The sequence below is a fragment of the Stenotrophomonas koreensis genome (assembly GCF_001431525.1).
GTDB classification, from domain to species: Bacteria; Pseudomonadota; Gammaproteobacteria; order Xanthomonadales; family Xanthomonadaceae; genus Stenotrophomonas; species Stenotrophomonas koreensis.
Genome location: NZ_LDJH01000027.1, coordinates 1 through 55728, shown reverse-complemented (window position 1 = coordinate 55728; position 55728 = coordinate 1). Strand labels below are relative to the sequence as shown.

The following is a 55728-nucleotide window of genomic DNA, read 5'->3' as shown; positions in this document are numbered from 1 at the left end:
CTGGCGGTGCTGGAGCCGTTGCAGGCACGGGTGGCCGGGGATGTCGCCCTGCGCAATGCCCTGGCCGCGCAGTACGACGCGATGGGGCAATGGGCGCGCGCGGCGCAGGTGATGGCGCTGGGGGAGCAGTCGGTCCAGAGCTGGGGCCTGCGTGCGGCGTTGCTGGTACGCCAGCAGGATCTGCCGGGCCTGGAGGCGCTGTATGAAAGCCTGGTTGCCGAGGCTGGTTCACAGCCGGATGCGGCCCAGCGCCTGCTGCTGGGCAAGATCGCCCAGTACCTGTTGCGGCCGGAGCAGGCCCTGGCCTGGTACCGGGCGGTGGCCAATGGTCCCGAGCGCGGCGAGGCACAGTTGCGCGCCATCGGCGTGCTGCACCATATGGGGCGCTCGCAGCAGGCCCTGCAGGCCGCGCGCGCGCTGCAGGACGATGTGCTGATGGACCGGGAAATCCGCCGTGATGCCTACCTGGCCGAAGCCGAGCTGCATGGCCTGCTGCGTGATCCGCGCAATCAGCTGCAGGCACTGACCCGCGCCCTGGCGGCCTTTCCCGGCGAGGCGGCGCTGCTGTATGCGCGCGGCCTGTACTGGGAGCAGCAGGACGATGTGGTACGTGCCGAAGCCGACCTGCAGGCGCTGCTGGTGCAGGAGCCGGAAAGTGCCGCCGCGCTCAATGCGCTGGGCTACATCCTGGCCGACCGCACCACCCGCTATGGCGAAGCCCTGTCGCTGATCGACCGGGCGCGGGTTGCCGAGCCGGACAATGCGGCCATCATCGACAGCTATGGCTGGGTACTGTATCGCCTGGGTCGTCATCAACAGGCGCTGGAACAGCTGCAGCGGGCCTGGTCATTGCAGCGCGATGCCGAGATCGGCGCGCACCTGGCCGAAGTCCTGCTGGCGCTGGGTGAGCGGCAGCAGGCGCAAATCATCTACCGCCAGGCAGTGGCGCTGGATCCGGACAGCCGTGCGGTTCAGCAGTTGCGTGACAGGCTGGAGCCATGAAAAAACGCCTGTTGATCAGTCTCTCTGTGCTGGCCCTCAGTGGCTGCAGCAGCCTGCCGCACGTGTCGGCGCCCCCGCCGGTGGCCGTGCCCGATGCGCAGGCCCTGCAGGCAGAGCGGGCCCGCGTGCGCCAGGTGCTGGCGCAGCTGGAGTGGGGTTTTTCCGGTCGCGTGGCGGTGAGCAATGGCCGCGATGGCGGCAGCGGTCGCCTGGACTGGGCGCAGGCCGGCAACGGCTTTTCTGCCCGGCTCAGTGCGCCGGTGACCCGCCAGGGTTGGGAGTTGTCGATGGATTTTGCCAGCGGCCAGGCCCGTCTGGAGGGGCTGCAGGGCGGCACGCGCCAGGGCAGCGATGCGCGCGCGCTGGTCCAGCAGTCCACCGGCTGGGACCTGCCCATCGCCAGCCTGGGCGACTGGGTGCGCGGGGTGCTCGCCAGCGATGCCTCGGCGCTGCAGCGCGATGGCGCCGGACGCCCGTTGCAGGCGCGGCAGGATGACTGGGAGGTGCATTTCAGCCAGTGGTATGACGCCGAGGGTACGCGCCCGGCGTTGCCACGGCGGATCGATGCGGTCAATGGACAGGCGCGGGTGCGCCTGCTGGTCGACCAGTGGACGGGTTGGGAACCATGATGGATGCAAGTGAGGCTGGCGCTTGGTCGTGGTGGCCGGCACCGGCGAAGTTGAACCTGTTTTTGCACATCACCGGGCGTCGTGCCGATGGCTATCACCTGCTGCAGACGGTATTCCGCCTGCTCGACTGGGGCGATCGCATCGGTCTGCGCACGCGCAGTGACGGGCAGATCCTGCGCATCGGCGATTCGGTGGCCGGGGTTGCCCCTGAACAGGACCTGGCGGTGCGTGCGGCCCGGGTCCTGCAGCAGGCTACCGACTGTGGCCAGGGCGCGGAAATCCGTGTCGACAAGCAGGTGCCGGCTGGCGGCGGTTTCGGGGGCGGCTCTTCGGATGCGGCCACCGTGCTGGTGGTGCTCAACCGCCTGTGGAAGACCGGGTTGTCGGTGGATGCATTGGCTGAACTGGGGCTGGCACTGGGTGCCGATGTGCCGGTGTTCGTGCGCGGGCACAATGCCTGGGCCGAGGGCGTCGGTGAGCGGCTGACCCCCATCACCCTGCCGCCGGCGTGGTATCTGCTGGTTGATCCCGGGGTGCACGTGCCGACAGCCGCGCTCTTCCGGTCCGAAAGATTGACGCGTGATACCCCTGCGGTGATAATAGGCGACTTCGCTTCCGGGGCTCTGACCGGCAACGCGTTCGAGCCTGTGCTGCGTGCACTGGAGCCTGCTGTAGAGGCGGCGTTCCAGCTCCTGGCACAGGTCGGTACGCCACGCCTTACCGGATCGGGGAGCGGCTGCTTTGTTGAATACCCCACGCGCGACGCTGCACAGCAGGCGCTGGAGTCTTTGCCAAAGATGCTGCAAGCGCGGGTGGTGGCGGGTGTTGACCGTTCGCCATTGCTCGATGCGCTGGACGCGATGGACGTTTGATGTAGGGATGTCGCCAAGAGGCCCAAGGCACCAGGTTTTGATCCTGGCATTCGTAGGTTCGAATCCTACCATCCCTGCCATTTGACGCCGGTAACGTCCGGGACGGGCCGCACCGGTGCCGCTGTAGTGCCGCATCGATACCGTATTCCTCCGCGCAGAGCTCCCCCATGCAAGACTCCCCCAATCTGCTGGTCTTCTCCGGCAACGCCAACAAGCGTCTGGCCCACGACATCTGCAAGGAACTGGGCATCCGCCCGGGCAAGATGCTGGTGTCGCACTTCTCCGATGGTGAAGTACAGGTCGAGATCCAGGAAAACGTCCGCAAGCAGGACGTGTTCGTCGTACAGCCGACCTGTGCGCCCAGCGCCGAGAACCTGATGGAGCTGCTGGTGATCATCGACGCGCTCAAGCGCGCCAGTGCCAGCAGCGTCACCGCCGTGGTGCCGTACTTCGGCTATGCCCGCCAGGACCGCCGCATGCGTTCCTCGCGCGTGCCGATCACCGCCAAGGTAGCGGCCAAGATGTTCTCGGCCGTGCATACCGACCAGATCCTGACCGTGGACCTGCATGCGGATCAGATCCAGGGCTTCTTCGACATGCCGGTGGACAATGTCTACGCCTCGCCGCTGCTGCTGGCCGATATCTGGCGCGCCTATGGCACCCAGAACCTGATCGTGGTCAGCCCGGACGTGGGTGGCGTTGTGCGTGCGCGTGCGGTGGCCAAGCGGCTGGACGATGCCGAACTGGCGATCATCGACAAGCGCCGTCCGCGCGCCAACGTTGCCACCGTGATGAACATCATCGGTGACGTGGAAGGCAAGAACTGCGTGATGGTCGATGACATCGTCGACACCGCCGGCACCCTGTGTGCGGCCGCTGCTGCCCTGAAGGCGCGCGGTGCACTGAAGGTGGCTGCCTACTGCACCCATGCCGTGCTCTCCGGCCCGGCAGTGGACAACCTGAACAACTCCCAGCTCGATGAGCTGGTGGTAACCGATACGATCCCGCTGTCTGACGTGGCACGCCTGTGCCCGAAGATCCGCCAGATCTCGGTGGCCGAAATGCTGGCCGAAACGATGCGTCGCATCGCCTTCGGCGAGTCGGTCAGCTCGATGTACGTCGACTGACCTCCCGGCGCCGACCTCCTGTCGGCGCTTTCCTGGCTCTTCTGGTCGCGGAAGAGTCATTCACGCCCTGCCGCGAGGCAGTGCAACCAATGAGAAATGCAAACATGGCAAACGAAATCAAGGTTTCCCTGCGCGAAGTGCAAGGTCAGGGTGCGAGCCGCCGCCTGCGTCGCGCCGGTTCGGTCCCGGGCATCGTCTATGGCGGTGGCCGTGAGCCGGCAATGGTCCAGTTCAACCACAACGAAATCTGGCTGGCCCAGCACAACGAGTGGTTCTACTCCTCGATCATCACCCTGAACCTGGATGGCACCACCCAGCAGGTGCTGCTGCGTGACCTGCAGCGTCACCCGTTCAAGCAGCAGATCCTGCACCTGGACTTCCAGCGCGTGAACGCCAACGAAGTGCTGGTCGCTTCGGTGCCGCTGACCTTCATCAATGAAGAGATCTCGCCGGCCGGCAAGTCCGCCGACGTGACCGTCTCGCACGAGCTGAAGGACGTCACCATCGCCTGCCTGCCGGGCAACCTGCCGCAGTCCATCGAAGTGGACCTGTCCGAGCTGAAGGCCGGTGACATGGTCTACCTGTCGGACCTGAAGCTGCCGGAAGGCGTGGAAATCCCGGCCCTGAAGCTGGGCGCCGACCACAACACCGCTGTGGTCACCGCCAAGTAATCCTGGCTGTGTGTACAGGGCCCGCCACTGGCGGGCCCTGTCATGAAGGAGTCGCAGAGCGGACATGAGTGGTCTGAAACTGATCGTCGGCCTGGGCAACCCCGGTGCCGAACATGCCCGAACCCGGCACAACGCCGGGTTTCATTTCGTTGAAGCCCTGGCAGAAAAGGCCGGTGCACGCTGGAGCGTGGACGCCAAGCTGTTCGGGCAGACCTGCAAGGTGGATATCGCCGGGCAAGCGGTCTGGTTGCTCAAGCCGGCCACCTTCATGAACCTGTCTGGCAAGTCGGTGATTGCTGCCCAGCAGTTCTGGAAAATTGCGCCCGAGCAGACCTTGGTGGCGCATGACGAGCTGGATCTGGCTGCTGGTGTTGCCCGCTTGAAGTTTGACGGCGGCCATGGCGGCCAGAACGGCCTGCGCGACATCATCCGCCTGCTCGGACATGGCCGGTTCCACCGTCTGCGCGTCGGCATTGGCCATCCCGGCAGCAAGGAGCGGGTGGTTGGCTGGGTGCTCTCGCGCCCGGGCAGTGATGAGCAGATCCTGCAGGATCGGGCCATCGATGCCGCCATCGATGTACTGCCGCTGGCGGTGGCAGGTGATTTCAACGAGGCGATGAAGCGCCTTCATACCACCAAAACGTGATTGGGCAGTGCCGGCTTGCGAGCCGATAGCGCCCAGTCTCGAAACTATTGCGGAGCAATCTCATGGGTATCAAATGCGGCATCGTCGGCCTGCCCAACGTCGGCAAGTCGACCCTGTTCAACGCCCTGACCAAGGCCGGCATCGCCGCGGCCAACTTCCCGTTCTGCACCATCGAGCCGAACACCGGCATCGTGCCGGTGCCGGACCCGCGCCTGGATGCACTGGCGGCCATCGTCAAGCCCGAGCGCGTGATCCCGACCACGATGGAGTTCGTGGACATCGCTGGCCTGGTGGCCGGCGCCTCCAAGGGTGAGGGCCTGGGCAACAAGTTCCTGGCCCACATCCGCGAGACCGACGCCATCGCCCACGTGGTGCGCTGCTTCGAAGATGGCAACGTGATCCACGTGGCCAACAAGGTCGATCCGATCGCCGACATCGACACCATCGACACCGAGCTGGCGCTGGCTGACCTGGAATCAGTGCTCAAGGCGCTGGACCGTGCCACCCGCGCAGCCAAGGCCAATGACAAGGAAGCGCTGGCCCGCAAGCCGGTGCTGGAAAAGCTGGTGGCCGTGCTCGACCAGGGCCGTTCGGCCCGCTCGGCCGGGCTGGATGCCGAGGAAAAGGCCCTGGTCCGTGACATGTTCCTGATCACCCTCAAGCCGCTGATGTACATCGCCAACGTGGCCGAGGACGGGTTCGAGAACAACCCGCATCTGGACGCGGTGCGTGCGCGTGCGCAGGAAGAGGGTGCCGAAGTGGTGCCGGTGTGCGCTGCCATCGAGGAAGAGCTGTCCCAGCTGGAGGACGCCGACCGCGACGAGTTCCTCAAGGACCTGGGGCTGGACGAGCCGGGCCTGAACCGCGTCATCCGCGCCGGTTACAAGCTGCTCGGCCTGCAGACCTACTTCACCGCCGGGGTGAAGGAAGTGCGCGCCTGGCAGCTGCGTGCCGGTTCCACCGCGCCGCAGGCTGCCGGCGTCATCCATACCGATTTCGAACGTGGTTTCATCCGCGCCGAAACCATTGGCTATGACGACTTCATCAACCTCAAGGGCGAGGCCGGTGCCAAGGAAGCCGGGCGCCTGCGCCTGGAGGGCAAGGACTACATCGTCAAGGAAGGCGACGTGCTGCATTTCCGCTTCAACGTCTGATTGATGCGACCGGTTTGAAGAACCCGCCGCAAGGCGGGTTTTTTGTGCGCGGTGTTTGCTGCGATGGCTGCGCAGGGGGTAAACAAGAACGCCCCGCAATGCGGGGCGTTCCCATGCAGGCTCAAGCCGCGTCTTACAGTGCGGCCCCGCCCAGCTTCCAGGTGACCTGCAGGTAGTAGCTGCGGCCTACCGAACTGAACCAGGAGGTGTCGTAGTACGGGTAGTTGGCCCAGGTGGCGTCCTTGGGCGGCATCTTGTTGAACAGGTTGTTCACCGACAGGGCCACGCGCAGATGGCTGTTGATGTCATAGCGCGCACTGGCGTTGAAGCGCCAGGTCGAGTCGGTCCAGGCATCGTTGTCATAGTTGGCCACCCGGCCCAGGTAGTTGCCGAACAGGCTGGCACCGAAGGCGTCCTTGTCCCAGCTCAGGCCCAGGTTGCCCTTGTTGCTGGGCAGGGTGGTGGCACTGAAGCTGACATCGAGCATGTCCTCATAGGCATCGCCCGGATACAGCTGACGCTCGTGCTGGCGCGCCCAGGTGTAGCTGCCGTTGAGGTGGAAGTTGCCGGCCGTGGCGGTGCTGAAACGGTAGCTGGCGCTGACGTCCAGGCCCGAGGTTTCTTCGTTTGCGATGTTGATCGGGGCGAACAGCACGCTGGTGATTTCGCCATCGGCATCGCGGATCACCCGGGCCAGCGCATCCACACAGGTCGGCGAGGTGATGTCCACGCTGGCGCCGTCATCGGTCACGCCCAGGCGGCAGTCCGCTTCGGTGCTGCGCAGCAGCTCACGATCCTGCACCTGGACCTGGTTGCTGATCTTGATGCGGTAGTAGTCCACGCTCAGGTCCAGCCCGGCCAGCGGGGAGAACACGAAACCGGCCGAGAACGACTTGCTGGTTTCCACGTCCAGGTTCTGGTTGCCGGAATAGACGTCAAAGGTGCTGACGTCCCAGCTGCCGTCGTCATAGCACTCACCATCGCTGAAGCCGGGCTCGTCGCTGCGGCAGGCGTAGTAGTCGGTGGCGTAGCGGGTGCGGTAGTAGTCCTCGCCGGCAAACAGGTAGTGCATGTCCGGGGCACGGAAGCCGGTGCCGTAGGAGCTGCGCACCAGCAGGCTGTCCAGAGGACGCCATTCCAGGCCCAGACTGTAGGTGAACTTGCCCGGGTCCTGGTCGCCGTAGCTGTAGCGGTCATAGCGGCCGGCCACGCTGGCCTGGAGGGAATCCAGCAGCGGCAGGCGCAGCTCGCCGGCGGCACTCCAGCGGTCACGCTCGCCAGAGCCATCGCCGTAGCGCGGGCCGTAGTAGGCGTCTTCGGTCAGGGCCAGCGGGTCCGGGTTGATCGCATAGGACTGTTGGCCGTATTCCACGGTGCCGGCAAAGCCGACATCACCGGCCGGCAGGGTGAACAGGGCGCTGTTGCTGAAGGTGAGGTTGAGGTTGTCGTTGTCGGCCTTCGGCTTGAAGGTGGACATCACCCCGAATGTGGCGAAATCGGCCGGCGATACCGGCGAGAACAGTTTTGCCGGGTCGGGGTTGTAGATTGCATAGCCCGAGGAGGTGTAACCGAGCAGCGGGCCGAGGAAGTATTCATTGGCAGCAGCAGCGCGGATGCGCGGCATGTCCACATCGGCCTTGTACTGGGAATGGTTGTAGGCGGCCTCCCAGTCCCAGTTCTCGCCCAGGCGGCCCTGCAGGCCGGTGGTGATGGAGAAGGTCTTCTGGGTGGTGGTGTTCATGCGGTTTTCCAGCCCGCCCACTTCTTCCGGGCTGAACTGGCGTGACCAGATTTCGCGGTTGTCGGTGGCCTGGTTGTAGAACACCTTGGCGCTGTTGTTGTTGCGCGAAGCCGGGTCATGGAATTCCCAGCCCATGTGGTCGCTGGCCACGTCATTGCCGTTGGTGCCGGTGAGCAGCTTGACCTTCTGGTGGCCCAGCTGGAGGTCGGCAAACCAGGCCAGGTCCTCGTTGAAGCGGTACTCAAACGCGCCGTAGGCGGTGGCGCCACGGCGCTCGTTCTCGATGGTGCGGTAGGCAATGGCGCGTTCGCTGCCGCACAGCGGCTCTCCATAGCGGTCTTCGGTCAGGACGGTGGTGCCGCCGTTGAGCCCGGCCATGGCCGAACAGTCGCCACTGGGGGCGACGTTGGTGTCGTCCTCCCAGTTCAGGCGCTGGGCGACCAGACGTGGCAGTCGGCGGCGCGCGGTTGGCGCATCGGCGGTGGAGTCCTGCACATCGCGCTCGTAGCCCCACAGCGGACTCTTGTCCTGCAGCTCGACGCCGACGATGCCGCTGAAGTTGTCCTTTTCAAAGCCGCCGGTCAGGGTCAGGCGATGCGAGTCGCCGCCACCCTCATGGGTATCGCCGTAGCGGTAGTCCACGGTCAGGCCGTCAGTGGATTTTTTCAGGATGAAGTTGATCACGCCGGCCATGGCGTCCGAGCCGTACACGGCCGAAGCACTGCCGGTGAGCACCTCGATGCGCTCGATCATCCCCAGCGGGATGTTGCCGATGTCGGTGAAGTTGCTGCGGCCGTTCAGTGGCAGCGGGAAATCGGCGATACGGCGGCCGTTGATCAGCACCAGGGTGTGGTTGGGGCCGAGGCCGCGCAGGTCCACGGCCTGGGCACCGGGGGTGGACTGGGCACCGGTGGTGTTCTGCTGGCCCTGCACGCTGCCGCTGTTCTGGCTCAGCGAGCGCAGCACATCAGGCACCGAGACCAGGCCGGCGGAGGCGATCTGCTCGGCGGTGATGACGGTGACCGGTGCCGGGCCTTCCACCTGGGCGCGGGCAATCCGCGAGCCGGTGACCTGCACGGTATCCAGCTGTTGCGGCGCGCTGGGCGATGACTGCGCCACTGCCGGCGCGGCAAGCGCCAGTAGCGCCAGTTGGATGGAACCGACCATGACATGTCTACGCATGAAAACTGACTCCTGGGCGCTACGGTTTGATGAAACTTCAGGTTTGGTTCGTGACACGATTCATGTGTCAGACAGGTGTATTCTGCGCCTAAATGTGATCCATTGGCTATTTCGATAAGTCTTATCGAATCAGTCGCTTACATCTGCAAGGGTGGTGTCGTGGGGCGGCGCAAAGCATTTTTTCTGGTGGGATTGCTGGTTGCGCTGGCGGCATGTGGCAAGCCCGGGCCGGCACCGGTGGTGCATCGACAGCCGCTGCTGCGGGTGGAGCCGCTGCCGGTGGTGATGCAGCTGCCCGGCGTGCAGCAGTTTGCCATTGGCGACTGGCGACGTGACGGCGTTGCCGCCCCCAGTCCGGGCACGCTGCTGATGGGTGGCGGGCAGGAGGTTCCCTCGGCGATGCGCTGGTTTGCCGAGCGCGCCGGCGGCGGCCGGCTGCTGATCCTGCGCGCCTCCGGCGGCAGCGACATGCAGGAGTATTTCTACGAGGAAATTGGCGGTGTCAGCGCAGCACGCACCCTGGTTTTCACTGCCCGCAGCGCCGCCTTTGACCCCGAGGTGGCTGCCCTGATTGATCGCGCCGATGCGGTTTTCATTGCCGGCGGGGATCAGGCCCGTTACATCCGCTTCTGGAAAGACACCCCGGTGCAGCAGCTGTTGACCGCACACGTGCAGTCCGGCAAGCCGATCGGTGGTACCAGTGCGGGATTGGCGATTCTTGGTGGCTGGGCCTACGGTGCACTGGATGATGGCAGCATCGACAGCCTGTCGGCGCTGGCGGATCCGCTCGGCCAGGCCGTCACCCTGGAACAGGACTTTCTGCAGGTGCCCTGGTTGCGGGATGTGTTGACCGACACCCACTTCGGCCAGCGCGACCGCCAGGGCCGTTTGCTGGCCTTCGTCAACAAGGCGCGCAACCTGTCCGGCCAGCCCGTGGTTGGGCTGGGGGTGGATGAGGACGCGGCACTGGCCCTGGAGGCCGATGGTCGTGCCCGCCTGCATCGGCTCGATCCTGCCCATGTGGCCTGGTTGATTGCACCACAGTTGCCGGCCGAACAGCTGCAGCCCGGCCAGCACCTGCGCCAGGGCGAGGTTGCCGTCATCGGCATCAACGGTGAAAGTGAGCTGGACCTGGGCACCCTGGACGTGCACGCGCCAGCATTTCTGTACCGTGCACGTACTGACCAGGGGCAGTGGCAGCTGGATCGGTTGCAGTAATGACTCCGGCCGTGGTTGTGTGCGGCAATGGCATCTTCAATGAGGAAGTGTGATGCGTTCTTTGCTATGTGCAGGTGTGTTGTGTGCCAGTGCGCTGTTGACGGCAACGGCGATGGCGGCCGAGCCGTTGTTGTTGATCCATGGTGGGGCAGGGGTGGCGCCGGGTGATCTGGATGCGGCGGGCGAGGCGCGTGCACGTGCGGCCTTGCAGCGTGCCCTGCTGGCCGGTCATGCCCAGTTGTTGGCCGGCAAGTCTGCCGTGGATGCGGTGACGGCAGCGGTGACCGTGCTGGAGGATGACCCCAGTTTCAACGCCGGCCGCGGCGCGGTTTTCACCCATGACGGGCGCAATGAGCTGGATGCCTCGATCATGGATGGCCGCAGTGGCCAGGCCGGTGCGGTTGCCGGTCTACAGACGGTGAAAAACCCGATCACCCTGGCCCGTGCGGTGATGGAGAAGTCGCCGCACGTGATGATGGTGGGTCAGGGCGCGGAGGCGTTTGCCGCCGAGCAGGGGATCGAGCAGGTGGATCCGGCATGGTTCCGCACCGAGCATCGATGGCAGCAATTGCAGCGCGCGCTTGCCGAAGAGGCACAGCAACAGGCGCATGCAGATCTGGAAACGGCGAGGTACTTCGGCACCGTCGGCGCGGTGGCACGAGACCGCCAGGGCAGCCTGGCGGCGGCAACTTCCACCGGTGGCATGACCAACAAGCGCTATGGCCGGGTCGGTGACAGTCCGATCATCGGTGCCGGTACCTGGGCTGACGGACGCTGTGCCATTTCCGGTACCGGTTGGGGCGAGTTCTATATCCGTACCGTGGCCGCGCACAGCATCTGTGCACGGATGACCTACCTGGGAGAAAGCCCTGCACAGGCCGGCCAGGCAGTCATCAATGACCAGATCCCTGCACTGGGTGGCGATGGTGGTGCCATCATCCTGTCCGCCGATGGTGCCGCGGCCGCGCCGTTCAATACGCCAGGGATGTACCGTGGTTGGATCGGTGCCGACGGCGTGCCGCATGTGGCGGTCTTTGCCGGTGAGCAACTGCCGTTGCCGGGGCAGTGAGGGTCATTCAACTGCCTTGTCAAAAAAGTTGTGCAAATGTGAATTTTTTTGTTGACAAGGCACTTTGAACCTCACAAAATAGCGGCTCACCCACCCCGGACTGGATTGGCCTTCAGTCATTGATAGCGGGGTCGGCGACGGAGGGATACCCAAGCGGCCAACGGGGGCAGACTGTAAATCTGCTGTCTTACGACTTCGGTGGTTCGAATCCACCTCCCTCCACCATATTCCATTATGGCGGCACCCCCGAGGCGGGAGTAGTTCAATGGTAGAACCTCAGCCTTCCAAGCTGATGGTGCGGGTTCGATTCCCGTCTCCCGCTCCATTGAATTGTATGCCATAATAAAGAAATCGCTCACGTAGCTCAGTCGGTAGAGCACTTCCTTGGTAAGGAAGAGGTCGAAGGTTCGATTCCTTTCGTGAGCACCATCTACGTACCAGTCCCTTTTTTGATTCGAGATTAAGAGCCATGGCCAAGGGTAAGTTCGAACGTACCAAGCCGCACGTCAATGTCGGCACCATCGGTCACGTTGACCACGGTAAGACCACGCTGACTGCTGCGCTGACCAAGATCGGCGCCGAGCGCTTTGGTGGCGAATTCCACGCCTACGACGCGATCGACAAGGCTCCGGAAGAAAAGGCCCGTGGCATCACGATCTCGACCTCGCACGTCGAATACGAATCGGAAACCCGCCACTACGCCCACGTTGACTGCCCGGGTCACGCCGACTACGTCAAGAACATGATCACCGGTGCCGCCCAGATGGACGGCGCGATCCTGGTCTGCTCGGCTGCTGACGGCCCGATGCCGCAGACCCGCGAGCACATCCTGCTGTCGCGCCAGGTCGGCGTGCCGTACATCGTCGTGTTCCTGAACAAGGCCGACATGGTGGACGATGCCGAGCTGCTGGAACTGGTCGAGATGGAAGTGCGCGAGCTGCTGTCCAAGTACGACTTCCCGGGCGACGACACCCCGATCATCGCTGGCTCGGCCCGTGCCGCGCTGGAAGGTGACCAGTCGGAAATCGGCGTGCCGTCGATCCTGAAGCTGGTCGATGCGCTGGATACCTGGATCCCGACCCCGGAGCGCGACGTTGACAAGGCATTCCTGATGCCGGTCGAAGACGTGTTCTCGATCTCGGGCCGCGGCACCGTGGTGACCGGTCGTATCGAGCGCGGCGTGATCAAGGTTGGTGAAGAAATCGAGATCGTCGGTATCCGTCCGACCGTCAAGACCACCGTCACCGGCGTGGAAATGTTCCGCAAGCTGCTGGACCAGGGTCAGGCAGGCGACAATGCCGGTCTGCTGCTGCGCGGCACCAAGCGTGACGACGTCGAGCGTGGCCAGGTTCTGGCCAAGCCGGGTTCGATCAAGCCGCACACCCAGTTCGAAGCCGAAGTCTATGTCCTGTCCAAGGACGAAGGCGGCCGTCACACCCCGTTCTTCAAGGGCTACCGTCCGCAGTTCTACTTCCGTACCACCGACATCACCGGCGCCATCGAGCTGCCGGAAGGTGTTGAAATGGTGATGCCGGGCGACAATATCAAGATGTCCGTCACCCTGATCAACCCGGTGGCAATGGACGAAGGCCTGCGCTTTGCAATCCGTGAAGGTGGCCGCACCGTCGGCGCCGGCGTGGTTGCCAAGATCAACGCCTGAGTAATATCTGCTTCGGGGTGGCGGTTTGCGCCGCCATCCCGTGGCAAGCAAAGGAAGTGGTACGAAAGTATTCATTTCCAGCGGTGTCCCGCTGACATGCGGGTGTTGTAAATGCATCAAGCGCATACGCCAGTAGCTCAATTGGCAGAGCAGCGGTCTCCAAAACCGCAGGTTGGGGGTTCGAGTCCCTCCTGGCGTGCCACTTGCGACTCACAGCCGGTGGCTATATCGCCACTATCAAAACCAAGAGTCGGATGAACAGCAAGATCGAGCATAACAACGCTGCCACTGGTGGCGATATCGTTAAGTACGCAGCGGCCGGTCTTTTGCTGGTCGCAGGCCTGTTTTTCTGGTTCTGGTTTTCCGCTCCTGAGCGTGCCGCTCAGCTGGGCGCCTGGGCCTCCCAGATCCGCGGTCTGGCTGTCATCCTTGGCCTGGTCGCCGGCGGCGCGGTTTTCATGTTGACCGCTCTGGGCCGTTCGGCCCGCGAATTTCTTTCCGAATCCCGTTTTGAGCTGCGCAAGGTCGTTTGGCCGACGCGTCAGGAGGCGATCCGCATGACCTGGGTTGTGGTCATCGTGGTCATCATCCTGAGTCTGCTGCTGGGCGGGTTCGATTACATCATCCAGAAACTCACCCAGTGGATCCTGGGGCGTTGAGGAAAATACAATGAAGCGTTGGTACGTCGTTCACGCCTACTCGGGTTTTGAAAAGTCTGTCGCCCAGGCGTTGCGTGACCGCATTGCGCGTGCGGAGATGGAAGAGCGCTTTGGTGACGTGCTGGTTCCCACCGAAGAAGTGGTGGAAATGCGCGCCGGACAGAAGCGCCGTTCCGAGCGGAAGTTTTTCCCGGGTTACGTGCTGGTCCAGATCGAGACCCATGAAGAGGCTGGCATTCCGCGCATCGACAACGAAAGCTGGCACCTGGTCAAGGAAACACCGCGGGTAATGGGCTTCATTGGTGGCACTGCCGACCGTCCGTTGCCGATCCGTGACGAAGAGGCGGCAACCATCCTGGATCGTGTCCAGGAAGGTGTCGAGAAGCCGCGTCCGAAGGTGTTGTTCGAGCCGGGTCAGATGGTCCGCGTCATTGATGGTCCGTTCAACGACTTCAATGGTGTTGTCGAAGAGGTCAATTACGAGAAGAGCCGTGTCCGCGTGGCAGTCCTGATCTTCGGTCGTTCGACCCCGGTAGAGCTGGAGTTTGGTCAGGTCGAAAAGCAATCCTGAGCGCTTATTGAAGCGCGGTTGCAAGTTGGCTTGAAAAAGTTGTTATACTTGGCGGCTTACCCCATTCGGGGTGCTTGCCAAGCCTGGAGGCCGCCGCGAGGTGGCCTTCTTGTATGGTGAGACGCGATGCCGGGACGCGCGTGATTCCCGGCCCGATGGGGAGCCTGTTCGTCAAGGCGTCAGCACCCGGAGAATAATCATGGCTAAGAAAGTAATTGGCTACATCAAGCTGCAGGTGAAGGCCGGCCAGGCCAACCCGTCGCCGCCGGTTGGTCCGGCGCTGGGTCAGCGTGGTCTGAACATCATGGAGTTCTGCAAGGCGTTCAACGCAGCGACCTCCAAGCTGGAGCCGGGTCTGCCGACCCCGGTGATCATCACCGCGTACTCCGACCGTACCTTCACCTTCATCACCAAGAGCACCCCGGCCACCGTGCTGCTCAAGAAGGCTGCTGGTGTCTCGTCCGGCTCGAAGAAGCCGAACACCGACAAGGTCGGCACCGTCACCCGCGCCCAGCTGGAAGACATCGCCAAGGCCAAGGGAGCGGACCTGACTGCCGCTGACCTGGACGCCGCTGTGCGTACGATCGCGGGCTCGGCCCGTTCCATGGGCCTGAAGGTGGAGGGTTAATCACATGGCACAGACCAAGCGTGAGAAGGCCATCAAGGCCGCTATCGTTCCGGGCAAGGCTTATGGCTTTGACGAGGCGATCGAAATCCTGAAGAACACCGCCCGTGCCAAGTTCGTCGAGTCCATCGACGTGGCCGTGCGTCTGGGCGTTGACGCCCGTAAGTCTGACCAGCAGGTTCGCGGTTCCACCGTGCTGCCGGCCGGTACCGGCAAGACCGTGCGCGTTGCCGTGTTCGCACCGGCCGGTGCCAAGGCTGACGAAGCCCTGGCTGCTGGCGCCGATGCCGTTGGCATGGAAGACCTGGCCGAGAAGATGCAGGCCGGCGATCTGAACTACGACGTGGTCATTGCCACCCCGGACGCGATGCGCGTTGTCGGTAAGCTGGGCACCGTGCTGGGCCCGCGTGGCCTGATGCCGAACCCGAAGGTCGGCACCGTTTCGCCGAATCCGGCCGAAGCAGTGAAGAATGCCAAGGGTGGCCAGGTGCGTTACCGCACCGACAAGGCCGGCATCATCCACACCACCATCGGCAAGATCGACTTCACTGGTGAAGACCTGAAGTCGAACCTGACCGCACTGCTGCTGGATCTGATCAAGGCCAAGCCGGCGACTTCCAAGGGTACCTACCTGCAGAAGGTGTCGGTCAGCTCGACCATGGGTGGCGGCATCACCGTCGACCAGTCGTCGCTGAACCTGAAGTAATTGTTTGATGGTCGGGTCTGCGTCCTGCGCAGTCCCGGTCCCTTTTGAAGGCAACCGGCTGATCCATACGTGGGGATGCAGGTAGCCGTCAAAGACCGCAGGCGCGGTGCCGGTTCGCCCGGCATGGCTTAATCGATCCTCGATCAACCTGCGTAGATGGTGTCGCCCTTCTGGAGTTTTCTGGTTCAAGCAGGTCTGGGTTTCCCGGGTCGGCACCACTCCAGGTCTGGAACGACCACCAACGGAGCATCGTTTCGATGTTCCCGGTATTCAAGGATGAATGCTGTCTAGGACCGCACACGGCAGGAGCCGTAAGCGGAGTTCACTAGGAGGAGTGCAATGGCTCTCAATCTGTCCCAGAAGCAAGAAGTAGTCGCCGAGCTGGCAGACGTCGCCGCCAAGGCCCACTCCTTGATCGCAGCCGAATACGCTGGCACCACGGTCGCCCAAATGACCGCGATGCGCAAGCAGGCTCGTGAAACCGGCGTTTTCTTGAAGGTTGTCAAGAACACCCTGGCTTCGCGTGCCGTTGAAGGCACCGATTTCGCATGCGCCAAGGACCAGCTGGTTGGTCCGCTGCTGTATGCGTTCTCGCTCGAGGAGCCCGGCGCTGCCGGTCGCCTGATCAAGGATGCCGCCAAGGGCAATGACAAGCTGAAGGCGAAAGTCGTGGCAATCGGCGGGGAACTGTTCCCGGCTGGCCACGTTGACGTGCTGGCATCGCTGCCGACCCGTGATCAGGCCCTGGCCATGCTGGCCCGCGTCCTGACCGAGCCGGTCACCATGTTCGCGCGCGCCGTCAAGGCTGTCGGTGAAAAGCAGGAAGGCGGTGCAGCTGCAGAAGCTGCCGAGCCGGCTGCTGAAACCGCCTAAGTTCGACGTCTCCGTGGTTCCTTGCGGAACCCCAATCCAGAATATTTTCAAAAGGTAATCAAAATGTCCCTTACCAATGATCAGATCGTCGACGCAATCGCCGAAAAGTCCCTGATGGAAGTGATGGAGCTGGTCAAGGCCATCGAAGAGAAGTTCGGCGTTTCCGCCGCTGCTCCGGTTGCCGTTGCCGCTGCCGGCCCGGCCGCTGCTGTTGAAGAGCAGACCGAGTTCACCGTCACCCTGAAGTCGGCTGGCGAGAAGAAGGTCGAAGTCATCAAGGCTGTCCGCGCCATCACCGGCCTGGGCCTGAAGGAAGCCAAGGACCTGGCCGAAGCCGGCGGCGTCCTGAAGGAAGCTGCGTCCAAGGACGAAGCCGAGAAGATGAAGAAGGACCTGGAAGCTGCTGGCGCGACTGTCGAAGTCAAGTAAGCACTCCATTGCGTCGCCATTGCATTTGCGGCGATGCAGCCAAGGCTGGGGGCTTTTGCCCCCGGCCTTTGGTCGTTTCAAGCGGTGGTTCGCTGCCGTAGCGTAAAAAAGCCCAACGTGGGCTGCAGTCCTGAACCTGATGATCGGCCGCCGCAGGCGCCGGGCAGGGCAGTGAGGCAGTCGAGTTGGCAGTTGGAAGCAGCGGGAGAAGGCGTGCTGGTGCCGGCAATACCAGTGGTTTCCAACTGACAATTTTCAAGTTCCCTGACGAGCCGTGGACGCACGCCTCGCACACCCAAGGTGAGACCCAATGACGTCATATTCGTTCACCGAAAAAAAGCGCATCCGCAAGGATTTCGGCAAGCAGCGCTCGATCCTGGAGGTGCCGTTCCTGCTCGCCATCCAGGTCGATTCCTACCGTGAGTTCCTGCAGGAAGACCTGGAGCCGGCCAAGCGCCGTGACATCGGTCTGCATGCAGCACTGAAGTCGGTATTCCCGATTTCCAGCTACAGCGGCAATGCCGCCCTGGAATATGTCGGCTACAAGCTCGGCGATCCGGTGTTTGACGAGCGCGAGTGCCGCCAGCGTGGCATGAGCTACGGTGCGCCGCTGCGCGTGACCGTGCGCCTGGTCATCTATGACAAGGAGTCCTCGACCAAGGCGATCAAGTACGTCAAGGAACAGGAAGTCTATCTGGGCGAAATCCCGCTGATGACCGAGAACGGTACGTTCATCGTCAACGGCACCGAGCGCGTGATCGTGTCCCAGCTGCACCGTTCGCCCGGTGTGTTCTTCGACCACGACCGTGGCAAGACCCACAGCTCGGGCAAGCTGCTGTACAGCGCCCGTATCATTCCTTACCGCGGCTCCTGGCTGGATTTCGAATTCGACCCGAAGGATGCGCTGTACACCCGTATCGACCGTCGCCGCAAGCTGCCGGTGTCGGTGCTGCTGCGTGGCCTGGGCTACTCCAACGAGGAGATGCTGGCCGAGTTCTTCGACATCAACACCTTCCACATCGACCCGAGCGAGGGCGTGCAGCTGGAGCTGGTGCCGGAGCGTCTGCGTGGCGAAACCCTGAACTTCGACCTGGCCGATGGCGACAAGGTCATTGTCGAGGCCGGCAAGCGCATCACCGCCCGTCATATCCGCCAGCTGGAGCAGTCGGGCATTGCTGCCCTGGCCGTGCCGGACGAGTACCTGGTCGGGCGCATCCTGGCCCATGACGTGATCGACGCCAACACCGGCGAGCTGCTGGCCCAGGCCAACGACGAGATCACCGACGACCAGCTGCAGGCCTTCCGCAAGGCCGGCGTGGATTCGGTCGGCACCCTGTGGGTGAACGATCTGGACCGCGGCCCGTACCTGTCCAACACCCTGCGCATCGACAACACCAAGACCCAGCTCGAGGCCCTGGTGGAAATCTACCGCATGATGCGTCCGGGCGAGCCGCCGACCAAGGATGCCGCGCAGAACCTGTTCCACAACCTGTTCTTCACCTTCGAGCGCTACGACCTGTCCACGGTCGGCCGCATGAAGTTCAACCGCCGTGTCGGCCGCAAGGAAGTCACCGGCGAAGCCGTGCTGTACGACAAGAAGTACTTTGCCGAGCGCAATGACGAGGAGTCCAAGCGTCTGGTCGCCACCCATGGCGAGAGCTCGGACATCCTGGACGTGATCAAGGTCCTGACCGAGATCCGCAACGGCCGTGGCGTGGTCGATGACATCGACCACCTGGGCAACCGTCGCGTGCGTTCGGTTGGCGAAATGGCCGAGAACGTGTTCCGCGTCGGCCTGGTCCGCGTCGAGCGTGCGGTCAAGGAGCGGCTGTCGATGGCCGAATCCGAAGGCCTGACCCCGCAGGAACTGATCAACGCCAAGCCGGTGGCCGCCGCGATCAAGGAGTTCTTCGGCTCCTCGCAGCTGTCCCAGTTCATGGACCAGAACAACCCGCTGTCGGAAGTGACCCACAAGCGTCGCGTCTCGGCCCTGGGCCCGGGCGGCCTGACCCGTGAGCGCGCCGGCTTCGAAGTGCGCGACGTGCACCCGACCCATTACGGCCGTGTCTGCACCATCGAAACCCCGGAAGGTCCGAACATCGGCCTGATCAACTCGCTGGCCGTGTTCGCCCGCACCAACCAGTACGGTTTCCTCGAGACCCCGTACCGGAAGGTCGTGGACGGCAAGGTGAGCGACGACGTCGAATACCTGTCGGCGATCGAGGAAAACGAATACGTCATCGCCCAGGCCAATGCACTGCTGGACAACAACAGCATGCTGACCGAGACCTTCGTGCCGTGCCGTTACCAGGGCGAATCGCTGCTCAAGCCGCCGCATGAAGTGCACTTCATGGACGTCTCGCCGATGCAGACCGTGTCGGTCGCTGCGGCGCTGGTGCCGTTCCTGGAGCACGATGACGCCAACCGCGCCCTGATGGGCGCCAACATGCAGCGTCAGGCCGTGCCGACCCTGCGTGCGCAGAAGCCGCTGGTCGGTACCGGTATCGAACGCGCCGTGGCACGTGACTCCGGTGTGACCGTCAATGCCCGTCGCGGTGGTGTGGTCGAGCAGATCGATGCTGCACGCGTCGTGGTCAAGGTCAACGAGAACGAGATCGTCGGTGACACCGATGCCGGCGTGGATATCTACCCGCTGATCAAGTACACCCGTTCCAACCAGAACACCTGCATCAACCAGCGTCCGCTGGTGAACGTCGGTGACGTGATCGCCCGTGGCGACGTGCTGGCTGACGGCCCGTCCACCGACATCGGCGAGCTGGCCCTTGGCCAGAACATGCTGATCGCGTTCATGCCGTGGAACGGCTACAACTTCGAAGACTCCATCCTGCTGTCCGAGCGCGTGGTGGAAGAGGATCGTTACACCACGATCCACATCGAAGAGCTGACCTGCGTTGCGCGTGACACCAAGCTGGGGCCGGAAGAGATCTCGGCCGACATCCCGAACGTGTCCGAGCAGGCGCTCAACCGCCTGGACGAGTCCGGCGTGGTCTACATCGGTGCCGAAGTGCGTGCCGGCGACATCATGGTCGGCAAGGTCACCCCGAAGGGCGAAAGCCAGCTGACCCCGGAAGAGAAGCTGCTGCGCGCGATCTTCGGCGAGAAGGCTTCGGACGTGAAGGACAGCTCGCTGCGCGTGCCGCCGGGCATGGACGGCACCGTCATCGACGTGCAGGTCTTCACCCGCGACGGTATCGAGAAGGACAAGCGCGCCCGTCAGATCGAAGAATCTGAAATCAAGCGCGTCAAGAAGGACTTCGACGACCAGTTCCGCATCCTGGAAGGCGCCATCTACGCCCGCCTGCGTGGCGTGATCGTTGGCCGCGTTGCCAACGGCGGCCCGGGCCTGAAGAAGGGCGACACCATCACCGACGCCTACCTGGACGGCCTGAAGAAGTCCGACTGGTTCATGCTGCGGATGAAGGACGACGATGCCGCCGAGGCGATCGAGCGCGCCCAGATGCAGATCCAGATGCACGAGAAGGAATTCGAAGCCCGCTTTGCGGACAAGCGTTCCAAGATCACCCAGGGCGACGATCTGGCCCCGGGCGTGCTGAAGATGGTCAAGGTGTTCCTGGCCGTGAAGCGTCGCATCCAGCCGGGTGACAAGATGGCCGGCCGCCACGGCAACAAGGGTGTGGTCTCCAATGTGGTGCCGGTGGAAGACATGCCGTACATGGCTGACGGCCGTACCGTGGACATCTGCTTGAACCCGCTGGGCGTGCCGTCGCGCATGAACATCGGCCAGATCCTGGAAGTGCATCTGGGCTGGGCCGCCAAGGGCCTGGGCAAGCGCATCCAGAAGATGCTCGACGAAAAGCGCGCCGTGCTCGAGCTGCGTGAGTTCCTGAACAAGGTCTACAACCACGATGCGGCCAACGCCGGCAACCGCGTTGACCTGGACCAGTTCTCCGACGAGGAGCTGCTGAACCTGGCCCGCAACCTGACCGACGGCGTGCCGATGGCCACCCCGGTGTTCGATGGTGCCTACGAGGACGAAATCCGGCAGATGCTGGAGCTGGCCTACCCGGATGAGGATCCGGAAACCGGTCTGCTCGGTTTCAACGCCACCAAGACCCAGATGCAGCTGTACGACGGCCGCACCGGTGAGGCGTTCGACCGCAAGACCACCGTTGGCTACATGCACTACCTGAAGCTGCACCACCTGGTCGACGACAAGATGCACGCCCGTTCGACCGGCCCGTACTCGCTGGTGACCCAGCAGCCGCTGGGTGGCAAGGCGCAGTTCGGTGGCCAGCGCTTCGGTGAAATGGAAGTCTGGGCGCTGGAAGCCTACGGCGCGGCCTATACCCTGCAGGAAATGCTGACGGTGAAGTCCGACGACGTGCAGGGCCGCAACCAGATGTACAAGAACATCGTTGACGGTGAACACGAGATGGTTGCCGGCATGCCGGAATCCTTCAACGTGCTGGTCAAGGAAATCCGCTCGCTGGGCATCAACATCGAGCTGGAAGAGCACTGAGCAGGTACGCGCGGGGAGTAATCCTCCCCGCGCTGCCCAAGTGATCCCGAACGCCTCATCGATACGAATTCCTCCTTTCGGAGAAAACCAATGAAAGACCTGCTCAACCTCTTCAACCAGCAGCGCCAGACGCTGGATTTTGACGCGATCAAGATCGGCCTGGCCTCGCCGGAACTGATCCGCTCGTGGTCGTACGGCGAAGTGAAGAAGCCGGAAACCATCAACTACCGCACCTTCAAGCCGGAGCGTGACGGCCTGTTCTGTGCCGCCATCTTCGGCCCGGTCAAGGACTACGAGTGCCTGTGCGGCAAGTACAAGCGCATGAAGCACCGCGGTGTGGTCTGCGAAAAGTGCGGCACCGAAGTGACCCTGGCCAAGGTGCGCCGCGAGCGCATGGGCCATATCGACCTGGCTTCGCCGGTGGCGCACATCTGGTTCCTGAAGTCGCTGCCGAGCCGCATCGGCCTGATGCTGGACATGACCCTGCGCGACATCGAGCGCGTGCTGTACTTCGAGGCCTACGTGGTCACCGAGCCGGGCCTGACCACGCTGGAGCGTCGTCAGCTGCTCAACGAAGAGCAGTACATGCAGGCCCGCCAGGAGCACGGCGACGACTTCGATGCCGCGATGGGCGCCGAGGCCGTGTTCGACCTGCTGCGCACCATCGACCTGCAGTCGGAAATGGTCCGCCTGAAGGAAGAAATTGCTTCCACCGGTTCGGAAACCAAGCTCAAGCGTCTGACCAAGCGCATCAAGCTGGTCGAAGCCTTCCTGGAGTCGGGCAACCGTCCGGAGTGGATGGTGATGACCGTGCTGCCGGTGCTGCCGCCGGACCTGCGTCCGCTGGTGCCGCTGGACGGTGGCCGCTTTGCGACCTCCGACCTGAACGACCTGTACCGCCGCGTCATCAACCGCAACAACCGCCTGCGCCGCCTGCTCGAGCTCAATGCGCCGGACATCATCGTGCGCAACGAAAAGCGCATGCTGCAGGAATCGGTTGACGCGCTGCTGGACAACGGCCGTCGCGGCCGCGCCATCACCGGCACCAACAAGCGCCCGCTGAAGTCGCTGGCCGACATGATCAAGGGCAAGCAGGGTCGTTTCCGTCAGAACCTGCTGGGCAAGCGCGTGGACTACTCGGGTCGCTCGGTGATCACCGTCGGTCCGTACCTGCGCCTGCACCAGTGCGGCCTGCCGAAGAAGATGGCGCTGGAGCTGTTCAAGCCGTTCGTGTTCGCCAAGCTGCAGCGTCGTGGCCTGGCCACAACCATCAAGGCGGCCAAGAAGCTGGTCGAGCGCGAAGAAGGCGAAGTCTGGGACATCCTGGAAGAAGTCATCCGCGAGCATCCGGTGCTGCTGAACCGTGCGCCGACCCTGCACCGTCTGGGCATCCAGGCGTTCGAGCCGCTGTTGATCGAAGGCAAGGCCATCCAGCTGCACCCGCTGGTGTGTACCGCCTTCAACGCCGACTTCGACGGTGACCAGATGGCCGTGCACGTGCCGCTTTCGCTGGAAGCCCAGCTGGAAGCGCGTGCGCTGATGATGTCCACCAACAACATCCTGTCGCCGGCCAACGGCGAGCCGATCATCGTGCCGTCGCAGGACGTGGTGTTGGGCCTGTACTACCTCAGTCGTGCCCTGATCAACAAGAAGGGCGAGGGCATGGTGTTTGCCAACACCAACGAAGTGAAGCGCGCCTACGACAACCGCGTGGTCGAGCTGCACGCCAAGGTCAAGGTGCGCATCACCGAAACCGTGCGTGACGAGGACGGCAACAAGGTCAAGCAGAGCTCGATCGTGGACACCACCGTCGGCCGTGCGCTGCTGAGCGAAATCATGCCCGAAGGCCTGCCTTTCGAGCTGTGCAACACCGAGATGAGCAAGAAGAACATCTCGCGCCTGATCAACCAGTCCTACCGTCGTCTGGGCTTGAAGGACACCGTGGTGTTCGCCGACAAGCTGATGTACACCGGCTACGCCTACGCCACCCGCGCCGGTGTGTCGATCGGTATCGACGACATGCTGATCCCGGACGAGAAGAAGGGCATCCTGGGCGAAGCCGAGCAGGAAGTGGTCGAGATCCAGGAGCAGTACCAGTCCGGTCTGGTCACCGCCGGTGAGCGCTACAACAAGGTGGTCGACATCTGGTCGCGCACCAACGAGCGCATTGCCAAGGCGATGATGGAAACCATCGGTACCGAAAAGGTGGTCGATGCGGACGGCAAGATCGTCGACCAGAAGTCGATGAACTCGCTGTACATCATGGCCGACTCCGGTGCCCGTGGTAGCCAGGCGCAGATCCGCCAGCTGGCCGGCATGCGTGGCCTGATGGCCCGTCCGGACGGCTCGATCATCGAAACCCCGATCAAGGCCAACTTCCGCGAAGGCCTGAACGTGCAGGAGTACTTCAACTCCACCCACGGTGCCCGCAAGGGTCTGGCCGATACCGCGCTGAAGACCGCCAACTCCGGTTACCTGACCCGTCGTCTGGTCGACGTGGCCCAGGACGTGGTGATCACCGAGGTCGACTGCGGCACCCTGGAAGGCCTGACCATGACCCCGATCGTGGAAGGCGGCGATGTGGTGGAGCCGTTGAAGGACCGCGTGCTGGGTCGCGTCGTGGCCGAGGACGTGTTCCTGCCGGGCAACGACGAAGATCCGATCGTGACCCGCAATACCCTGCTCGACGAAGCCTGGGTGCAGACCCTGGAAGATGCCGGCGTGCAGACCATCAAGGTCCGTTCGACCATCACCTGTGAGTCGGCTTTCGGCGTGTGCTCGCACTGCTATGGCCGCGATCTGGCCCGTGGCCACATCGTCAACATCGGTGAAGCGGTCGGCGTCATCGCTGCCCAGTCCATCGGTGAGCCGGGTACCCAGCTGACGATGCGTACCTTCCACATCGGTGGTGCCGCTTCGCGTGCCGCTGCGGTGGACAACATCACCATCAAGACCACCGGTTCGGTCAAGTTCAACAACCTCAAGTCGGTTGAACATGCCAACGGCTCGCTGGTGGCGGTCTCGCGTTCGGGCGAAATCTCCGTGCTTGATCCGCACGGCCGTGAGCGCGAGCGCTACAAGCTGCCCTACGGTGCCACCATCCATGCCAAGGACGGTGCCGAGGTCAAGGCTGGCCAGACCGTGGTCAACTGGGATCCGCACAACCACCCGATCGTGTCCGAAGTGGCCGGTTTCGTCCGCTTCATCGACTTCATCGACGGCATCACCGTCATTGAAAAGACCGACGAACTGACCGGCCTGGCGTCGCGCGAGATCACCGATCCCAAGCGTCGTGGTTCGCAGGGCAAGGATCTGCGTCCGCTGGTGCGCATCGTCGATGCCAAGGGCAATGACCTGAGCATCCCGGGCACCGACATGCCGGCCCAGTACCTGCTGCCGCCGCGTTCGATCGTCAACCTGCAGGACGGTGCTCCGGTGGGCGTGGGCGACGTGGTTGCCAAGATCCCGCAGGAAGCCTCCAAGACCCGCGACATCACCGGTGGTCTGCCGCGTGTGGCCGACCTGTTCGAAGCCCGTCGTCCGAAGGACCCGGCCATCCTGGCCGAGCGTTCGGGTGTGGTCAGCTTCGGCAAGGACACCAAGGGCAAGCAGCGCCTGATCATCAAGGATGCTGACGGTGGCGAGCACGAAGAGCTGATTCCGAAGTACCGCCAGGTCATCGTGTTCGAAGGCGAGCACGTGGGCCGCGGTGAAACCATCGTCGATGGCGAGCCGAGCCCGCAGGACATCCTGCGCCTGAAGGGTGTGGAAGAACTGGCCCGTTACCTGGTCAAGGAAATCCAGGACGTTTACCGTCTGCAGGGCGTGAAGATCAACGACAAGCACATTGAAGTGATCTCGCGCCAGATGCTGCGCAAGGTGGAAATCACCGATGCCGGCGGCAGCAACTTCCTGGTGGGCGAGCAGGCCGAGCGTCAGCGCGTGGTCGAAGCCAATGCCAAGCTGGCTGCCCGTGGCGAGCTGCCGGTGCAGTTCGACCCGGTGCTGCTGGGCATCACCAAGGCCTCGCTGGCGACCGAGTCGTTCATCTCGGCGGCATCCTTCCAGGAAACCACCCGCGTGTTGACCGAGGCTGCCGTGCGTGGCACCAGCGATACGCTGCGCGGCCTGAAGGAAAACGTCATCGTCGGCCGCCTGATTCCGGCCGGTACCGGCTTGGCCTATCACAGCGCCCGCCGCCGCAATGCCGGTGGCCTGACCGATTCGGAAATGCAGACGCTTTCCGGCGTTCAGCCGGCAGCCGAAGAAGTGACTGCCACGGCAGTGGCTGCAGACGCCGATGTCGGGCAGGTGCAGGGTAGCGAAGAGTAAGCCGGTCCGGCCCTTCGGGGCCGGCCGATGACAACAGCAGCCGGCACGCCCAGGTGTGCCGGCTGCCGGTCGCGGAGGAGGAGGGGGTGCACGGCAGTGTCAGTTGACGCGGCTTTGCCTTCCTCGGTACAATCTCCGGTCTCGGTGGGTCAAAAAATCGACCTGCCTTCTATTATTAACGCATAGGCCCCCAGGGCCTCAATCAGAAGAAACCACTGATGGCGACGATCAACCAGCTGGTCCGCAAGCCGCGGCAGGCGACCACTTACAAGAGTGCCTCCCCGGCACTGGACAATTGCCCGCAGCGCCGTGGCGTTTGCACGCGCGTTTACACCACCACCCCGAAGAAGCCGAACTCGGCTCTCCGCAAGGTTGCCAAGGTTCGCCTGACCAACCAGGAAGAGGTCATCAGCTACATCGGTGGTGAAGGCCATAATCTGCAGGAGCACTCCGTGGTCCTGATCCGCGGTGGTCGAGTGAAGGATCTGCCGGGTGTGCGTTACCACACCGTCCGCGGTTCGCTCGATGCCGCCGGCGTCGCCAAGCGTCGCCAGGCTCGCTCCAAGTACGGCGCCAAGCGTCCGAAGGCCTAAGGAATAGATCATGTCCCGTAAAGGTAATACCCCGCAGCGTTCCGTCCTGCCGGATCCGAAGCACGGAAGCGAAACCATCGCCCGTTTCATCAACATGGTCATGCTGAGCGGCAAGAAGTCGGTCGCCGAGAAGATCGTGTACGGCGCCATGGACGTCATCGGCGAAAAGAACCCGAACTCCATCGAGCTGGTGCAGAAGGCTCTGGACAACGTGGCTCCGAACGTCGAAGTCAAGTCCCGTCGCGTCGGCGGTGCCACCTACCAGGTGCCGGTCGAAGTCCGTTCCTCGCGCAAGATGGCACTTGCCATGCGCTGGCTGATCGACTCCGCGCGCAAGCGTGGCGAGACCACCATGCCGAAGAAGCTGGCTGCCGAGCTGCTGGACGCTTCTGAAAACCGTGGCGGCGCGATCAAGAAGCGCGAAGAAACGCACCGCATGGCGGAAGCGAACAAGGCCTTCGCACACTACCGCTGGTAATTGCTGCGGCCCCGATTTGCCGGGGCCGTTACCCCTGTTTTGGGGTGCCAGTGGAAGGCGCGCAATTCGCGCCAGTTAATCCGAAGGCCGCCGCAAGGCGGCGTTCGGCCATCCGAATTCTTGCAAATCTGAGAGGCTCCCGTGGCCCGCACCACTCCTATCGAGCGTTACCGCAACTTCGGCATCATGGCCCACATTGATGCCGGCAAGACCACCACGTCCGAGCGCATCCTGTTCTACACCGGCAAGAGCCACAAGCTGGGTGAAACGCATGATGGCTCGGCCACCATGGACTGGATGGAGCAGGAGCAGGAGCGTGGCATCACGATCCAGTCCGCTGCCACCACCGCGTTCTGGAAGGGTATGGACAAGTCCATGCCGGAGCACCGTTTCAACATCATCGACACCCCCGGGCACGTTGACTTCACCATCGAAGTGGAACGCTCGCTGCGCGTGCTCGACGGTGCCGTGTTTGTGCTGTGTGCCGTCGGTGGCGTGCAGCCGCAGTCGGAAACCGTGTGGCGCCAGGCCAACAAATACCATGTGCCGCGCATCGCCTTCGTCAACAAGATGGACCGTACCGGTGCCAACTTCCTGAAGGTGCGTGACCAGCTGAAGGCCAAGCTGGGTGCCGTGCCGGTGCCGATGCAGCTGCCGATCGGTGCCGAGGAAGGCTTCAAGGGTGTGGTCGACCTGCTGAAGATGAAGGCCATTGAGTGGGACGAAGCTACCCAGGGCATGACCTTCAAGTACGTCGACATGCCGGCCGACATGGTCGCTGCGGCTGAAGAAGCCCGCACCTTCATGATCGAGACCGCTGCCGAAGCGTCCGAAGAGCTGATGGAAAAGTACCTGGGCGGCGAAGAGCTGGCCGAGGGCGAAATCATCAATGCTCTGCGTACCCGTACCCTGGCTACCGAAATCGTGCCGATGTACTGCGGTTCGGCGTTCAAGAACAAGGGTGTGCAGGCCATGCTCGACGGCGTGGTCCAGCTGCTGCCGTCGCCGGTCGACGTGCCGGACGTGAAGGGTACCGAGGTCGACAATGACAGCGTCGAACTGACCCGCAAGTCCGACGACAAGGCCCCCTTCTCGGCGCTGGCGTTCAAGATCATCACCGACCCGTTCGTTGGTTCGCTGACCTTCTTCCGCGTCTACTCGGGCGTGCTCAATGCCGGTGACCAGGTGCTGAACTCGGTCAAGGGCAAGAAGGAGCGCATTGGCCGCGTGCTGCAGATGCACTCCAACAACCGCGAAGAAATCAAGGAAGTGCTGGCGGGCGACATCGCTGCGGCGGTGGGCCTGAAGGACACCACCACTGGCGACACCCTGTGCGCCGTGGATGCCCCGATCGTGCTGGAGCGCATGGTGTTCCCGGAGCCGGTGATCTCGATGGCAGTCGAGCCGAAGACCAAGTCCGACCAGGAAAAGATGGGTCTGGCACTGGGTCGTCTGGCCCAGGAAGATCCCTCGTTCCGCGTCAAGACCGACGAAGAGTCCGGCCAGACCATCATCTCGGGCATGGGTGAGCTGCACCTGGACATCATCGTCGACCGCCTGAAGCGCGAGTTCAACGTCGAGGCCAACGTCGGCAAGCCGCAGGTGGCTTACCGCGAAACCATCCAGGCCGCTGACGTCAAGTCTGACTACAAGCACGCCAAGCAGTCCGGTGGTAAGGGCCAGTACGGTCACGTCGTGATCGAGCTGTCGCCGATCACCGCTGAAGACCGTGCCGATCCGAAGATCGCCCCGCTGATCAAGGATGACTTCCTGTTCATCAACGACATCACCGGTGGTGTGATTCCGAAGGAATTCATTCCGTCGGTTGAAAAGGGCCTGCGTGAAACCATCGTGTCCGGCCCGTTGGCTGGCTTCCCGGTGGTCGATGTCAAGGTCAAGCTGGTGTTCGGTTCCTACCACGACGTCGACTCCTCGGAAATGGCGTTCAAGCTGGCCTCCTCGATGGCCTTCAAGCAGGGCTTTGCCAAGGCCAAGCCGGTTCTGCTGGAGCCGATCATGAAGGTCGAAATCGTCACTCCGGAGGACTACCAGGGTGACGTGATGGGCGACGTCAGCCGTCGTCGCGGCGTTCTGCAGGGTTCGGGCACCACCGGTGACGGTTCGGCCAGCATCATCAATGCGATGATCCCGCTGGGCGAAATGTTCGGTTACGCTACCGCACTGCGTTCGCAGACCCAGGGTCGCGCAACGTTCACCATGGAATTCGACCACTACGAGCCGGCGCCGAACAACATCGCCGACACCGTGATCAAGAAGGGCTGAGCTTCGGCTCAGCTCCACCATCCTTCGTTTTTTCATTGAATCATTAAAGGTATACAAACATGGCCAAGGGCAAGTTTGAACGCACCAAGCCGCACGTGAACGTCGGCACCATCGGTCACGTCGATCACGGCAAGACCACCCTGACTGCTGCGCTGACCAAGATCGGCGCCGAGCGCTTCGGCGGCGAATTCCACGCCTACGACGCGATCGACAAGGCTCCGGAAGAAAAGGCTCGTGGCATCACGATCTCGACCTCGCACGTCGAATACGAATCGGAAACCCGCCACTACGCTCACGTTGACTGCCCGGGTCACGCCGACTACGTCAAGAACATGATCACCGGTGCCGCCCAGATGGACGGCGCGATCCTGGTCTGCTCGGCTGCTGACGGCCCGATGCCGCAGACCCGCGAGCACATCCTGCTGTCGCGCCAGGTTGGCGTGCCGTACATCGTCGTGTTCCTGAACAAGGCCGACATGGTGGACGATGCAGAGCTGCTGGAACTGGTCGAGATGGAAGTGCGCGAGCTGCTGTCCAAGTACGACTTCCCGGGCGACGACACCCCGATCATCGCTGGCTCGGCCCGTGCCGCGCTGGAAGGTGACCAGTCGGAAATCGGCGTGCCGTCGATCCTGAAGCTGGTCGATGCGCTGGATACCTGGATCCCGACCCCGGAGCGCGACGTTGACAAGGCATTCCTGATGCCGGTCGAAGACGTGTTCTCGATCTCGGGCCGCGGCACCGTGGTGACCGGCCGTATCGAGCGCGGCGTGATCAAGGTCGGTGAAGAAATCGAGATCGTCGGCATCCGTCCGACCGTCAAGACCACCGTCACCGGCGTGGAAATGTTCCGCAAGCTGCTGGACCAGGGTCAGGCAGGCGACAACGCCGGTCTGCTGCTGCGCGGCACCAAGCGTGACGACGTCGAGCGTGGCCAGGTCCTGGCCAAGCCGGGTTCGATCAAGCCGCACACCCAGTTCGAAGCCGAAGTCTATGTCCTGTCCAAGGACGAAGGCGGCCGTCACACCCCGTTCTTCAAGGGCTACCGTCCGCAGTTCTACTTCCGTACCACCGACATCACCGGCGCCATCGAGCTGCCGGAAGGCGTTGAAATGGTGATGCCGGGCGACAACATCAAGATGTCCGTCACCCTGATCAACCCGGTGGCAATGGACGAAGGCCTGCGCTTTGCAATCCGTGAAGGTGGCCGCACCGTCGGCGCCGGCGTGGTTGCCAAGATCAACGCCTGATTCTGTAGTAAAATGCGCACCCCGCTGTTCCCTGGGTAGGGCAGTGGGGCGCCAATAACGGGAAAAGAGGAACAGGAAGTTCCTCGTGTTCCCCAGACATGGATAGTCGGTCGTTCATCGGGGGTCAACAGTTCACTGTTGACCTCCTTTGTGCACGTCCGATATACTCTCGCGTCTGGGCAGGCCAGTAGTCTTGGTCTGCCTTGGTTTTTTGAGGTCAATGGAGTGGCCTTGTCGCCGTGCCGGAGTGCGCGGCGTCTTTGTTAGATGGACTAATCGTGGGGCAGGGCAACCCAGAGGCCTTGTCTGTCGCTCTTTATATTCAAGGAACCCGTCATGGCGGACCAAAAGATCCGAATTCGGCTGAAGGCGTTCGATCATCGTTTGATCGACCGTTCGGCCAGCGAGATCGTTGAGACGGCTAAGCGAACCGGCGCCCAAGTGCGTGGCCCGATTCCGTTGCCGACCAAGATCGAGCGTTACACCATCCTCGTCTCCCCGCACGTCGACAAGGACGCGCGTGACCAGTACGAGACCCGCACGCACAAGCGCGTGCTCGATATCGTCGATCCGAACGACAAGACCGTAGACGCGCTGATGAAGCTCGAGCTGGCGGCTGGCGTCGACGTGCAGATCAAGCTGGCTTGAGGACTACGACGATGACGAAGAAGTATTCGTTGGGCTTCGTGGGCCGCAAGGCTGGCATGAGCCGTGTTTTCACCGATGACGGTCGCTCCATCCCGGTGACCCTGATCGAAGCAACCCCCAACCGCATCGCGCAGATCAAGACCGTTGAAACCGACGGCTACTCTGCTGTGCAGGTGACCGTGGGCGCCCGTCGCGCTGCCCTGGTCAACAAGCCGGAAGCCGGCCACTTCGCCAAGGCGAAGGTGGAAGCTGGTCGCGGTCTGTGGGAATTCCGCGTTGATGACGCCAAGCTGGGCGAGTTCGCCATCGGCGGCGAAATCAAGGCAGACATCTTCGAAGTTGGCCAGAAGGTCGACGTCCAGGGTGTCACCAAGGGTAAGGGCTTCCAGGGCACGATCAAGCGCCACAACTTCACCATGGGCGACGCTACCCACGGTAACTCGCTGTCGCACCGTTCGCCGGGTTCGCTCGGTCAGCGTCAGACCCCGGGTCGTGTGTTCCCGGGCAAGAAGATGTCCGGCCACATGGGTGATGTGCAGCAGAGCACCCAGAACCTGGAAGTGGTCAAGGTCGATGTCGAGCGCGGTCTGATCGCCGTGCGCGGTGCCGTCCCGGGCGCAGCTGGTGGCGATGTGATCGTCCGTCCGGCGAGCAAGGCATAAGGAGAGATGACGATGGAACTCGTTATCACGGGTAGCAACAACAAGGTCTCGGTCTCCGAAGCCGTGTTCGGCCGCGAATTCAATGGCGATCTGGTTCACCAGGTCGTGGTTGCCTATCGCAATGCCGCTCGCGCTGGTACCAAGGCACAGAAGACCCGCTCGGAAGTGGCCGGCACCACCAAGAAGTCGAAGAAGCAGAAGGGCGGTGGCGCACGCCACGGCGCTCTGACCGCTCCGATCTTCGTTGGCGGTGGCGTGACCTTCGCGGCCAAGCCGCGTTCGTTCGAGCAGAAGGTCAACCGCAAGCAGTACCGTGCAGCCGTCTGCGCGATCCTGTCCGAGCTGAACCGTCAGGGCCGCATCACCGTCGTCGAATCCTTCGACGTCGACGCTGCCAAGACCAAGGTTCTGGCTGACAAGCTGGCTGGCCTGAACGCCGGCAAGCGTCCGCTGATCGTGACCGAGGATGCGTCCGAAGCCCTGTACCTGTCCGCCCGCAATCTGCCGTACGTGCAGGTCCGCGACGTCCAGGGTCTGGATCCGGTTGCCCTGGTCGGTGCCGATACGGTGATCATCACCGCTGAGGCCATCAAGATGGTCGAGGAGTGGCTGGCATGAGCAGCAACGAAAAAATCTTCAGCGTGCTGCGCGCTCCGCGGATCTCGGAAAAGACCGCGCGCCTGCAGGAACTCTCCAATCAGTACGTCTTCGAAGTCTCGACCGAAGCCACCAAGGCTGACGTCAAGGCTGCAATCGAAAAGCTGTTCGACGTCAAGGTCGAGGCTGTCAACGTGGTCAACGTGAAGGGCAAGAGCAAGAACTTCCGTAACCGCGCGGGCCGTCGTGGCGATTGGCGCAAGGCGTATGTTCGCCTGGCCGATGGCCAGTCGATCGATGTAACGGCCAAGGCCTGAGGTACATCCGATGCCATTGATGAAATTCAAGCCCACCTCCCCCGGCCGCCGTTCGGCCGTGCGCGTGGTAACGCCAGACCTGCACAAGGGCGCTCCGTACGCTCCGTTGCTGGAAAAGCAGAGCAAGTCCGGTGGTCGTAACCACCACGGCCGTACCACCACCCGTCATATCGGTGGTGGCCACAAGCAGCACTACCGCCTGATCGACTTCAAGCGCAACAAGGAAGGTATTCCGGCTCGCGTGGAACGTATCGAATACGATCCGAACCGCACTGCCCATATCGCCCTGCTGTGCTATGTCGACGGTGAGCGCCGCTACATCATCGCCCCGAAGGGCCTGAAGGCTGGTGACCAGGTCATTGCCGGTGCCAACGCACCGATCAAGACCGGCAACACCCTGCCGCTGCGCAACATCCCGGTTGGTAGCACCATCCACGCCATCGAGCTGAAGCCCGGCAAGGGCGCCCAGATTGCTCGCGCCGCTGGCGCTGGCGTCCAGCTGGTTGCACGTGAAGGCGTCTACGCCACCCTGCGTCTGCGCTCCGGCGAAATGCGCAAGGTGTCGGTCGAGTGCCGTGCCACCATCGGTGAAGTCGGTAACGACGAGCACAACCTGGAGAAGCTCGGCAAGGCCGGTGCTGCTCGCTGGCGTGGTGTTCGCCCGACCGTTCGCGGTGCAGCCATGAACCCGGTGGATCACCCGCACGGTGGTGGTGAGGCGAAGGCCGGCCAGGGTAATCCGCATCCGGTCACCCCGTGGGGTGTCCCGACCAAGGGTTACAAGACGCGCCATAACAAGCGCACTCAGCAGTTCATCGTCCGCGATCGTAGGGGCTAATCGACCATGGCACGTTCACTCAAGAAGGGCCCGTTCGTCGATCACCACCTCATCAAGAAGGTGGAGGCCGCTGCGGGTAGCAAGAAGCCGATCAAGACCTGGTCGCGCCGTTCGATGATCCTGCCGGAAATGGTAGGCGTCACCATCGCCGTGCATAACGGCAAGAACCACGTTCCGGTGCTCGTCAACGAGAACATGGTTGGCCACAAGCTCGGCGAATTTGCCATCACCCGGACCTTCAAGGGTCACGGTGGTGACAAGAAGTCGAAGTAAGGAGAGATGACTATGGAAGCGAAAGCAATCCTGCGCACCGCGCGCATCTCCCCGCAGAAGGCACGTCTGGTCGCTGACCAGGTGCGCGGCCTGCCGGCCGAGCGCGCTGTCAACCTGCTGAAGTTCTCGGACAAGAAGGCTGCCCACCTGATCAAGAAGGTGGTGGAGTCGGCAATTGCCAATGCCGAGAACAATCAGGGCGCCGATATCGACGCGCTGAAGGTCCAGACCATCATGGTTGATGAAGGTCCGACCCTGAAGCGTTTCATGGCCCGCGCCAAGGGCCGCGGCACGCGCATTCTCAAGCGCACCAGCCACATCACTGTGGTCGTGGGCGAGGGTAAATAACGATGGGTCATAAAGTTCATCCGATTGGTATCCGCCTGGGCATTTCCAAGGACTGGAATTCCAAGTGGTACGCCAACAAGGCCGATTTCGCCAGCTACCTGGCTGCCGACCTGAAGGTCCGCGACATGCTTCGCAAGAAGCTTGCTGCCGCAGGTATCTCCAAGATCCTGATCGAGCGTCCGGCCAAGACCGCCCGCGTCACCATTCACACCGCCCGTCCGGGCGTGGTGATCGGCAAGCGTGGCGAGGACATCGAGAAGCTGCGTAAGGAAGTCAGCGACATGATGGGCGTCCCGGCGCACATCAACGTGACCGAAGTGCGCAAGCCGGAGTTGGATGCACAGCTGGTTGCCGAGTCGATCGCGCAGCAGCTGGAGCGTCGCATCATGTTCCGTCGCGCCATGAAGCGCGCTGTCGGCAACGCGATGCGCCTGGGTGCCCTGGGCATCAAGGTCAACGTCGGTGGCCGTCTGAATGGTGCCGAGATTGCCCGTTCGGAGTGGTACCGCGAAGGTCGTGTGCCGCTGCACACCCTGCGTGCCGACATCGACTATGGCTTCGCTGAAGCCTCGACGACCTACGGCATCATCGGTATCAAGGTCTGGATCTACAAGGGCGAAGTCTTTGATTTCTCCCAGGTTGGCCAGGAAAAGCAGGACGACAGCCCGCGTGGCGACCGCGGTGATCGCGGCGACCGCAGCGATCGTCCGTCGCGCCCGGCTCGTGAAGCGAGGTAACGACAATGTTGCAACCCAAGCGAACCAAATACCGCAAGGTACACAAGGGCCGCAATGACGGCCTGAGCTGGAGCGGCAATGCTGTCAGCTTTGGCGAATACGGCCTGAAGGCAACTGCTCACGGCCAGCTGACCGCGCGTCAGATTGAAGCGGCCCGCCGCTCGATCAGCCGCTACGTCAAGCGCGGCGGCAAGATGTGGATCCGCGTGTTCCCGGACAAGCCGATCACCAAGAAGCCGATCGAAGTCCGCATGGGCTCCGGTAAGGGTAGTGTGGAGTACTGGGTCGCTCAGATCCAGCCCGGCCGCATGATCTATGAAGTTGAGGGCGTGACTGAGGAAGTGGCTCGCGAGGCATTCCGCCTGGCCGCTGCCAAGCTCTCGGTTACCACCACATTCGTGACCCGGACGGTGCGCTGATGGACATCAAACAACTCCGCGAGAAGTCGGCTGACGACCTCAAGACCCACCTGATTGACCTGCGTAAGGAGCAGTTTGCACTGCGCATGCAGCAGGTCACCGGTCAGCTGCCGAAGACCCACGAAACCCGCCGGGTGCGCCGCGAGATTGCTCGCGTCAAAACCCTGCTCGGCAGCACCAAGTAAGGATCGCCGCGATGAGCGAAATCGAAAACAAGACGCTGCGCACGGTCGAAGGCCGTGTCGTCAGCAACAAGATGGACAAGACGGTCACCGTGTTGGTGGAGCGCCAGGTCAAGCACCCGTTGTACGGCAAGTACATCAAGCGCTCGACCAAGCTGCACGCTCACGATGCCGACAACGCCTGCAATGAAGGCGATGTCGTGCTGCTGACCGAGATTGCTCCGATGTCCAAGACCAAGAACTGGCGCGTGGTGGAAGTCATCACCCGTGCGGCTGAATAAGGAGGCCTGACTCATGATCCAGATGCAGAGCTACCTCGACGCCGCCGACAACTCCGGTGCCAAGGAACTGATGTGCATCAAGGTGCTGGGCGGCTCGAAGCGCCGTTACGCCGGCATCGGTGACATCATCAAGGTCACCGTCAAGGATGCAATCCCGCGCGGTAAGGTCAAGAAGGGCGAAGTGTATGACGCCGTCGTGGTGCGTACCCGCAAGGGTGTGCGTCGCGCCGACGGCTCGCTGATCCGCTTCGACGGCAATGCCGCGGTCCTGCTCAACAACAAGCAAGAGCCGATCGGCACCCGCATCTTCGGGCCGGTGACCCGTGAACTTCGTTCCGAGAAGTTCATGAAGATCGTCTCGCTCGCTCCCGAAGTTCTGTGAGCGCTAGGAGATAATCATGGCTAACCGTATCAAGAAGGGCGACCAGGTTGTCGTCAATGCCGGCAAGGACAAGGGCAAGCAGGGCGAAATCGTTCGCGTTGACGGCGACCGCGTGGTCGTCGCCGGCCTGAATATCGTCAAGCGCCACACCAAGCCGAACCCGCAGGCAGGCGTTGCCGGCGGCGTGGTCGAGCGTGAAGCTTCGATCCATATCTCCAACGTGAATGTTGTCAACCCGGCGACGGGCAAGGGCGAGCGCGTTGGTTTCAAGGTGCTGGAGGATGGACGCAAGATTCGTGTGTTCCGCTCCAGCGGTGAGGCGCTCGACGCCTGAGGATGACTTTAATGACTTCCCGTCTCGAAAAGATTTACAAGGAAGAAGTGGTGCCGGCGCTGATGAAGCAGTTCGGCTACACCAATCCGATGGAAGTGCCGAAGCTGGTCAAGATCACCCTGAACATGGGTGTTGGCGAAGCTGCCACCAACAAGAAGATCCTGGAAAATGCCGTTGCCGACATGACCAAGATCTCCGGCCAGAAGCCGGTCGTGACCAAGTCGCGTGTCTCGGTGGCTTCGTTCAAGATCCGTGATGGCTGGCCGATTGGCTGCAAGGTCACCTTGCGTCGCGGCACCATGTACGAATTCCTGGACCGTCTGATCACCATCTCGCTGCCGCGCGTGCGTGACTTCCGTGGCGTGTCCGGTCGTTCGTTCGATGGCCGTGGCAACTTCAACATGGGTGTGAAGGAACAGATCATCTTCCCGGAAATCGACTTCGACGCTGTCGACGCCGTCCGCGGTATGGATATCGCCATCACCACCACTGCCAAGTCCGATGCGGAAGCCAAGGCGCTGCTTGCAGCGTTCAAGTTCCCGTTCCGTAACTGATAGTCGAGGAAACCGAAATGGCAAAGACCTCCATGGTCAACCGCGACATCAAGCGGGTAAAGCTGGCCAAGAAGTTCGCTGACAAGCGTGCTGCGCTGAAGAAGATCATCGCCAGCACCGATGCTTCGTTCGAAGACAAGTTCAACGCCGCCAGCAAGCTTGCACAGCTGCCGCGTGACTCGTCGCCGTGCCGTCAGCGTACCCGTTGTGCCCTGTCGGGCCGCCCGCGCGCCGTCTACAGCAAGTTCGGCCTGGGCCGCAACAAGCTGCGTGAAGCCACCATGCGTGGTGACGTGCCGGGCCTGCGCAAGGCCAGCTGGTAAGAAGTGCCGCCCCGTCACCTGGTTCAGGCCATTGGACGGGGCAGGGGATGGGGGTGAAAGCCCCCTGAACCTGAAAGTTTTTCAAAGAGCCCGGGGCAACCCGGGCTCTTTTGTCGTATACTCCCGCGTCTTGCCCGCGTTTACAGGCGTGAGCGTGGGTGTTTGAAGGGGCCTGGCCCAATCCCAGGAGACAACGGATTTTCGCGAAAGCGGATATCGGTGCACTCAAAGGTAAGCACATGAGCATGACTGATCCCATCGCCGACCTGCTGGTTCGCATCAAAAATGCGGCCGCAGTTGGCAAGAAGACGGTGAAGGCCCCGGCCTCCAAGATCAAGTTGGCGATCGCCCAGGTCCTGAAGGACGAGGGTTACATCACCGACGTGACCGTCACCCAGCTGGCCAACAACAAGGCTGAGCTGGAAATCACCCTGAAGTACTTCGAAGGCAAGCCGGTCATCGAGACCCTGAAGCGCTTCTCGCGTTCGGGCCTGCGCCAGTACCGCGGCAAGAGCGATCTGCCGAAGGTCATGAACGGCCTGGGTATTGCCATCATCTCCACCTCCAAGGGCATCATGACCGATGCGCAGGCGCGCCAGCAGGGCGTCGGCGGTGAAGTCCTGTGCTTCGTGGCCTAAGGGAGTAATCGAATAATGTCCCGTGTAGCCAAGAAGCCGGTCACCCTGGCCAAGGGTGTTGAACTGAACGTTGCCCCGGAACTGATCACCGTCAAGGGCCCGAAGGGCACCCTGTCGCTGACCAAGGATGCCGGCATCGATGTCGTCATTGAAGACGGCGTTGCCACCCTGAAGACCGAGAATGCCGAACTGGTGGCCCTGGCCGGCACCGTGCGCGCCATTCTGGCCAACATGGTCAAGGGCGTTTCCGAAGGCTTCGAAAAGAAGCTGGAGCTGGTCGGCGTGGGTTACCGCGCTGCGATGCAGGGCAAGGACCTGAACCTGTCGTTGGGCTTCTCCCATCCGGTGGTCTTCGTTGCCCCGGAAGGCATCACCCTGTCGACCCCGACCCAGACCGAAATTCTGGTCCAGGGCGCGGACAAGCAGGCTGTCGGTGAAGCTGCCGCCAAGATCCGCGGCTACCGTCCGCCGGAGCCCTACAAGGGCAAGGGTGTGAAGTACGCTGGTGAAGTCATCATTCGCAAGGAAGCCAAGAAGGCCTAATCACTAGGTTTTCAGCTTTCGAGGACAAAGAAAATGAACAAGAACATCGCCCGCCTGCGTCGCGCCAAGTCGACCCGTTCGCACATCCGCAATCTGGGTGTGGCTCGTCTGTCGGTTCTGCGCACCGGCCAGCACCTGTATGCACAGGTTTTCACTGCTGACGGCTCCAAGGTGCTGGCTGCTGCCAACACCACCCAGGCCGAAGTGGCTGAAGGTCTGAAGAACGGCAAGAACGCCGATGCCGCCGCCAAGGTTGGCAAGATCGTTGCCGAGCGCGCCCTGGCCGCTGGCATCGAAAAGGTTGCCTTTGACCGTTCCGGTTACCGTTTCCATGGCCGCATCAAGGCCCTGGCAGACGCTGCCCGCGAAGCCGGCCTGCAGTTCTGATTGAAGCAAAGCGCGGCGCATACGTCGCGCTTTGTCCTGCCCGCCGGTACGGGTTGTGCCGGACACTGTTGCTCTTCTGCAGCGCTCAGTGGATCAATGCGGTAACTCACAACTATAAGCGGCGCTGGACGCCGTACATACTTCAACTCACTAGGAATTCTCATGGCAGAAGAACGTCAGTCGCGGGGTCGCGATCGCGACCGCAACCGCGAAGAAAAAGTCGATGACGGCATGACCGAAAAGCTGGTCGCGGTCAACCGCGTCAGCAAGACCGTCAAGGGTGGTCGTCAGTTCACCTTCACTGCGCTGACCGTGGTCGGCGATGGCGAAGGCAAGGTCGGCTTCGGCTACGGCAAGGCACGCGAAGTGCCGGTCGCCATCCAGAAGTCGATGGAGCAGGCCCGCAAGAACATGATCAGCGTCGAGCTGAACAATGGCACCCTGTTCCATACCGTGAAGTCGGGCCATGGCGCCGCTCGCGTGTTCATGCAGCCGGCTTCGGAAGGTACCGGCGTCATTGCCGGCGGCGCCATGCGTGCCGTGCTGGAAGCTGTCGGTGTGAAGAACGTGCTGGCCAAGGCCACCGGTTCGCGCAACCCGATCAACCTGGTCCGTGCAACCCTGAAGGGTCTGTCCGAAGCCCAGTCGCCGGCCCGTATTGCTGCCAAGCGCGGCAAGAAGGTGGAGGATCTGATCCATGGCTAATGACAACGTCAAGACCGTCACCGTCCGTCTGGTCGGTGGCCTGCGCGGTACCCAGTCCCGTCACCGTCTTTCGGTGAAGGCTCTGGGCCTGAACAAGCTCAACTCGGTTCGTACCTTGAAGGACAGCCCGCAGGTTCGCGGTCTGATCAACAAGGTGTCCTACCTGGTTAAGGTCGAGGAGTAATAGACCATGACTATGCGTCTTAATGACCTGGCGCCGGCTGCCGGCGCACGTACCGAGCGCACCCGCGTCGGTCGTGGTATCGGTTCGGGCCTGGGCAAGACCTGCGGCCGCGGCCACAAGGGTTCGTTCGCCCGCAAGGGTGGCGGCAAGATCAAGGCTGGCTTCGAAGGCGGCCAGACCCCGATGCAGCGTCGTCTGCCGAAGATCGGTTTCCGTTCGCCGATTGCCAAGCTGACCGCTGAAGTGCTGACCTATCAGCTGGACAAGCTGGAAGCCGGTGAAGTCACCTTCGCCGTGCTGCGCGAAGCCGGCCTGGTGTCGACCACCGCCAAGAAGGCCAAGCTGGTCGTCAAGGGTGAGCTGACCAAGGCGTTCGTGCTGAAGGGTATTGCTGCCACGGCTGGTGCCAAGGCTGCTATTGAAGCTGCCGGCGGCAGCATCCAGGAGTAAGTGAGACATGGCGCAAGCTGGCATTGGAAACCTCGGCGGCTCTGGTAAGTTCACCGAACTTCGCCAGCGTCTTCTGTTTGTCATCGGGGCGTTGATCGTCTACCGCATCGGTTGCTACATCCCGGTGCCCGGCGTCAACCCCGATGCCATGCTTGCGCTCATGGAAACCCAGGGCGGCATCGTCGACATGTTCAACATGTTCAGCGGTGGCGCCCTGGCTCGCCTGAGTATCTTTGCGCTGAACGTGATGCCGTACATTTCGGCATCGATCGTGATGCAGCTGGCGGTACATATCTTCCCGACGTTGAAGTCGCTGCAGAAGGAAGGTGAATCGGGTCGCCGCAAGATCACCCAGTATTCGCGCATCGGTGCGGTACTGCTGGCGATCGTGCAGGGTGGTTCGATCGCGCTGGCGCTGCAGGGCCAGTCCTCCGGCGGTGTGCCGGTGGTCTATAACCCGGGCCCGATGTTTGTCTTCACCGCTGTTGTTGCGCTGACTGCCGGCACCATGTTCCTGATGTGGGTGGGCGAGCAGGTTACCGAGCGCGGCATCGGCAACGGTGTTTCCCTGATCATTTTCGCCGGCATCGTGGCCGGCCTGCCGGCAGCGGTCATCCAGACCCTCGGCGCGTTCCGCAATGGCGACATGAGCTTCATCTCGCTGCTGATCATCACCGTGGTGGTGCTGGCGTTCACCTACCTGGTGGTGTTCGTCGAGCGCGGCCAGCGCCGCATTACGATCAACTATGCCCGTCGTCAGGGTGGTCGCAATGCCTACATGAACCAGACCTCGTTCCTGCCGCTCAAGCTGAACATGGCGGGCGTGATCCCGGCGATCTTTGCCTCCTCGATCCTTGCCTTCCCGGGCACCGTTGCCCTGTGGTCCGGCCAGGCTGCCGAGGCGAACTGGCTGCAGAAGATCGCCAATGCCCTGGCCCCGGGCGAGCCGCTGTACATGATCGTGTTCGGTGCGCTGATTGCTGGTTTTGCCTTCTTCTACACCGCACTGGTGTTCAACAGCCAGGAAACCGCCGACAACCTGAAGAAGCAGGGTGCCCTGATCCCGGGTCTGCGTCCGGGCAAGGCCACTGCCGACTACATCGACGGTGTGCTGACCCGCCTGACTGCCGCTGGCGCGATCTACCTGATCATCGTCTGCCTGCTGCCGGAAATGCTGCGCGCCCAGCTGGGTACCTCGTTCTACTTCGGTGGCACCTCGCTGTTGATCGTGGTCGTGGTGGTGATGGATTTCATCGCCCAGCTGCAGGCCCACCTGATGAGCCATCAGTATGAGAGCCTGCTGAAAAAGGCCAACCTGAAGGGTGGCAATCGCGGTGGTTTCGCTCGCGGTTGATCGCTGTTACAATTTCCTCTTCTTGTGCGAGAGCTTTCCGTTACGCGGTTCGCTCTCCAAACGAAGGGCGGCCCCCGCAGCGGTTCCGGGTGGGGGTGAGACATTGGTTGTTTTGCGCGGGAGTAGCGCAAACGGTACGCAGGCAACTGCAGGCCAGCCAAGTCCGGCGCCGGAGCATGGGCACACTCCCCATGCCGGACCCCGCGTGTGCTTTCTGACGCTGGGTTTCAATGCAAACCGGAACCTGTACAATCGCACGTTCATTTTTTGATCCATCCTGCCGGCTCTGCGCCTTTCGTGTGCGCAGTCGGTCAACACTCAGCTGGAGAACCGCGTAATGGCGCGTATTGCAGGCGTCAACCTGCCAGCCCAGAAGCATGTCTGGGTCGGGTTGCAAAGCATTTACGGCATTGGCCGTACCCGTTCGAAGAAGGTCTGCGAAGTCGCAGGCGTTGCTACGACCACCAAGATCCGTGACCTGTCCGAGCCGGAAATCGAGCGCCTGCGCGCCGAGATCGGCAAGTACATCGTCGAAGGCGACCTGCGTCGCGAAATCGGTATCGCTATCAAGCGCCTGATGGACTTGGGCTGCTACCGCGGCCTGCGCCATCGTCGCGGCCTGCCGCTGCGCGGTCAGCGTACCAAGACCAATGCACGCACCCGCAAGGGTCCGCGCAAGGCTCTGAAGAAGTAAGGGACTAGAACAACATGGCTAAGCCCGCTGCTAAGCAGACCAAGAAGAAGATCAAGCGCGTCGTCACCGACGGCGTCGCCCACGTCCACGCTTCGTTCAACAACACCATCGTGACCATCACCGACCGCCAGGGCAATGCTCTGTCCTGGGCCACCTCCGGTGGCGCTGGTTTCCGTGGCTCGCGCAAGTCGACTCCGTTCGCTGCCCAGGTTGCTGCCGAGAAGGCCGGCCGTGCTGCCCTGGATTACGGCGTGAAGTCGCTGGAAGTCCGCATCAAGGGCCCGGGTCCGGGTCGTGAGTCGGCCGTGCGTTCGTTGAACAACGTCGGCTACAAGATCACCAACATCATCGACGTGACGCCAATCCCGCACAACGGGTGCCGTCCGCCGAAGAAGCGTCGCGTCTAAAGGAGCGATAAAGAAATGGCTCGTTATATCGGTCCTACCTGTAAGCTCGCTCGTCGCGAAGGCGCTGACCTGTCGCTGAAGAGCCCCGCCCGCGCTCTGGATTCCAAGTGCAAGCTGGAGCAGAAGCCCGGCCAGCACGGCGCAACCAATACCCGTAAGGGCAAGCTGTCCGACTACGCTACCCAGCTGCGTGAAAAGCAGAAGGTCAAGCGCATCTACGGCCTGCTGGAGCGTCAGTTCCGCAACTACTACAAGAAGGCCTCGACCAAGAAGGGCAACACCGGCGAGAACCTGCTGCAGTTGCTGGAAACCCGCCTGGACAACGTTGTCTACCGCATGGGTTTTGCTGTTACCCGTCCGGCCGCCCGTCAGCTGGTCAGCCACCGCGGCGTGACCGTCAACGGCAAGTCGGTCAACCTGGCCTCCTACCAGGTCAAGGCTGGCGACGTCGTTGCCCTGTCGGAAAAGGCTGCCAAGCAGCTGCGCGTCCAGGAAGCCCTGACCGTTGCCGAACAGCATGACCTGAACCCGTCCTGGGTTGAAGTCGATGCGAAGAAGTTCACCGGCATCTTCAAGGCTGTCCCGGATCGCGCCGACCTGCCTTCGGATATCAACGAAGCTCTGATCATCGAGTTGTATTCGAAGTAATTCACTTTGGAGAGCCCCCGGAGTTGCACTTCGGGGGTTCGCAGGAGAACCCGCAAATATGACGGTTACCGCCAATCAGGTTCTGCGTCCTCGCGGTCCGCAGATCGAACGTCTTACCGATACCCGCGCCAAAGTGGTCATCGAACCGCTGGAACGCGGGTATGGGCATACGCTGGGCAATGCCCTGCGTCGGGTGCTGCTGTCGTCCATCCCCGGCTTCGCCATTACCGAGGTGGAAATCGACGGCGTGCTCCATGAGTACACCACCGTCGAAGGCCTGCAGGAAGATGTGCTGGAGGTTCTGCTGAACCTCAAGGATGTCGCCATCCGCATGCACAGCGGTGACAGCGCGATGCTGTCGCTGAGCAAGCAGGGCCCCGGTGTTGTCACTGCTGCCGACATCAAGGTCGACCACAATGTGGAAGTCCTCAATGGCGACCATGTGATCTGCAACTTGACCAAGGACGTGGCGCTGAACATGCGTCTGAAGGTCGAGCGTGGTTTCGGCTACCAGCCGGCTGCTGCACGCCGCCGTCCGGACGAAGAAACCCGTGCCATCGGTCGTCTGGTGCTTGACGCCTCGTTCTCGCCGGTTCGCCGTGTTGCCTATGCGGTGGAAGCCGCACGTGTGGAACAGCGTACCGACCTGGACAAGCTGGTCCTGGATATTGATACCAACGGCACGATCGATGCCGAGGAAGCCGTCCGCACTGCGGCCGACATCCTGACCGATCAGCTGTCGGTCTTCGGTGATTTCACCCACCGTGACCGTGGCGCTGCCAAGCCCACCAACAACGGCGTGGATCCGGTGCTGCTGCGCCCGATCGATGACCTGGAGTTGACTGTGCGTTCGGCCAACTGCCTGAAGGCTGAAAGCATTTATTACATCGGCGATCTGATCCAGAAGACCGAGGTAGAGCTGCTCAAGACCCCGAATCTGGGCAAGAAGTCGCTGACCGAGATCAAGGAAGTGCTGGCACAGCGCGGCCTGTCTCTCGGGATGAAGCTGGAAAACTGGCCGCCGGCCGGTGTTGCCAGCCACGGCATGCTTGGTTGATTGAAGTAGTTACTGATGGCACCGCGGGCCCTGCGCCCGCGGTGCTTTTATCCGGTCAGGAGGACCGGAACTGGACCAGCGTAGTCCACCCGGTGCGGAGCACCACACACACAGCGATTTACATCAGTTACACCATTTAAGGAATATCGATCATGCGTCACATGAAGTCGGGTCGTAAGTTCAGCCGTACCAGCGCTCACCGCGAAGCCATGTTCAAGAACATGGCCGCCTCGCTGTTCAAGGTTGGCACCATCAAGACCACCCTGCCGAAGGCCAAGGAACTGCGCCGCGTTGCCGAGCCGTTGATCACCCTGGCCAAGGTTGATTCGGTCGCCAACCGTCGTCTGGCGTTTGCCCGCCTGCGTGACCAGGAAGCCGTCGGCATCCTGTTCACCGTGCTCGGCCCGCGTTACGCCACCCGTCCGGGCGGCTACCTGCGTCTGCTCAAGTGCGGCTTCCGCGCTGGTGACAATGCTCCGATGGCCTACGCCCAGCTGGTTGACCAGCCGGCCGCCGTGGCTGAAGAAGTGGCTGAATAAGCCGCAGCGCAAGCATTGCCCTGAAAAGCCCGGCCTTGTGCCGGGTTTTTCTTTGCGGTTTGTCCCGTAATGGAACGGTTTGTAGCTGCACGATGTTTGCTTCGGCTGCTACCCTTGCCAGGTTGTATCAGGACCTACTGGCATGAATCCTTTGCGTTGGAATTTCCGTCTGCAGATGCTGCTCGGCGCGGCAGTCTGCGGCGGTCTGTTGGCGTTCGCTGTCTACACCCAGGTGCGGCTGGGGCTGGAGCCCTGTTCGTTGTGCATCTACCAGAGGCTGGCTTTCGCCGCGCTGGCGGTGGTGTTCCTGCTGGCCGGCCTGCATGGGCCGCGCAACCGTCCCGGGCGGCTCAGCTATGGTGTGTTGGCGGCGATTGTGGCGGCCATCGGTGCCGGCATCGCCGGACGGCATGTCTGGGTGCAGGCACAGCCGCAGGATGTCATGACCAGCTGCGGCCCACCGCTGGAATTCCTGAACCAGACCATGGGGCCGCTGGAAGCCTTCCGGACCGTACTCACGGCCACCGGCAACTGCGGTGACATCGATTGGACCTTCCTGGGGCTGACCATGCCGATGTGGTGCCTGCTGTGGTACCTGCTGCTGGGGATCTGGGCGGTGCTGTGTGCCATGGTCAAGCGGAAGGAAGGTTGATGAGCAGTGATTTGTACGGCGCCCAGGGCTGGGCGCCAGACAGCTGGAAACAGCGTCCGGCATTGCAGATGCCGCAGTACCCCGATCCACACGCACTGGAACAGGCGCTGGCGCGGTTGTCGCAACTGCCCCCGCTGGTGACCAGCTGGGAGGTGCTCAGCCTCAAGCAGCAGCTGGCCGAGGCGCAGGAGGGCAAGCGTTTCGTTCTGCAGGGCGGTGACTGCGCGGAAAATTTCGCTGATTGCCAGTCGCAGGTGATTTCCAACCGGCTCAAGATCCTGCTGCAGATGAGCCTGGTGCTGGTACACGGGCTGCGCACGCCGGTCGTGCGCATCGGCCGTATGGCCGGCCAGTACGCCAAGCCGCGCTCGGCCGACAGCGAGACCCGTGATGGGGTCAGCCTGCCCAGCTATCGCGGCGATGTGATCAATGCACCGGAGTTCACCCTGGCCGCGCGCCAGCCGGATCCGCAGCGCATGCTGGATGCGCACGCGCATTCGGCGATGACGATGAATTTCGTCCGTGCCCTGATCGATGGCGGCTTTGCCGACCTGAACCATCCGGAGTACTGGGATCTGGCCTGGGCAAAAAAATCGCCGATGGCCGCGCGTTACCAGCAGCAGGTCGATGCCATCCGCGAATCGATCCGCTTCATGCAGACCCTGTCCGGGGCGCCGATCCACAACCTCAACCGCGCCGATTTCTTCACCTCGCATGAAGCCTTGCTGCTGCCCTACGAGCAGGCGCTGACGCGCAGGGTGCCGCGGCATGACGGCTGGTTCAACCTGTCCACCCATTTCCCGTGGATCGGCATGCGCACGGCCGCCCTTGATGGCGCGCATGTGGAATACCTGCGCGGGGTGGTCAACCCGATCGCGGTCAAGGTCGGGCCTTCGGTGCAACCGGACCAGCTGCTGCGTCTGATCGATGTGCTCAACCCGAACGATGAGCCCGGGCGGTTGACCTTCATCCACCGCATGGGCGCCGATGTGATTGCCGACAGGCTGCCGCCGCTGCTGCGCGCGGTGCAGGCCGATGGGCGCCGGGTGCTGTGGCTGTGCGATGCGATGCACGGCAATACCGAATCCACCGGCAATGGCTACAAGACCCGGCGCTTTGACAACATTCGGCGCGAGGTCGAACAGGCCTTTGCGTTGCATGCGGCCGCGGGCACGCGGCTGGGCGGGGTACACCTGGAGCTGACCGGCGAGGATGTCACCGAATGCACTGGTGGTGCGCGCGAGCTGACCGAGCGTGATCTGGAGCGGGCCTACCGCTCCACGGTCGACCCGCGGCTCAACTACGAGCAGGCACTGGAACTGGCAATGGCCATTGTCGAGTGCCGCAACGGGCACTGAGCGGCGCCAGCACGCGCTTGCCCGTCCTCGCAGCCGCTGGCGGCAAAGCACAAAAAACCCGGGCATTGCCCGGGTTTTTTGTTGGATCAGCGCAGGATCAGCCGTTACGCGAGGCGCGCTTGCGGTCGTTCTCGCTCAGGTGCTTCTTGCGCAGGCGGATTTCCTTCGGGGTGATCTCGACCAGCTCGTCGTCGTCGATGAAGTCCAGCGCCTGTTCGAGCGAGAACTTGATCGCCGGGGTCAGCTGGATGGCATCATCCTTGCCCGAAGCGCGCATGTTGGTCAGCGGCTTGGTCTTGATCGCGTTGACGGTCAGGTCGTTGTCCTTGGCGTGGATGCCGACCAGCTGGCCTTCATACACGTTGTCGCCTTCGGCAGCGAACAGCTTGCCGCGTTCTTGCAGCGGGCCCAGGGCATAGGCCGGGGTGGCACCCGGAGCATTGGCGATCATCACGCCGTTCAGGCGCTTGGCGATGGCGCCCTGTTCCTTCGGACCGTAGTGGTCGAACACATGGAACAGCAGGCCCGAACCCTGGGTCAGGGTCTTGAACTCGTTCTGGAAGCCGATCAGGCCACGGGCCGGGATCTTGAAGTCCAGGCGGACACGGCCCTTGCCGTCCGATTCCATGTTCTCCAGGATCGCCTTGCGGGTACCGAGCTTTTCCATCACGCCGCCCTGGTGCTGCTCTTCGATGTCCACCACCAGCTGTTCGATCGGCTCCATCAGCTGGCCGTCGATTTCCTTGATGATGACTTCCGGACGCGACACGGCCAGCTCATAGCCTTCGCGACGCATGGTTTCAATCAGTACCGACAGGTGCAGTTCGCCACGGCCGGAGACCAGGAACTTGTCGGCGTCTTCCAGCTGTTCGACCTTCAGCGCGACGTTGTGCACGCACTCGCGCTCCAGGCGCTCCTTCAGCTGGCGGCTGGTCAGGAACTTGCCACCGGACAGGTCCTTGTTGCCGGCAAACGGCGAGTTGTTGACCTGGAAGGTCATCGAGATGGTCGGCTCGTCGACGGTCAGCGGCGGCAGGGCTTCGGGAGCCTCGACTGCGCAGATGGTGTCGGAGATGGTCAGTTCCTGGATGCCGGAGATGGCGATGATGTCGCCGGCCTGGGCTTCCTCGACCTCGATGCGCTCAAGGCCCATGAAGCCCATGACCTGCAGGACCTTGCCCTGGCGCTTCTTGCCTTCGCGGTCGATGACGGTGACCTGCTGGTTCTTCTTCACCTTGCCGCGCTGGATGCGGCCGATGCCGATCACGCCGACGAAGTTGTTGTAGTCCAGCTGGCTGATGCGCATCTGGAACGGGCCTTCCGGATCCACGTCCGGGGCCGGCACGTACTTCATGATGGCTTCAAACAGCGGGGTCATGTCGCCCGAACGGACGGTGTCTTCCATGCCGGCGTAGCCGTTCAGGCCGGAGGCGTAGACGATCGGGAAGTCCAGCTGCTCGTTGGTGGCGCCGAGCTTGTCGAACAGGTCGAACACTTGGTCGATCACCCACTCCGGACGCGCGCCCGGACGGTCTACCTTGTTGACCACGACGATCGGCTTGAAGCCCATCGCAAAGGCCTTCTGGGTGACGAAGCGGGTCTGCGGCATCGGGCCGTCCATGGCGTCAACCAGGATCAGCACCGAGTCGACCATCGACAGCACGCGCTCCACTTCGCCGCCGAAGTCGGCGTGTCCGGGGGTGTCGACGATGTTGATGCGGTTGCCATTCCACTTGATGGCGGTGTTCTTGGCCAGGATCGTGATACCACGTTCCTTTTCCTGGTCATTGCTGTCCATCACGCGCTCGGCAAGCACAGTGCGCTCGGCCAACGTGTCGGAGTTCTTGAGCAGGCAGTCAACCAGAGTGGTCTTGCCGTGGTCGACGTGAGCGACGATGGCGATATTGCGGAGGTTTTCGATGGACATGACGAGGAGGGCCTTGGTGGCGCCATTTTTTGGAAAATGAAGTCCACGATTATATGGCTAACAGCCGCCGCGAGGAAATTATTTGCATCAGCTGTTCATTCAGGCCGAAGGATGCCGCAGACGCACCCGACTTTGGGCTCGGTGCCTGCGGCTGGCCGGGCCTGCGGTGTAAACTAGGCGGACTCTACGTTGACGTACCCAAGGCTATCCATGTCCCTGACCGCTGTATTCGATACCTCCCGTGGCCAGATCAAGGTCGAGCTGTTCGCCGACAAGGCGCCGCTGACCGTGGCCAACTTCGTGAACCTGGTCCAGCGCGGTTTCTACGACGGCCTGAACTTCCACCGCGTGATCGCCGATTTCATGATCCAGGGTGGCTGCCCGGACGGTCGTGGCACCGGTGGCCCGGGCTACCGTTTCGAGGACGAGACCAACAACGGTGTTGCCCATCAGCGTGGCTCGCTGTCGATGGCCAATGCCGGCCCGAACACCAACGGCAGCCAGTTCTTCATCACCCACATCAAGACCGACTGGCTGGATCGCAAGCACACCGTGTTCGGTCAGGTGATCGAAGGCCAGGACGTGGTCGATGCGGTGGTCCAGGGCGACAAGATCAACAAGATCACCATCGAGGGCGACACCGCCCCGGTGCTGGCTGCCAAGGCCGAGCGCGTGGCCGAGTGGAACGCCATCCTGTCGGCCTGAGCCGGGTTCTCCGTTTCATCTGAACGCGCGGTCCCGCACCGCGCTCCCCCACTGATTCAAAGCAGAGGAAATCCCCATGAAAGCACCCGTTCGTGTTGCCGTAACCGGCGCCGCCGGCAATATCGGCTACGCCCTGCTGTTCCGCATTGCCTCCGGCGAAATGCTCGGCAAGGACCAGCCGGTCATCCTGCAGCTGCTGGAAATCGACAACGAAAAGGCCCAGGCCGCCCTGCAGGGTGTGGTCATGGAACTCAATGACTGCGCCTTCCCGCTGCTGGCCGGCGTTGTCACCACCGCTGACCCGCTGGTGGCCTTCAAGGATGCCGACTACGCGCTGCTGGTCGGTGCCCGTCCGCGTGGCCCGGGCATGGAGCGCAAGGACCTGCTGCTGGAAAACGCCAAGATCTTCACCGTGCAGGGCAAGGCCCTGAACGCCGTTGCCAGCCGCAACGTCAAGGTGCTGGTGGTCGGCAACCCGGCCAACACCAACGCCTACATCGCGATGAAGTCGGCTCCGGACCTGAACCCGCGCAACTTCACCGCGATGCTGCGCCTGGACCACAACCGTGCGCTGTCGCAGCTGGCTGCCAAGACCGGCAAGGCCGTGGATTCGTTCAAGAAGTTCACCGTGTGGGGCAACCACAGCCCGACCATGTACCCGGACTACCGCTTTGCCACCACCGAAGGCGGTGCCTCGGTGGGCGAACTGATCAACGACCAGGAATGGAACGCCAACACCTTCATTCCGACCGTGGGCAAGCGTGGCGCCGCCATCATCGCCGCCCGTGGCCTGTCCTCGGCCGCTTCGGCTGCCGGTGCGGCCATCGACCACATCCGTGACTGGGCCCTGGGCAGCAACGGCGACTGGGTGACCATGGGCGTGCCGTCGGACGGTTCCTACGGCATTCCGGAAGGTGTGGTGTTCGGCTTCCCGGTGACCACCGAGAACGGCGAGTACACCATCGTCAAGGACCTGCCGATCGATGACTTCTCGCGCAAGTACATCGACATCACCCTGGCCGAGCTGGAAGAAGAGCGCGCCGGCGTTGCCGACCTGCTGTAATTCCATCTCGCCTTGAGATGTGCAACGGGGAGGCCGCTGGCCTCCCCGTTGTTGTATGCGCCGGTGTGTGGCCGGCATTACGTTGCCAGGAATGCGAGTGGACGTATCGATTGCCTACCTCGATGACCACCTGATCGTGGCCGACAAGCCCTCCGGCCTGCTGTCGGTGCCCGGGCGTGCGGCGGAGAACCAGGACTGCGTGGTCTTGCGGCTGCAGGCGCTGTATCCCGATGCGCTGACCGTGCACCGGCTGGACATGGTGACCTCCGGCCTGCTGCTGCATGCGCGGGGCAAGGCGATGCAGATCGCACTGTCGGGCCTGTTCGAGCGCCGCCAGGTGCACAAGCGCTACATCGCGCTGGTCGAGGGCGAGATGGCTGACGAGGCGGGCGAGATCGACCTGCCGCTGCGCTGCGACTGGGACAACCGCCCGCGGCAGATGGTGGATTTCGAGCTGGGCAAGCGGGCACATACGCGCTGGCAGCTGCTCGGGCACGAGGCCGGCAACAGCCGGGTGCTGCTGGAGCCGGTGACCGGGCGCAGCCACCAGTTGCGGCTGCACCTGGCCAGCATCGGTCATCCCATCGTCGGTGATGAAATGTATGGCGCCACGCCGGCAGTGCGGGTCTGCCTGCATGCGAGCGAACTGGGCTTTGCCCATCCGTGCAGCGGGCAGCCGCTGATGATCCACTCGCCGGCGCCGTTCTAGCCCCGGCAGCCGGGCACGACGATGCTCAAGGCTGCGCGCCGGGATCGGGCTCGAGCAGGTCGCCATCCAGATGCCAGACCGGTTCTTGCCCCGCGGCATCGCGGCTGAGCAGCAGCTGCGCCTTGCCGTCGATGGCAAGGCGGGCACCGTCAAGCGCATGCAGGTGCAGGCCGCGGGCATTGATGCGGCGGCGAGCCGGCTGGCTGGAAAGATCGCCGATATCGGCGATCCGGCCCTGCTCGAAACTGAGCGGATGGCGGAAGTTGACCACGACATCGGCCTGCACCGGTTCGCTGACGTCCCCATGCACAGTGGCTCCGCTGATCAGCAGGTCCGGCCAGACCACGCCATTTTCCGGCAGCTGGTGATAGCTGGCCGGGTCGGCGCTGGCATGGCTGCCATCGGCAATGGCCTGCAGCCCGGCCACGATTGCCACCCAGGTGTACTGCCGCAGTTGCTGCTTCTGCGCATCGCCTTCGATGCCGCCGGCTTCCAGCAGCACCGTGCTGGTGCCCCATTGCTGCATCAGGTCGCCAAAGGCGCGTGGGTTGAAGCTGTCATCCCAGCGGGCGAGGCGTCCTTCCAGTTCCGGCCGCAGGGTGGCGCTGATATGCGCGGCGACGCCGATGGCGCGTTCACGTACCGGGTTGCTGTCGCGTGCCTGGTTGAACGGTGGAGCGAGCAGCGCAATGGCGGTGGGCAGTTCACTGTTGCCGGCGCGGTAGCCGGGGCGCTGGTCATGCAGGTTGAAGCCGAAGGCCGGCTGCACGCGGTCACGCAGGGCCTTCAGGGCCCGCGCCTCCGGGGTGGCCAGGGCGGCGGCGTCGCGGTTGATGTCGATGCCCTGGGCATTGCGCCGGGAAAAAACCGCTGCGCCATCGGGGTTGAGGATAGGCACCACATGCAGGGTGAGTTGCTGGCGCAGCTGCTGCACGCGTGGATCGTCCGGGGCATCGCCCAGCCAGGCCAGCAGGTCGGCCAGTGCCATCGTCGCGGTACTTTCATCGCCATGCATCTGCGACCACAGCAGCACATGGGTGGGGCCATTGCCCCACTGCACATGTCGCAGCGGGCGGCCCTGGGCACTGTGGCCGATCTGCTCGACGGCAAAGCCGCGTTCGGCAGTCAGGCCAGGCAGGGTCAGCTGCCACCAATACTCGGCACGGAAAACCCTCGATTCCAGCCCCGCAACACGGGTGCCGGCGTGCAGGGCCTGCCAATGGCCGGGTGCTTGCGCCGGCGCAGGGAAGGGCAGCGCGGACAGCGCGGTCAACAGGCAGCACAGCAGCATCGGGCGGGTCATCGGCAGGGCATGGGTTGGCAGCAGGGCAGAGGGCCATCAGCCTCGTTGAGCAGGTACCCTGTGTCAAATCCGCCTCTGCGACCATAGTCTTAGCGGCAACATTGCCGGGTATGCGTAGGCTGATGCCTGCGCTTGAGTTGGGTATTGCAGGACACGCTGACCATGAATGGAAATGCTTCCGGGCTGGCACCAAACCGTGCCAATTACACCGCTTTGTCACCGCTGAGCTTCCTGGGCAAGGCCGAGCGCCTGCATGCCGGGCGCCTGGCCGTGATCCATGGCGAGCGCCGCCTGCGCTGGGGGGAAGTCGCCCAGCGCTGCCGCCGCCTGGCCAGTGCGCTGGCGGGCATGGGCATCGGCCAGGGCGATACCGTGGCGGTGATGCTGCCCAACGTGCCAGCGATGATCGAGCTGCACTTTGCCCCGGCCATGCTCGGGGCGGTACTGAACACGCTCAACACCCGGCTGGATGCGGCCACCCTGGCCTTCATGCTCGACCATGGCGGTGCCAAGGTGCTGTTTACCGACCGCGAGTTCGCGCCGGTGGTGGCGCAGGCGCTGGCGCTGTGCCGGCAGCGGCCACGGGTGATCGATGTCGACGACCCGGCCGTGGTCGACGGGCAGTGGCTGGGGGAATGTGAGTACGAGGCGCTGCTGGCTGGTGGCGATCCGGACTTTGCCTGGCAACTGCCCGCCGATGAGTGGGATGCGATTGCGCTGAACTATACCTCCGGCACCACCGGCGATCCGAAGGGGGTGGTCTACCACCACCGCGGCGCCTATCTCAATGCGGTGGCCAATATCGTCGACTGGGGCATCGACAGCCAGGCGGTCTACCTGTGGACGCTGCCGATGTTCCACTGCAATGGCTGGTGCTTTCCGTGGACGCTGGCGGCCATTGGCGCCACCCAGGTCTGCCTGCGCCGCTTCGAGGTGCACCACGTGCTGGAGTTGATGCGTGAGTATCAGGTGACCCATTACTGCGGTGCGCCGGTGATCCATGCCGCGCTGGCTGCCGCCCCGGATGGCTGGAAGGCCGGCCTGGGCCCGATGCATGCCCAGATTGCCGGTGCCGCGCCGCCGGCGGCGGTGATCCAGGCGCTGGAGGCGATGGGCGTGAGCGTGACCCATGTCTATGGCCTGACCGAGGTGTATGGCCCGGCGGCGTTGTGCCCGCCGCGACCGGAATGGGAGGCGCTGTCGGCCGATGAGCGTGCGCAGCGTTACAGCCGCCAGGGCGTGGCCTGTCTGCTGCAGGAGGACATGCAGGTGCTCGATCCCCTGACCCTGCAGCCGGTACCGCACGACGGGCAGACCCTGGGCGAGATCATGTTCCGCGGCAACATCACCATGAAGGGCTACCTGGACAATCCGCGGGCCACCGCCGAGGCATTTGCCGGCGGCTGGTTCCATACCGGTGACCTGGCCGTGGTCCACCCGGATGGCTATGCGCAGATCCGCGACCGTTCCAAGGATGTGATCATTTCCGGTGGCGAGAACATCTCCTCGATCGAGGTCGAGGACGCGCTGTGCCGGCATCCGGCGGTACTGGCCGCTGCGGTGGTCGCACGCCCGGACAGCAAGTGGGGCGAGACGCCGTGTGCGTTTGTCGAACTCAAGGAGGGCAGCCGTGTGGACGAGGCCGCGCTGCTGGCCCACTGCGCCGGCCTGCTGGCGCGCTACAAGCTGCCGCGTTCGCTGGTGATCGGTCCGCTACCGCGCACCGCCACCGGCAAGGTACAGAAGTTTGTGCTGCGCGAACGGGCCAGCGGGCTGGATGCGGCCGGCTGAGGGCGCAACGGGAGGCTGGAACGACAACGGCGGCCGATGGGCCGCCGTTGTCGTCTGCAGCCGCTACGGTGTTGCTCAGGCCAGGCCTTCGGCCTTCAGCGCCGCCTGGACGCCGGCATTGGCTTCCATCCGGGCACGCAGCCCTGCCAGTGCGTCCAGCCCTGACAGGTCCACACCGATGCCCTGGGCCCAGCGCAGGGTCACATACAGATAGGCGTCGGCGATGGTCGGGTGGGCGGTGCCGGCCAGCCACTGCTGGCCGCCGGCCAGGTGGGCATCGGCGCGCTGGTACAGGCTGCGCAGCTTCTGCTTCGCATGCGCCTGGGTCCTGGCGATCACCGCCGCATCTTCCAGGTAGGCAGTGGCACCGAACATCGGGAAGTACTGCGGGTGCAGGTCGGCATTGAGGAAGGCCAGCCAGCGGTTGACCTCGGCCCGGGTGCGCAGGTCACTGCCACCGTCCAGTGCCTTGTCCGGCACCTGGTCGGCGATGTAGTGCAGGATGGCCGGGTTCTGGGTCAGGGCCCAGTCCCCTTCGCACAGCAGTGGCACCGCGCCGGCCGGATTCAGGGCGAGGAATTCCGGCGACTTCATCTGTGCCAGATCGACCAGTTCGACCTCGAACGGCAGGCCGGACCAGTACAGGACAATGTGGTCAACCAGCGAACAGGCGCCGGGTTTGCTGTAGAGCTTCATGCAGGGTCTCCAGGAAGGGGAGACCATTATCGGCTCAGCCGCGCGGGGTCAGTCGTTGCACCCGCAGAAAGGTATGATCCCCGATCGTGGCCACATGGTAGGCATTGCGCCAGCTCGGCTGGGCCAGGCCCAGGGCGACAAAGTGGCTGGCACCGGGGACCACCTCGGTACGCTGATCGGCCGGCAGTGCCCAGTTGCGCTCGGCCGCCAGGGCCACATCGACGGCTTCGGCCCAGGCATCGGTGTTGCCCAGTTCGGTGCCGGGAGCCACGATGGTCGGCGCAAATTGTTTGCGTGCAGTGACCACCGAACAGGTGGAACTGCCCCACAGCCCGCTGTCGCGTCGACGCAGGGCCACTTCGGCAACCGCCTGCTGGCCGCGCAGGGTCTGGTCACGTGCTTCCAGGTACACCGTGGTGCTGAGGCAGAGCGAATCTGCCGCCGGCTGCGGCAGGATCTGCGACAGCCAGAGAATCCAGGCGAGTTTCATTGACTCCTTGCTCCGTTTGGGCCTCCGGTTGCGTATGCGCCATCGCCGTATGAACGGGAGTGGGGCAGTACACGCAACGCAGGAACAGCTTGGCGTTATGGGGAGGCGGCTTGCCATGCCGCCCGGGATCACCCGGTGGATTCGGGTGATCGGGTGGGCCTGTTCAGGTTGAGCCTGCAGGTCCGAAGACGGCGCAAGGTAGGGGCGCCAATGTAAATTTTAACTGAACATGGGGTGTCGGCATTCAGTTTTGAAGGGCGGG

60 protein-coding genes and 5 tRNA genes (1 of these 65 only partly in view) are annotated in these 55728 nt (G+C 63.0%); 60 read left to right on the top strand and 5 right to left on the bottom strand.

What is annotated here, in order from left to right; all coding sequences use genetic code 11:
- From ABB25_RS12735 to ychF, 8 genes are all read left to right on the top strand, one after another.
- On the top strand, positions 1-1002 hold the 3' portion of the coding sequence (locus ABB25_RS12735; protein ID WP_057667373.1) for a tetratricopeptide repeat protein. The gene continues 672 nt to the left of window position 1, outside the view; 1002 of the gene's 1674 nt are visible here — the last part of the coding sequence; its start codon lies beyond the left edge, outside the window; its stop codon occupies positions 1000-1002.
- A complete protein-coding gene (lolB, locus tag ABB25_RS12730; RefSeq protein WP_057667371.1) occupies positions 999-1631 on the top strand; it encodes a lipoprotein insertase outer membrane protein LolB in 633 nt (210 codons plus the stop codon). Before ABB25_RS12735 ends, lolB begins: the two co-directional genes overlap by 4 nt.
- Complete coding sequence (gene ispE / locus ABB25_RS12725) at positions 1628-2503, top strand: 4-(cytidine 5'-diphospho)-2-C-methyl-D-erythritol kinase (protein ID WP_083488329.1); 876 nt, start codon at positions 1628-1630, stop codon at positions 2501-2503. Before lolB ends, ispE begins: the two co-directional genes overlap by 4 nt.
- Before the next feature lie 3 nt (positions 2504-2506).
- A tRNA-Gln gene (locus tag ABB25_RS12720) sits at positions 2507-2583 on the top strand.
- Positions 2584-2670: 87 nt separating this feature from the next.
- Positions 2671-3630: a ribose-phosphate diphosphokinase gene (locus ABB25_RS12715; RefSeq protein WP_057667366.1), complete on the top strand. Its 960-nt coding sequence runs from the start codon at positions 2671-2673 to the stop codon at positions 3628-3630.
- 104 nt (positions 3631-3734) lie between these two features.
- The gene (locus ABB25_RS12710; RefSeq protein ID WP_057667364.1) at positions 3735-4301 is read left to right on the top strand and encodes a 50S ribosomal protein L25/general stress protein Ctc; all 567 of its coding nucleotides are present in this window, start codon (positions 3735-3737) and stop codon (positions 4299-4301) included.
- Positions 4302-4365: 64 nt separating this feature from the next.
- The gene (gene pth / locus ABB25_RS12705) at positions 4366-4947 is read left to right on the top strand and encodes an aminoacyl-tRNA hydrolase (RefSeq protein ID WP_057667362.1); all 582 of its coding nucleotides are present in this window, start codon (positions 4366-4368) and stop codon (positions 4945-4947) included.
- 62 nt (positions 4948-5009) lie between these two features.
- On the top strand, positions 5010-6101 hold the full coding sequence (ychF, locus tag ABB25_RS12700; RefSeq protein WP_057667359.1) for a redox-regulated ATPase YchF: 1092 nt from the start codon (positions 5010-5012) through the stop codon (positions 6099-6101).
- 133 nt (positions 6102-6234) lie between these two features.
- Here ychF and ABB25_RS12695 read toward each other — a convergent pair whose 3' ends face one another.
- Positions 6235-9024, bottom strand: coding sequence for a TonB-dependent receptor plug domain-containing protein (locus tag ABB25_RS12695; RefSeq protein ID WP_057667357.1), 2790 nt, complete (start codon positions 9022-9024; stop codon positions 6235-6237).
- Positions 9025-9210: 186 nt separating this feature from the next.
- Here ABB25_RS12695 and ABB25_RS12690 point away from each other — a divergent pair, with 186 nt between their 5' ends.
- From ABB25_RS12690 to ABB25_RS12455, 48 genes are all read left to right on the top strand, one after another.
- Complete coding sequence (locus ABB25_RS12690) at positions 9211-10242, top strand: cyanophycinase (protein ID WP_152981218.1); 1032 nt, start codon at positions 9211-9213, stop codon at positions 10240-10242.
- A 52-nt stretch (positions 10243-10294) separates the two neighbouring features.
- A complete protein-coding gene (locus ABB25_RS12685) occupies positions 10295-11311 on the top strand; it encodes an isoaspartyl peptidase/L-asparaginase family protein (RefSeq protein ID WP_057667354.1) in 1017 nt (338 codons plus the stop codon).
- 139 nt (positions 11312-11450) lie between these two features.
- Positions 11451-11536 (top strand) — tRNA-Tyr (locus ABB25_RS12680).
- A gap of 26 nt (positions 11537-11562) precedes the next feature.
- Positions 11563-11636 (top strand) — tRNA-Gly (locus ABB25_RS12675).
- 28 nt (positions 11637-11664) lie between these two features.
- Positions 11665-11740, top strand: a tRNA-Thr gene (locus ABB25_RS12670).
- A gap of 40 nt (positions 11741-11780) precedes the next feature.
- Positions 11781-12971 carry an elongation factor Tu gene (tuf, locus tag ABB25_RS12665; protein WP_057667326.1) on the top strand — a complete coding sequence of 397 codons (1191 nt, stop codon included), beginning with the start codon at positions 11781-11783 and terminating at the stop codon, positions 12969-12971.
- Positions 12972-13097: 126 nt separating this feature from the next.
- Positions 13098-13173: transfer RNA gene (locus ABB25_RS12660), tRNA-Trp, on the top strand.
- Between the two features lie 52 nt (positions 13174-13225).
- Positions 13226-13630, top strand: a complete 405-nt coding sequence (gene secE / locus ABB25_RS12655; RefSeq protein WP_057667352.1) for a preprotein translocase subunit SecE — start codon at positions 13226-13228, stop codon at positions 13628-13630.
- A 10-nt stretch (positions 13631-13640) separates the two neighbouring features.
- Positions 13641-14201, top strand: a complete 561-nt coding sequence (gene nusG / locus ABB25_RS12650) for a transcription termination/antitermination protein NusG (RefSeq protein ID WP_057667344.1) — start codon at positions 13641-13643, stop codon at positions 14199-14201.
- A gap of 199 nt (positions 14202-14400) precedes the next feature.
- Complete coding sequence (gene rplK, locus ABB25_RS12645) at positions 14401-14829, top strand: 50S ribosomal protein L11 (RefSeq protein ID WP_057667341.1); 429 nt, start codon at positions 14401-14403, stop codon at positions 14827-14829.
- A gap of 4 nt (positions 14830-14833) precedes the next feature.
- Positions 14834-15532, top strand: coding sequence for a 50S ribosomal protein L1 (gene rplA, locus ABB25_RS12640; RefSeq protein ID WP_057667339.1), 699 nt, complete (start codon positions 14834-14836; stop codon positions 15530-15532).
- A gap of 339 nt (positions 15533-15871) precedes the next feature.
- Positions 15872-16405, top strand: a complete 534-nt coding sequence (rplJ, locus tag ABB25_RS12635) for a 50S ribosomal protein L10 (RefSeq protein WP_057667337.1) — start codon at positions 15872-15874, stop codon at positions 16403-16405.
- A gap of 63 nt (positions 16406-16468) precedes the next feature.
- Positions 16469-16834, top strand: coding sequence for a 50S ribosomal protein L7/L12 (gene rplL, locus ABB25_RS12630; RefSeq protein ID WP_057667335.1), 366 nt, complete (start codon positions 16469-16471; stop codon positions 16832-16834).
- Positions 16835-17144: 310 nt separating this feature from the next.
- Positions 17145-21335 carry a DNA-directed RNA polymerase subunit beta gene (rpoB, locus tag ABB25_RS12625; RefSeq protein WP_057667333.1) on the top strand — a complete coding sequence of 1397 codons (4191 nt, stop codon included), beginning with the start codon at positions 17145-17147 and terminating at the stop codon, positions 21333-21335.
- A gap of 90 nt (positions 21336-21425) precedes the next feature.
- Entirely contained in the window at positions 21426-25667 is a 4242-nt protein-coding gene (rpoC, locus tag ABB25_RS12620; RefSeq protein ID WP_057667331.1) for a DNA-directed RNA polymerase subunit beta', read from the top strand.
- Positions 25668-25885: 218 nt separating this feature from the next.
- The gene (gene rpsL, locus ABB25_RS12615) at positions 25886-26260 is read left to right on the top strand and encodes a 30S ribosomal protein S12 (RefSeq protein WP_057638815.1); all 375 of its coding nucleotides are present in this window, start codon (positions 25886-25888) and stop codon (positions 26258-26260) included.
- Between the two features lie 10 nt (positions 26261-26270).
- Positions 26271-26738 (top strand): 30S ribosomal protein S7, encoded by a 468-nt coding sequence (gene rpsG / locus ABB25_RS12610; RefSeq protein WP_057667329.1) that lies wholly within the window; start codon positions 26271-26273, stop codon positions 26736-26738.
- Positions 26739-26879: 141 nt separating this feature from the next.
- Positions 26880-29021 carry an elongation factor G gene (gene fusA, locus ABB25_RS12605; protein ID WP_057667328.1) on the top strand — a complete coding sequence of 714 codons (2142 nt, stop codon included), beginning with the start codon at positions 26880-26882 and terminating at the stop codon, positions 29019-29021.
- Between the two features lie 59 nt (positions 29022-29080).
- Positions 29081-30271: an elongation factor Tu gene (gene tuf / locus ABB25_RS12600; protein ID WP_057667326.1), complete on the top strand. Its 1191-nt coding sequence runs from the start codon at positions 29081-29083 to the stop codon at positions 30269-30271.
- Positions 30272-30607: 336 nt separating this feature from the next.
- Positions 30608-30919, top strand: a complete 312-nt coding sequence (gene rpsJ / locus ABB25_RS12595) for a 30S ribosomal protein S10 (RefSeq protein WP_057638681.1) — start codon at positions 30608-30610, stop codon at positions 30917-30919.
- A gap of 11 nt (positions 30920-30930) precedes the next feature.
- Complete coding sequence (gene rplC / locus ABB25_RS12590) at positions 30931-31581, top strand: 50S ribosomal protein L3 (protein ID WP_057667324.1); 651 nt, start codon at positions 30931-30933, stop codon at positions 31579-31581.
- A 12-nt stretch (positions 31582-31593) separates the two neighbouring features.
- On the top strand, positions 31594-32199 hold the full coding sequence (gene rplD, locus ABB25_RS12585) for a 50S ribosomal protein L4 (RefSeq protein WP_057667323.1): 606 nt from the start codon (positions 31594-31596) through the stop codon (positions 32197-32199).
- Positions 32196-32495 carry a 50S ribosomal protein L23 gene (gene rplW / locus ABB25_RS12580; protein ID WP_057667320.1) on the top strand — a complete coding sequence of 100 codons (300 nt, stop codon included), beginning with the start codon at positions 32196-32198 and terminating at the stop codon, positions 32493-32495. Before rplD ends, rplW begins: the two co-directional genes overlap by 4 nt.
- 10 nt (positions 32496-32505) lie before the next feature.
- Positions 32506-33333: a 50S ribosomal protein L2 gene (gene rplB, locus ABB25_RS12575; RefSeq protein ID WP_057667318.1), complete on the top strand. Its 828-nt coding sequence runs from the start codon at positions 32506-32508 to the stop codon at positions 33331-33333.
- A gap of 6 nt (positions 33334-33339) precedes the next feature.
- Positions 33340-33606, top strand: a complete 267-nt coding sequence (gene rpsS / locus ABB25_RS12570) for a 30S ribosomal protein S19 (RefSeq protein ID WP_057667316.1) — start codon at positions 33340-33342, stop codon at positions 33604-33606.
- A 12-nt stretch (positions 33607-33618) separates the two neighbouring features.
- A complete protein-coding gene (gene rplV, locus ABB25_RS12565) occupies positions 33619-33954 on the top strand; it encodes a 50S ribosomal protein L22 (protein ID WP_057667313.1) in 336 nt (111 codons plus the stop codon).
- A gap of 2 nt (positions 33955-33956) precedes the next feature.
- Positions 33957-34691 carry a 30S ribosomal protein S3 gene (gene rpsC, locus ABB25_RS12560; protein ID WP_057667311.1) on the top strand — a complete coding sequence of 245 codons (735 nt, stop codon included), beginning with the start codon at positions 33957-33959 and terminating at the stop codon, positions 34689-34691.
- 5 nt (positions 34692-34696) lie between these two features.
- Positions 34697-35110 (top strand): 50S ribosomal protein L16, encoded by a 414-nt coding sequence (rplP, locus tag ABB25_RS12555; RefSeq protein ID WP_057667308.1) that lies wholly within the window; start codon positions 34697-34699, stop codon positions 35108-35110.
- On the top strand, positions 35110-35295 hold the full coding sequence (rpmC, locus tag ABB25_RS12550) for a 50S ribosomal protein L29 (protein ID WP_057667305.1): 186 nt from the start codon (positions 35110-35112) through the stop codon (positions 35293-35295). The genes rplP and rpmC overlap by 1 nt, the downstream gene beginning before the upstream one ends.
- An 11-nt stretch (positions 35296-35306) precedes the next feature.
- Positions 35307-35573 carry a 30S ribosomal protein S17 gene (gene rpsQ / locus ABB25_RS12545; protein ID WP_057667303.1) on the top strand — a complete coding sequence of 89 codons (267 nt, stop codon included), beginning with the start codon at positions 35307-35309 and terminating at the stop codon, positions 35571-35573.
- Between the two features lie 13 nt (positions 35574-35586).
- Positions 35587-35955, top strand: coding sequence for a 50S ribosomal protein L14 (gene rplN, locus ABB25_RS12540; RefSeq protein ID WP_014161372.1), 369 nt, complete (start codon positions 35587-35589; stop codon positions 35953-35955).
- Between the two features lie 16 nt (positions 35956-35971).
- Complete coding sequence (gene rplX, locus ABB25_RS12535; RefSeq protein ID WP_057667301.1) at positions 35972-36289, top strand: 50S ribosomal protein L24; 318 nt, start codon at positions 35972-35974, stop codon at positions 36287-36289.
- 11 nt (positions 36290-36300) lie between these two features.
- Positions 36301-36843 (top strand): 50S ribosomal protein L5, encoded by a 543-nt coding sequence (gene rplE / locus ABB25_RS12530; RefSeq protein WP_057667299.1) that lies wholly within the window; start codon positions 36301-36303, stop codon positions 36841-36843.
- A gap of 17 nt (positions 36844-36860) precedes the next feature.
- Positions 36861-37166, top strand: a complete 306-nt coding sequence (rpsN, locus tag ABB25_RS12525) for a 30S ribosomal protein S14 (protein ID WP_057667296.1) — start codon at positions 36861-36863, stop codon at positions 37164-37166.
- Positions 37167-37405: 239 nt separating this feature from the next.
- The gene (gene rpsH / locus ABB25_RS12520; protein WP_057667294.1) at positions 37406-37804 is read left to right on the top strand and encodes a 30S ribosomal protein S8; all 399 of its coding nucleotides are present in this window, start codon (positions 37406-37408) and stop codon (positions 37802-37804) included.
- Between the two features lie 15 nt (positions 37805-37819).
- Positions 37820-38347 carry a 50S ribosomal protein L6 gene (rplF, locus tag ABB25_RS12515; protein WP_057667293.1) on the top strand — a complete coding sequence of 176 codons (528 nt, stop codon included), beginning with the start codon at positions 37820-37822 and terminating at the stop codon, positions 38345-38347.
- A gap of 33 nt (positions 38348-38380) precedes the next feature.
- Complete coding sequence (gene rplR, locus ABB25_RS12510; protein WP_057667290.1) at positions 38381-38734, top strand: 50S ribosomal protein L18; 354 nt, start codon at positions 38381-38383, stop codon at positions 38732-38734.
- Between the two features lie 162 nt (positions 38735-38896).
- Positions 38897-39439: a 30S ribosomal protein S5 gene (gene rpsE, locus ABB25_RS12505; protein ID WP_057667288.1), complete on the top strand. Its 543-nt coding sequence runs from the start codon at positions 38897-38899 to the stop codon at positions 39437-39439.
- The gene (gene rpmD, locus ABB25_RS12500; protein WP_057638663.1) at positions 39432-39623 is read left to right on the top strand and encodes a 50S ribosomal protein L30; all 192 of its coding nucleotides are present in this window, start codon (positions 39432-39434) and stop codon (positions 39621-39623) included. Before rpsE ends, rpmD begins: the two co-directional genes overlap by 8 nt.
- Before the next feature lie 6 nt (positions 39624-39629).
- A complete protein-coding gene (rplO, locus tag ABB25_RS12495; protein ID WP_057667286.1) occupies positions 39630-40073 on the top strand; it encodes a 50S ribosomal protein L15 in 444 nt (147 codons plus the stop codon).
- 7 nt (positions 40074-40080) lie between these two features.
- Positions 40081-41427, top strand: a complete 1347-nt coding sequence (gene secY, locus ABB25_RS12490; RefSeq protein WP_057667284.1) for a preprotein translocase subunit SecY — start codon at positions 40081-40083, stop codon at positions 41425-41427.
- A gap of 337 nt (positions 41428-41764) precedes the next feature.
- Entirely contained in the window at positions 41765-42121 is a 357-nt protein-coding gene (gene rpsM / locus ABB25_RS12485; protein ID WP_057667282.1) for a 30S ribosomal protein S13, read from the top strand.
- Between the two features lie 14 nt (positions 42122-42135).
- Entirely contained in the window at positions 42136-42528 is a 393-nt protein-coding gene (rpsK, locus tag ABB25_RS12480; RefSeq protein WP_057638659.1) for a 30S ribosomal protein S11, read from the top strand.
- Between the two features lie 15 nt (positions 42529-42543).
- On the top strand, positions 42544-43176 hold the full coding sequence (rpsD, locus tag ABB25_RS12475; protein WP_057667280.1) for a 30S ribosomal protein S4: 633 nt from the start codon (positions 42544-42546) through the stop codon (positions 43174-43176).
- A gap of 58 nt (positions 43177-43234) precedes the next feature.
- Positions 43235-44233 carry a DNA-directed RNA polymerase subunit alpha gene (locus ABB25_RS12470; RefSeq protein ID WP_057667278.1) on the top strand — a complete coding sequence of 333 codons (999 nt, stop codon included), beginning with the start codon at positions 43235-43237 and terminating at the stop codon, positions 44231-44233.
- 152 nt (positions 44234-44385) lie between these two features.
- Positions 44386-44772, top strand: a complete 387-nt coding sequence (gene rplQ / locus ABB25_RS12465; protein ID WP_057667276.1) for a 50S ribosomal protein L17 — start codon at positions 44386-44388, stop codon at positions 44770-44772.
- A gap of 142 nt (positions 44773-44914) precedes the next feature.
- Positions 44915-45424, top strand: coding sequence for a disulfide bond formation protein B (locus tag ABB25_RS12460; RefSeq protein ID WP_057667274.1), 510 nt, complete (start codon positions 44915-44917; stop codon positions 45422-45424).
- The gene (locus ABB25_RS12455) at positions 45424-46782 is read left to right on the top strand and encodes a class II 3-deoxy-7-phosphoheptulonate synthase (protein WP_057667272.1); all 1359 of its coding nucleotides are present in this window, start codon (positions 45424-45426) and stop codon (positions 46780-46782) included. Before ABB25_RS12460 ends, ABB25_RS12455 begins: the two co-directional genes overlap by 1 nt.
- A gap of 97 nt (positions 46783-46879) precedes the next feature.
- Here ABB25_RS12455 and typA read toward each other — a convergent pair whose 3' ends face one another.
- A complete protein-coding gene (gene typA, locus ABB25_RS12450) occupies positions 46880-48709 on the bottom strand; it encodes a translational GTPase TypA (RefSeq protein ID WP_057667270.1) in 1830 nt (609 codons plus the stop codon).
- A gap of 210 nt (positions 48710-48919) precedes the next feature.
- Between typA and ABB25_RS12445 the strand changes: the two genes are divergently transcribed.
- The 3 genes from ABB25_RS12445 (at position 48920) to ABB25_RS12435 (ending at position 51186) form a co-directional block, all read left to right on the top strand.
- Positions 48920-49414, top strand: a complete 495-nt coding sequence (locus ABB25_RS12445) for a peptidylprolyl isomerase (RefSeq protein WP_057667267.1) — start codon at positions 48920-48922, stop codon at positions 49412-49414.
- 76 nt (positions 49415-49490) lie between these two features.
- On the top strand, positions 49491-50477 hold the full coding sequence (locus tag ABB25_RS12440) for a malate dehydrogenase (RefSeq protein WP_057667265.1): 987 nt from the start codon (positions 49491-49493) through the stop codon (positions 50475-50477).
- 97 nt (positions 50478-50574) lie between these two features.
- A complete protein-coding gene (locus ABB25_RS12435) occupies positions 50575-51186 on the top strand; it encodes an RluA family pseudouridine synthase (protein WP_244477821.1) in 612 nt (203 codons plus the stop codon).
- A gap of 25 nt (positions 51187-51211) precedes the next feature.
- On the opposite strand, the gene ABB25_RS12430 is transcribed toward ABB25_RS12435, so the two are convergent.
- Positions 51212-52489, bottom strand: coding sequence for a M14 family zinc carboxypeptidase (locus tag ABB25_RS12430; RefSeq protein WP_057667259.1), 1278 nt, complete (start codon positions 52487-52489; stop codon positions 51212-51214).
- A 162-nt stretch (positions 52490-52651) separates the two neighbouring features.
- On the opposite strand from ABB25_RS12430, the gene ABB25_RS12425 reads away from it, so the two are divergent.
- Positions 52652-54280: an acyl-CoA synthetase gene (locus ABB25_RS12425; RefSeq protein ID WP_057667448.1), complete on the top strand. Its 1629-nt coding sequence runs from the start codon at positions 52652-52654 to the stop codon at positions 54278-54280.
- Positions 54281-54355: 75 nt separating this feature from the next.
- Here ABB25_RS12425 and ABB25_RS12420 read toward each other — a convergent pair whose 3' ends face one another.
- Positions 54356-54976, bottom strand: coding sequence for a glutathione S-transferase N-terminal domain-containing protein (locus ABB25_RS12420; protein ID WP_057667257.1), 621 nt, complete (start codon positions 54974-54976; stop codon positions 54356-54358).
- A 34-nt stretch (positions 54977-55010) separates the two neighbouring features.
- Positions 55011-55466: a cell wall hydrolase gene (locus ABB25_RS12415; RefSeq protein ID WP_057667255.1), complete on the bottom strand. Its 456-nt coding sequence runs from the start codon at positions 55464-55466 to the stop codon at positions 55011-55013.
- Between the last annotated feature and the right edge of the window lie 262 nt (positions 55467-55728).

Bases quoted from the DNA above. Each gene is read 5' to 3' on its own strand.
- rplE (WP_057667299.1), top strand. From the start codon at position 36,301: ATGACTTCCCGTCTCGAAAAGATTTACAAGGAAGAAGTGGTGCCGGCG.
- pth (WP_057667362.1), top strand. From the start codon at position 4,366: ATGAGTGGTCTGAAACTGATCGTCGGCCTGGGCAACCCCGGTGCCGAA.
- rplN (WP_014161372.1), top strand. From the start codon at position 35,587: ATGATCCAGATGCAGAGCTACCTCGACGCCGCCGACAACTCCGGTGCC.
- rpsN (WP_057667296.1), top strand. From the start codon at position 36,861: ATGGCAAAGACCTCCATGGTCAACCGCGACATCAAGCGGGTAAAGCTG.
- rpsH (WP_057667294.1), top strand. From the start codon at position 37,406: ATGAGCATGACTGATCCCATCGCCGACCTGCTGGTTCGCATCAAAAAT.
- ABB25_RS12445 (WP_057667267.1), top strand. From the start codon at position 48,920: ATGTCCCTGACCGCTGTATTCGATACCTCCCGTGGCCAGATCAAGGTC.
- lolB (WP_057667371.1), top strand. From the start codon at position 999: ATGAAAAAACGCCTGTTGATCAGTCTCTCTGTGCTGGCCCTCAGTGGC.
- rplK (WP_057667341.1), top strand. From the start codon at position 14,401: ATGGCTAAGAAAGTAATTGGCTACATCAAGCTGCAGGTGAAGGCCGGC.
- rpmD (WP_057638663.1), top strand. From the start codon at position 39,432: ATGGCTAATGACAACGTCAAGACCGTCACCGTCCGTCTGGTCGGTGGC.
- rpoB (WP_057667333.1), top strand. From the start codon at position 17,145: ATGACGTCATATTCGTTCACCGAAAAAAAGCGCATCCGCAAGGATTTC.
- ABB25_RS12440 (WP_057667265.1), top strand. From the start codon at position 49,491: ATGAAAGCACCCGTTCGTGTTGCCGTAACCGGCGCCGCCGGCAATATC.
- rplL (WP_057667335.1), top strand. From the start codon at position 16,469: ATGTCCCTTACCAATGATCAGATCGTCGACGCAATCGCCGAAAAGTCC.
- rpoC (WP_057667331.1), top strand. From the start codon at position 21,426: ATGAAAGACCTGCTCAACCTCTTCAACCAGCAGCGCCAGACGCTGGAT.
- ispE (WP_083488329.1), top strand. From the start codon at position 1,628: ATGATGGATGCAAGTGAGGCTGGCGCTTGGTCGTGGTGGCCGGCACCG.
- rpsE (WP_057667288.1), top strand. From the start codon at position 38,897: ATGGCAGAAGAACGTCAGTCGCGGGGTCGCGATCGCGACCGCAACCGC.
- ABB25_RS12710 (WP_057667364.1), top strand. From the start codon at position 3,735: ATGGCAAACGAAATCAAGGTTTCCCTGCGCGAAGTGCAAGGTCAGGGT.
- rplF (WP_057667293.1), top strand. From the start codon at position 37,820: ATGTCCCGTGTAGCCAAGAAGCCGGTCACCCTGGCCAAGGGTGTTGAA.
- ABB25_RS12415 (WP_057667255.1), bottom strand. From the start codon at position 55,466: ATGAAACTCGCCTGGATTCTCTGGCTGTCGCAGATCCTGCCGCAGCCG.
- secY (WP_057667284.1), top strand. From the start codon at position 40,081: ATGGCGCAAGCTGGCATTGGAAACCTCGGCGGCTCTGGTAAGTTCACC.
- rpsC (WP_057667311.1), top strand. From the start codon at position 33,957: ATGGGTCATAAAGTTCATCCGATTGGTATCCGCCTGGGCATTTCCAAG.
- ABB25_RS12455 (WP_057667272.1), top strand. From the start codon at position 45,424: ATGAGCAGTGATTTGTACGGCGCCCAGGGCTGGGCGCCAGACAGCTGG.
- ABB25_RS12425 (WP_057667448.1), top strand. From the start codon at position 52,652: ATGAATGGAAATGCTTCCGGGCTGGCACCAAACCGTGCCAATTACACC.
- ABB25_RS12420 (WP_057667257.1), bottom strand. From the start codon at position 54,976: ATGAAGCTCTACAGCAAACCCGGCGCCTGTTCGCTGGTTGACCACATT.
- rpsM (WP_057667282.1), top strand. From the start codon at position 41,765: ATGGCGCGTATTGCAGGCGTCAACCTGCCAGCCCAGAAGCATGTCTGG.
- rplD (WP_057667323.1), top strand. From the start codon at position 31,594: ATGGAACTCGTTATCACGGGTAGCAACAACAAGGTCTCGGTCTCCGAA.
- ABB25_RS12685 (WP_057667354.1), top strand. From the start codon at position 10,295: ATGCGTTCTTTGCTATGTGCAGGTGTGTTGTGTGCCAGTGCGCTGTTG.
- rplJ (WP_057667337.1), top strand. From the start codon at position 15,872: ATGGCTCTCAATCTGTCCCAGAAGCAAGAAGTAGTCGCCGAGCTGGCA.
- ychF (WP_057667359.1), top strand. From the start codon at position 5,010: ATGGGTATCAAATGCGGCATCGTCGGCCTGCCCAACGTCGGCAAGTCG.
- rplO (WP_057667286.1), top strand. From the start codon at position 39,630: ATGACTATGCGTCTTAATGACCTGGCGCCGGCTGCCGGCGCACGTACC.
- rplV (WP_057667313.1), top strand. From the start codon at position 33,619: ATGGAAGCGAAAGCAATCCTGCGCACCGCGCGCATCTCCCCGCAGAAG.
- rplP (WP_057667308.1), top strand. From the start codon at position 34,697: ATGTTGCAACCCAAGCGAACCAAATACCGCAAGGTACACAAGGGCCGC.
- ABB25_RS12460 (WP_057667274.1), top strand. From the start codon at position 44,915: ATGAATCCTTTGCGTTGGAATTTCCGTCTGCAGATGCTGCTCGGCGCG.
- nusG (WP_057667344.1), top strand. From the start codon at position 13,641: ATGAAGCGTTGGTACGTCGTTCACGCCTACTCGGGTTTTGAAAAGTCT.
- rplB (WP_057667318.1), top strand. From the start codon at position 32,506: ATGCCATTGATGAAATTCAAGCCCACCTCCCCCGGCCGCCGTTCGGCC.
- rplQ (WP_057667276.1), top strand. From the start codon at position 44,386: ATGCGTCACATGAAGTCGGGTCGTAAGTTCAGCCGTACCAGCGCTCAC.
- rpsK (WP_057638659.1), top strand. From the start codon at position 42,136: ATGGCTAAGCCCGCTGCTAAGCAGACCAAGAAGAAGATCAAGCGCGTC.
- ABB25_RS12715 (WP_057667366.1), top strand. From the start codon at position 2,671: ATGCAAGACTCCCCCAATCTGCTGGTCTTCTCCGGCAACGCCAACAAG.
- rpsL (WP_057638815.1), top strand. From the start codon at position 25,886: ATGGCGACGATCAACCAGCTGGTCCGCAAGCCGCGGCAGGCGACCACT.
- rplA (WP_057667339.1), top strand. From the start codon at position 14,834: ATGGCACAGACCAAGCGTGAGAAGGCCATCAAGGCCGCTATCGTTCCG.
- rplX (WP_057667301.1), top strand. From the start codon at position 35,972: ATGGCTAACCGTATCAAGAAGGGCGACCAGGTTGTCGTCAATGCCGGC.
- rplW (WP_057667320.1), top strand. From the start codon at position 32,196: ATGAGCAGCAACGAAAAAATCTTCAGCGTGCTGCGCGCTCCGCGGATC.
- tuf (WP_057667326.1), top strand. From the start codon at position 29,081: ATGGCCAAGGGCAAGTTTGAACGCACCAAGCCGCACGTGAACGTCGGC.
- rplC (WP_057667324.1), top strand. From the start codon at position 30,931: ATGACGAAGAAGTATTCGTTGGGCTTCGTGGGCCGCAAGGCTGGCATG.
- rpmC (WP_057667305.1), top strand. From the start codon at position 35,110: ATGGACATCAAACAACTCCGCGAGAAGTCGGCTGACGACCTCAAGACC.
- rpsG (WP_057667329.1), top strand. From the start codon at position 26,271: ATGTCCCGTAAAGGTAATACCCCGCAGCGTTCCGTCCTGCCGGATCCG.
- typA (WP_057667270.1), bottom strand. From the start codon at position 48,709: ATGTCCATCGAAAACCTCCGCAATATCGCCATCGTCGCTCACGTCGAC.
- rpsJ (WP_057638681.1), top strand. From the start codon at position 30,608: ATGGCGGACCAAAAGATCCGAATTCGGCTGAAGGCGTTCGATCATCGT.
- rplR (WP_057667290.1), top strand. From the start codon at position 38,381: ATGAACAAGAACATCGCCCGCCTGCGTCGCGCCAAGTCGACCCGTTCG.
- rpsQ (WP_057667303.1), top strand. From the start codon at position 35,307: ATGAGCGAAATCGAAAACAAGACGCTGCGCACGGTCGAAGGCCGTGTC.
- ABB25_RS12695 (WP_057667357.1), bottom strand. From the start codon at position 9,024: ATGCGTAGACATGTCATGGTCGGTTCCATCCAACTGGCGCTACTGGCG.
- secE (WP_057667352.1), top strand. From the start codon at position 13,226: ATGAACAGCAAGATCGAGCATAACAACGCTGCCACTGGTGGCGATATC.
- rpsD (WP_057667280.1), top strand. From the start codon at position 42,544: ATGGCTCGTTATATCGGTCCTACCTGTAAGCTCGCTCGTCGCGAAGGC.
- ABB25_RS12470 (WP_057667278.1), top strand. From the start codon at position 43,235: ATGACGGTTACCGCCAATCAGGTTCTGCGTCCTCGCGGTCCGCAGATC.
- rpsS (WP_057667316.1), top strand. From the start codon at position 33,340: ATGGCACGTTCACTCAAGAAGGGCCCGTTCGTCGATCACCACCTCATC.
- tuf (WP_057667326.1), top strand. From the start codon at position 11,781: ATGGCCAAGGGTAAGTTCGAACGTACCAAGCCGCACGTCAATGTCGGC.
- ABB25_RS12430 (WP_057667259.1), bottom strand. From the start codon at position 52,489: ATGACCCGCCCGATGCTGCTGTGCTGCCTGTTGACCGCGCTGTCCGCG.